The following is a 56,465-nucleotide window of genomic DNA, read 5'->3' on the forward strand; positions in this document are numbered from 1 at the left end:
ACACCGGGGGCGACCGCGGACAGTTGCCGGGCGATCGCACCGGCTTCGTGGGTGGTGTCGATCTTGGTGAGGACCAGCAGCGGCTCGGCGCCCGACTCGAAGGCCAGCGCCAGGAGGCGCTCGATCCGGGCGTCGTCGGGCTCCGGGTGGATCGGTTCGACGACCGCGACGGTGTCCATGTTGGCGGCCAGCACCTGGCCGGTGGAGTCCTTGTCGGCGGTGCGCCGGATCAACTCGGTGCGCCGGGGCAGCACCTGTTCGAGGGTGGTCCGCCGGTCCGGCCAGCGGCGCAGCACCACCCAGTCGCCGGCGCAGGGGAGGAGCGCCGGGTCGCGAGCGGCTTCGAGGAACGCGCTGCCGCCCAGACTCGCCCTGGTCACGCCGTCGACGGTGAGCACGGTGCTGATCCCGCGGTCGGCCCGGAGCACCCGCCCGGGCTCGGCGTCGGCCCGGTCGAACGGGCGGTACGAGGATGCGAAGAACTCGTCCCAGCCGAGCTGGGACAGGGTGTGGGACATGGGAAACCCTTTACGGTCGAGGGGCGCCTGACAACCTCAGGCGTGAGCCCCCTGGTGAAGGGACGCAGTGATCTCGAACAGCACGTTCCTCACCTCCCCGCGGGTTCTGATCGATCGCGTCTGGATCCGACGGTACGGTCACTCCCACCGGGGCGAAAGCGAATTCCGATAGGGTCCTCGTGTGACTGAGCCTTCGTTGTCATGCTCTCCTGGCCCTCGCCTTCCACGCCGTCGCTCGGCGCCGGCAATTGCCGCTCGGTGCAGTCGATCATGACCATGGATCCGCTCGTTCTGATGACTGACGTCGAGCAATCAACGGATTCCCTGCTGCGGACAGCGGAAGGGCTGGACGACGCCGAGGTGGCGAAGCCGTCCGGGCTGCCGGGCTGGACGGTCGGGCATGTGCTGACCCATGTGGCCCGCAACGCGGACGCCCTGACGAACCTCCTGACCTGGGCGCGCACCGGTGTGGAGACCCCGGCGTACGCGGACCGGGACGCCCGCGAGGCAGGGATCCAGGCCGGCGCCGGACGGTCCCTGGCCGAGCAGATCGCCGACATCCGGGCGGCCCACGAGCGCTTCGCCGACGCCGCCGCGGCGATGCCGGCCGCCGCCTGGGCGGAACACCTCCCGCCGATCGGGCAGTCCGCGGCCGGCGTGCCGTGGGTTCGGCTGCGCGAGGTCGAGGTGCACCACGTCGACCTGGCCCGCGGCTACACCCCGGCGGACTGGCCGGACGCGTTCGCCCTGCGCCTGCTGCGGGAGATCGTCACGACCGCGCCGGAGGGCTCGCCGAACCTGGTGCTGCGCCCGTTCGGGCTGGAACGGCCTCTGGTCATCGGCTCGGCGGACGGCCCGGTGATCGGTGGCCCGACCAAGTCGATCGCCGCCTGGCTGGCCGGCCGGGGCGACGGCACCGACCTGACCGTCTCGCCCGACGGCGAGCTGCCCGTCCCGGCGAGGTGGAAATGAGCGACTCCTACACCGGCGACGTCACCCGGGGCGGGACCCCGGCCGTGCGGGACCTCGGCGGCGGGCTGACCCTGACCAAGGTGTCGGTCGGCCCGATGGACAACAACGCCTACCTGCTGCGGTCCGGCGACGACCAGCTGCTGATCGACGCCGCCAACGACGCCGGAACGCTGCTGGACCTGATCGGCCCGGCCGGGCTGCGCACGGTCGTCACCACCCACCAGCACCGGGACCACTGGACCGGGCTGGCGGACGTGGTGTCGGCCACCGGGGCGGCCTCGCTGGCGCACACCGACGACGCCCCGGCGATCCCGGTGGTGACCGGGACGCTGACCGACGGCGACGTCGTCGAGGTGGGCGGGCACGCCCTCGAGGTGATCCACGTGGTGGGGCACACGCCGGGGTCGGTGGTCCTCGCGCTGCGCGACGCGGAGGGGCGGGCGCACCTGTTCACCGGCGACAGCCTGTTCCCCGGCGGGGTGGGCAACACCCGGGGCAACCGGAAGAACTTCGAGTCGCTGATCAACGACGTGGAGCGCAAGCTCTTCGGCCGGTTCGGCGACGACACATGGTTCTATCCGGGGCACGGGAAGGACTCGACGCTCGGCGCGGAGCGACCGGCCCTCCCGGAGTGGCGCGCCCGCGGTTGGTGATCGGGCCGGCGACAGCGACGACTCCGACGTGATCGTGCCGGTGATCGATGGCGTGCCGGCCGCCACAGCCCTCGTGCCATCCCTGGTCCCACTGCTCTTGAGTGCCTCGCGGCGGGATGAGTACGCCGCGCCGCTCGTGAAGCGCTACTCCGGATTTCTGTCCGGCATGCAACCCGGAGGAGGTGGCAGTCGTCAGGGAGGCGTGAGAGCGAAGGAGGGGCTCGTGTGAAGAACGAGCGTGATGAGCAGTTCCACCATTTCGTGGTGACACGCCGCGCCGCGCTGGTGCGTACGGCGACTCTGCTGACGGCGGGCGACGCCCACCTGGCGGAGGACCTGGTGCAGTCCACGCTGACCAAGCTGTACGTCGCCTGGCCGGCGTTCCGGCGGGCCGACAACCCCGACGGTTATGTGCGCCGGGTGCTGGTCAACGCGTTGACGGACGAGCGGCGCAGGTGGTGGCGGCGCCGGGAACGGCCGATGGCCGAGGTCCCGGACCGGGCCGCGACCGAACCGGCGAGCGGTGAGGTGGGTGACGGGCTGCGCGCGGCTCTGAGCCAGTTGCCGCCACGGATGCGGGCCGCGCTCGTGTTCCGGTACTTCTACGACCTCGACGTCGCCGACACCGCCGACGCCCTCGGTTGTTCCGAGGGCACGGTGAAGAGCCAGACCGCCCGGGCCCTGGAGAGGCTCCGCGAGGTCATCGGCCAGAACCCTTCCTTCGCACTGCGCTGACGCTCAGCGCCGACCTGGAGAAACACCATGAAGAATCTGTACGACGGGCTGGAGCGGATCGCCGGCCCGGCCACCGAGCCGACGGCCGGCGAGATCGAGGCAGACCTGACCCGCGGCCGCCGGGCCCTGCGCCGCCGCCGGGTGACGCAGGGCGCCGCCGGATCGGCCTTCGCGGTCGCCGCCGTCGCCGCGGCGTTCGCCTTCGCCACCACCGGCACCACGGCGCCGGTCACCGGCAACCCACAGGCCGCCCCGCCGGCCACATCCACCGGGGCCCCGGCCGCCGAGGCCCCGGCCGCCGGCATCCAGCTGGTCGCCTACAAGGGAAAGCAGCCCAAGGGCTTCACGTTGGACAAAGTGCCGGACGGCTGGGAGATCCAGGGTGTCGACGCCGGGGTGATGACCCTGGCCCCGATCGGCATCAAGGACCAGGAGATGCACAGCTTCGTCGGCAAGGTCGCGGTGATGCTGCAGTCCCGGGACGAGACCGGCGTGCCGGAAGGCAAGAAGGTCACCGTCGGCGAGAACACCGGAGTGCTCGGCAAGTACGAGGACCAGACGGACGGCTGGAACCTGCTGGTGGACCGCGGATCCAAGCCGCGTCTGCAGGTGCAGGTCTATGACGGTCTCGGCTGGACCGCTGACCAGGTCGTCGAGTTCGCCGCCGGCATCACCGTGACCAAGGACGCCCAGCAGGGCGCGGGCTGACAGCAGGGGAGACCGGAGCGAAGGCAGCGCCCCGGTCTCCCCTGCCCATGTCTACCAGTTCGGCGCCCGCACCACCCGCGGCGAACGGGCACGTGCTCCGGGGCGTACCCCTCGGGTGGAAAGAAGGCGTAAGAGCACGTCAATGCCCTTCCACCGCCGAGTGGGCGCCGCAGGCGGCCGTGCGGGCATGGCGGCGCGGGTCTGGCAGAATGCGGCCGGTGCGTGCGGCAGAAGAGATGATCGAGGAGCCGGTGGCGACGGCGGAGGAGACGCCCCGGGCGCCCGTCCGCGGATGGCGACGGTGGCCCGATCTCTGGATCCTGCTCGGGTTCGCGGCGCTCGCGGTGCTGGTGCTGATCCCGCTCTGGATCGATCCCAACGGGCGGGTGCTGGCCGGTAACGACGACGACCACGGCATCTTCCTGTCCATGCTCGCGCACGCCGAGCGGGTGATGTTCGACGGAGCCGCGCCGTTCTGGAACGACCGGTTGAACGTGCCGGTCGGCGTGAACATGATGGCGAACACGTCGATCCTGGCGCTGAGTCTGCCGCTGGCGCCGATCACGCATTTCTTCGGCGGCGGCGTCACGGTGGCGGTGATCCTCACCCTGGGCCTGGCCGGCACGGCGTTCGCCTGGTACTGGGTGCTCTCCCGGCACCTGGTCGACTCACGTCTCGCGGCGTGGATCGGCGGCGTGTGGTGCGGGTTCGCGCCGACGATGATCTCGCACGCGAACGGGCATCTGAACTTCGTCAACCAATATCTGGTGCCGTTCATCGTGTGGCAGGTGCTGCGCCTGCGCGAGCCGGGCCGGGCCCGGCGCGGTGGCGTGATCCTCGGCCTGCTGATCGTGGTGCAGTGCTTCATCAACGAGGAGACGCTGCTGTTCACCGCGCTGACGCTGCTGGTGTTCGTGGTGGCGTACGCGGCGATGCGGCCGGCGGTGGCCCGCGAGGTGTGGAAGCGGATGGTGGCCGGGCTGAGCGTCGCCGCGGCGACGTCATCCGCCTTCCTCGCGTACCCGCTGTGGTACCAGTTCTTCGGCCCGGGCAACTACCACGGCCAGCCGTTCGCGCCCGCCGACTACGTCACCGACCTGGCCTCGCTGGCCGGCTTCGCGCGGCAGTCGCTGGCCGGTTACGGAGCGCTGACCCGGCGGATGAGCGTCAGCGCGACCGAGGACAACACGTTCTTCGGCCCGATCGGCCTGCTCATGATCGTGATCGCGACGGTGATGCTGTGGCGCTCGGCGGCGGCCCGGTCGGCGGCGATCGCGGCCCTGGTGCTGCTGGTGATGTCGATGGGACCGGAACTGCGGGTGCTCGGTCACGACACCGGCATCTGGCTGCCGTTCGCCCTGATCAGCCACGTGCCGGTGATCGACCTGGTGAGCGTGACCCGGTTCGCGATGGTGCCGGCCACGATCGCCGGGGTGCTGCTCGCGCTCGCCGCCGACAAGGCCCCCTCGTTGCCGCCGCGCCGGCGCCGGCTGTTCTGGATCGGCATGGTGTTCGCGCTGGTCCCGCTCTTCCCCAAGCCGCTCCCGGTGGTGCAGGGCGACCCGGTCCCGCCGTTCATCACCGAGGGCACCTACCGGGAGTACGTGGCGGGCGGCCGCACGCTGGTGACGGTTCCGCTGCCCGACGTGACGACCGGCCGGACCGGCATGCGGTGGGCCACGCTGAACAACTACGACTATCCGACGCCGCGCGGATATTTCATGGGGCCGGCGAACCCGCCGCACGACGACACCGGCTCGTGGAGCGCCCCGGCCCGGTTCACCTCCACGCTGTTGTGGTCGGTTCGGGAGTACGGTTATCAGCCGGTGCTGACCGACGCCGATCGGGAGAAGATCACCGCGGATCTGGTGTACTGGCGTACCGGGGTCGTGGTGCTGGTGCCGGGTGGCCGCAACCCGGAGGTGCTGCGGGCGACGCTCGTCGACGCGCTGGGTGAGCCGCAGCTCGTCGGTGGTGTCGAGATCTGGGACATGCGGTCGTTGCCGGTTCCCCCCAACGAGTGAGGCCTACCACGTCCGCTTTGCGGGAATGACCGTCATGTGAGAGGCGCTGTGCCTCGGCCGGCAAAAAATGTCGTACCCCGTGGCTAGAGTATCCGCGGCTCTACCCTATTCAAACACCTGTACGGAGAGGCTGATTGTGGCCGACCGACTGACCATTCGTGGCGCGCGCGAGCACAACCTGCGTGACGTCAACCTCGACCTGCCCCGAGACGCCATGATCGTCTTCACCGGGCTCTCCGGTTCGGGCAAGTCCAGCCTCGCCTTCGACACGATTTTCGCGGAGGGGCAGCGGCGCTACGTCGAGTCCCTCTCGTCGTACGCGAGGCAGTTCCTCGGCCAGATGGACAAGCCCGACGTCGACTTCATCGAGGGACTGTCACCGGCGGTGTCGATCGACCAGAAGTCGACGAACCGCAACCCGCGCTCGACCGTGGGCACCATCACCGAGGTCTACGACTATCTGCGACTGCTCTTCGCCCGCGCCGGCACCCCGCACTGCCCGGTCTGCGGTGAGCGGATCAGCAGGCAGACCCCGCAGCAGATCGTCGACCGGGTCCTCGCCATGCCGGAGGGCACCCGGTTCATGGTGCTCGCGCCGGTCGTGCGCGGCCGCAAGGGGGAATACGTCGACCTGTTCGCCGAGCTCCAGGCCAAGGGCTACGCCCGGGCCCGGGTCGACGGCACGGTCCACCCGCTCACCGAGCCGCCGAAGCTGAAGAAGCAGGAGAAGCACACCATCGAGGTGGTGGTCGACCGGCTCAGCGTGAAGGCGAGCAGCAAGCAGCGGCTCACCGACTCGGTGGAGGCCGCGCTCGGCCTGGCCGGCGGCATCGTGCTGCTCGACTTCGTCGACCTGGCCGAGGACCACCCGGACCGGGAACGCCGCTTCTCCGAGCACCTGGCCTGCCCCAACGACCACCCGCTGGCGATCGAGGACCTCGAGCCCCGGGTGTTCTCGTTCAACGCGCCGTACGGCGCCTGTCCCGAGTGCACCGGCCTCGGGACGAAGAAGGAGGTCGACCCCGAGCTGATCATCCCGGACGAGGAGGCCAGCCTCCGCGACGGCGCGATCCAGCCGTGGGCCGGCGGCACCACCCAGGAATACTTCCTGCGCCTGCTCGAGGCGCTCGCCTCGGCCGAGAGTTTCTCACTGGACACACCGTGGCGGGCGCTGCCCAGCCGGGTGCAGAAGACGGTTCTCTACGGCGCCGAGGACCAGGTCCACGTGCGCTACCGCAACAAGTACGGCCGCGAGCGCTCCTACTACACCGGCTTCGAGGGTGTGGTGCAGTGGATCGAGCGGCGGCACAACGACACCGAGAGCGACTGGTCGCGCGAGAAGTACGAGGGGTACATGCGCGACGTGCCCTGCTCGGTGTGCGGCGGCGCCCGGCTCAAGCCCGAGGTCCTGGCCGTGACGGTGGCCGGCAAGAGCATCGCCGAGGTGTGCAACCTCTCCGTCGGTGAGTGCGCCGAGCTGCTGGCCGGGCTGAAACTCGACGACCGGCAGACGATGATCGCCGAGCGGGTGCTCAAGGAGATCAACGCCCGGTTGCGCTTCCTGGTCGACGTCGGCCTCGACTACCTGTCGCTGGACCGTGGCGCCGGCACCCTCTCCGGCGGCGAGGCGCAGCGCATCAGGCTCGCCACCCAGATCGGCTCCGGCCTGGTGGGCGTGCTCTACGTGCTGGACGAGCCGTCGATCGGCCTGCACCAGCGGGACAACCACCGGCTGATCGAGACCCTGGTCCGGCTGCGGAACCTGGGCAACACGCTGATCGTGGTGGAGCACGACGAGGACACCATCCGCACCGCGGACTGGATCGTCGACATCGGCCCGGGCGCCGGCGAGCACGGCGGGCAGATCGTGCACAGCGGCACCGTGGACGGGCTGCTGGCCAACGAGAAGTCGCCCACCGGGGCCTACCTCTCCGGTCGCAAGTCGATCCCGGTGCCGGCCACCCGCCGCCCGCAGACCCCGGGACGCGAGGTCGTGGTGCAGGGCGCGCGCGAGCACAACCTGCGCAACCTCACCGTGCCGTTCCCGCTGGGCCAGTTCATCGCGGTCACCGGCGTCTCCGGCTCCGGCAAGTCGACGCTGGTCAACGACATCCTGCACACCGTCCTGGCGAACCAGATCAACCGGGCCCGGATGGTGCCCGGCCGGCACACCCGGATCACCGGCATCGAGCACGTGGACAAGGTCGTCGGGGTGGACCAGTCGCCGATCGGGCGGACCCCGCGGTCGAACCCGGCCACCTACACCGGCGTCTTCGACCACGTCCGCAAGCTGTTCGCGGAGACCGCCGAGGCCAAGGTGCGCGGCTACGGCCCGGGCCGGTTCTCGTTCAACGTCAAGGGCGGCCGCTGCGAGAACTGCTCCGGCGACGGCACCATCAAGATCGAGATGAACTTCCTCCCGGACGTGTACGTGCCGTGCGAGGTGTGCAAGGGCGCGCGGTACAACCGCGAGACCCTGGAGGTGCACTACAAGGGGAAGACCATCTCCGAGGTGCTGAACATGCCGATCGAGGAGGCCGCGGAGTTCTTCTCGGCGCTACCGGCCATCCACCGCCACCTGCGGACGCTCGTCGACGTCGGCCTCGGTTACGTGCGGCTCGGCCAGCCGGCGACCACCCTCTCCGGCGGCGAGGCGCAGCGCGTCAAGCTCGCCTCGGAGCTGCAGAAGCGCTCCACCGGACGGACCGTCTACGTGCTCGACGAGCCCACCACGGGCCTGCACTTCGAGGACATCCGCAAGCTGCTCCTGGTGCTCAACGGCCTGGTCGACAAGGGCAACACGGTGATCACGATCGAGCACAACCTGGACGTCATCAAGACGGCGGACTGGCTGATCGACATGGGCCCGGAAGGCGGCAGCAAGGGCGGCCTGGTGCTCGCCACCGGCACGCCCGAGGAACTCGCCGAGGTGGCGGAGAGCCACACCGGCCAGTTCCTGCGGCAGGTGCTCAGCCTGCACGGCAAGCCGAAGGGCGCGGCCGCGGCGACCGCCCGGGCGGCCAAGGCCAACGGCGCCAACGGCACCAAGACGCGAGCCACCCGGTCCCGGGCCAAGGCAACTGCTTGATTCAGCAACATCTCAGCTGACTCAAAGGTCCGTGCCCGGTCGAGGTCCTAGTCTCGACCGGGCACGAGCTTGTCCGGCCCGGGGCCTCTCGGCGACGAGAGAATCCGGCAGGGCGTGAACTGATCGTGGTGGCCGCTTCGTATGTAGAGGCGACTCCGCGTGACATGCGAGCGGCAGACATCAGGTACTGGAGGGGCGACAACATGACTGACGTGCAGACGAGGACCGACGCCGAGGTTCAGCCGGAGCGGGCGGGCGGCACCTCGACACGGCGCGTGGTCCTGCTGAGCGCCGGTGCGCTCGGTGCGGGGGCGGTCCTCACCGCCTGCGGCACCGACGCCGGCACCGGCACGAACCCGAACGGCACCGACTTCGACAGCGACCCGGTCCCGGCCGGCAGCACCGGGGCGCAGGCGGACGCGGCCGGTGGCAACGCGGGCAAGGTGCTCGTGGCGGCCTCCGAGGTGGCCGTGGGCAGCGGTGTGATCAAGGGCGACCTGGTCATCACCCAGCCCGAGGAGGGCACCTTCAAGGCGTTCAGCAAGGTGTGCACGCACCAGGGCTGCGACGTCAGCGAGGTCACCGACGGCTCGATCCTGTGCCGGTGCCACAACAGCGCCTTCTCCATCAAGGACGGCGCCCCGACGGCCGGTCCGGCCGCGAAGCCGCTCGCCGAGACGAAGGTGACGCTGGACGGGGACAACATCGTCGCGGCCTGACCCCGGGCCAACGCGTAGGCCGGAGGTCCGGGCCGTGGCGGCGGCACCGGACCTCCGGTCGGGCAATTCTGTCAGTCCCACGCACTAGTGTTGGTGTTGTGCCAGACCCGTCCACCTATCGACCAGCCCCCGGTACGATTCCGGACGCCCCGGGTGTCTACCGCTTCCGCGATCCCGCCGGCCGGGTGATCTACGTCGGCAAGGCGAAAAGCCTGCGTAACCGGCTGAACTCCTACTTCGCCGACGTCTGGTCGCTGCACGCGCGCACCCAGCAGATGGTCACCACCGCGGGCAGTGTGGACTGGGTCACCGTCGGGACCGAGGTCGAGGCCCTCCAGCTCGAGTTCTCCTGGATCAAGGAGTTCGACCCCCGCTTCAACGTCAAATACCGGGACGACAAGTCGTACCCGTTCCTGGCCGTCACCCTCGACGAGGAATATCCGAGGCTCCAGGTCATGCGCGGCGCCAAGCGCAAGGGCGTGCGCTACTTCGGCCCCTACTCCCACGCGTGGGCCATTCGCGAGACCCTCGACCTGCTGCTGCGCGTCTTCCCGGCCCGCACCTGCTCGGCCGGGCTGTTCAAACGGCACAGCCAGATCGGCCGCCCCTGCCTGCTGGGCTACATCGGCAAGTGCTCGGCGCCCTGCGTCGGCCAGGTCAGCGCCGAGCAGCACCGGGCCATCGTGGACGACTTCTGCGACTTCATGGCCGGCCGCACCGACGCGTTCGTGAAGCGGCTGGAACGCGACATGATGCAGGCGTCCGAGGAGCTCGAGTTCGAGCGCGCGGCCCGGCTGCGGGACGACATCGCGGCGCTGCGCCGGGCCATGGAGAAACAGACCGTGGTGCTCGGCGACGGCACCGACGCCGATGTGGTCGCCTTCGCCGAGGACCCGCTGGAAGCGGCCGTGCAGGTCTTTCACGTCCGGGACGGCCGGGTCCGCGGCCAGCGTGGATGGGTGGTGGAGAAGGTCGAGGACCTCTCCACCGCCGACCTGGTGCACCACTTCTGCAGCCAGATGTACGGCGGTTCGCAGGGGGAGGGCGACGTCCCCCGGGAGCTGCTGGTGCCCGCCCTGCCGGACGATGCCGACGCACTCGCCGACTGGCTCGGCCAGCACCGCGGCACCCGGGTCAGCCTGCGCATCCCGCAGCGTGGCGACAAGAAATCGCTGATGGAGACGGTGGCCCGCAACGCCGCCGAGTCGCTGCAACGGCACAAGCTGCGCCGGGCCGGTGACCTGACCACCCGCAACAAGGCGCTCGAGGAGATCGCCGAGGCGCTCGGCATGGAGACCGTGCCGCTGCGCATCGAGTGCTTCGACGTGTCGCAGATCCAGGGCACCGACGTGGTCGCCTCGATGGTCGTGTTCGAGGACGGCCTGGCCCGCAAGAGTGAATACCGGCGGTTCGCCGTCCGCGGCAACCCCGACGGCAGCGGCACCGACGACCTGTCCGCGATGAGCGAGGTGCTGCGGCGCCGGTTCGCCCGGTTCAAGGCGCAGCCGGGCGCCGACGCGCCCCGCGATCAGCCGGAGTCCGACACCGCCGACGAGGCGGCTGACGCGGTGCTGCACGGTTACCTGCCGGACGCCGGGCCCGCGCCGGATCCTGCGTCCGGGGTTCCGGCTGTGCCTGACCTCGCGTCCGACGTTCCTGTTGCGCCGGACGTCGCGCTCGGGCCGGACGTCGCGCTCGGGCCGGACGTCGCGCTCGGGCCGGACGTCGCGCTCGGGCCGGAGGTCGCGCTCGGGCCGGACGGCTCGCTCGCGGCTGTGGCCGAGGAGCCGATGACGGCTGAGTTGCCCGGGGTCGATCCGCTCACCGGCAAGCCGCGGCGGTTCGCCTACCCGCCGCAGCTGGTCGTGGTGGACGGCGGGCAGCCGCAGGTCAACGCGGTCGCGGCCGTCCTCTCCGACCTGGGCATCACCGACGTGGCACTGTGCGGCCTGGCCAAGCGCCTGGAGGAGGTGTGGCTGCCGGGGGAGGACTTCCCGGTCATCCTGCCGCGCACCTCGGAAGCGCTCTACCTGCTCCAGCGGGTCCGCGACGAGGCGCACCGGTTCGCCATCACCTTCCACCGGCAGCGCCGCTCCAAGCGGATGACGGCCTCGGCCCTCGACTCGATCGCCGGTCTGGGGGAGGTGCGGCGCAAGGCCCTGCTGCGGCACTTCGGCTCGCTCAAACGGCTGGCCGCGGCCACCCCGGAGGAGGTCACCGAGGTTCCGGGCATCGGCCGTCGCACCGCCGAGACGGTCCTGGCCGCCCTCAATCCGCCCACCGGGAAGACCGCCGCCGGCGACTGAGTTGCACTCCTCGGGTCGAGAACCCGCCCTCTCGTGATGGCCGGCCGGTTCGGTGGCGGCCCGTCCGGTCCGGCGGCCCGTCCGGTCCGGCGGCCCGTCCGGTTTGGCGGCCCGTCCGCTCTGGCGGCCCACCCGGTCGCATGGCGGACAGGCTGTCCGGCGGTCGAGGGGTGCCCTGACGGCCTAGGATGTTGTGTCGCTCGCGCGAGGCGGGCGAACCTTCGCAGGAGGCGTGCGTGACGGAAGCGATGCCGGACTTCGGGGCCGACGAGGTCGCGGAGCCCGACGAAGCCGGTACCGACCTGGTGGTGGTGACCGGGCTGTCCGGCGGTGGGCGCAGCACGGTGGCCCGGGCGCTGGAGAACGTCGGCTTCTACGTGGTCGACAACCTGCCGCAGGCGCTCATGCTGGAGATGGCCGAGCTGGCGTTCGCGGCCGGCGGCGCGGCGCGGCGGACCGCGATGGTGCTGGACGTGCGGAGCCGGGCGTTCTCCACCGACCTGGCCGGTGCGGTGCGCGCGCTCAAGGAGCGGGGCTTCTCGCCGCGCGTGGTGTTCGTGGACGCCGACGACGAGGTGCTGATCCGGCGCTTCGAGTCGGTTCGGCGCTCGCATCCGCTGCAGGGCGACGGGCGGCTCGCCGACGGCATCGCCGCCGAGCGCAAGCTCCTCGAGGAGGCGCGCGAGCAGTCCGATGTGATCATCGACACCAGCCACCTCAACGTGAACCAGCTGCGGCGGCGGGTGGAGGAGCTCTTCGGCGGCGAGGACTCCCGCCGGCTGCGGATCACCGTGCTCTCCTTCGGTTTCAAGTACGGCCTGCCGCCGGACGCCGACTACGTGCTGGATGCCCGGTTCCTGCCCAACCCGTTCTGGGTGCCGGAGTTGCGCGAGCACACCGGCCTGGAGGAGGGCGTCAGCAGTTATGTGCTCGGCCAGGAGGGTGCGACCGATTTCGTCGCCACCTACGCCGGGCTGATCGCGGCCACCGCGCCCGGCTTCGAGCGGGAGGGCAAGCGTTACCTGACGGTGGCCATCGGCTGCACCGGCGGCAAGCACCGCAGCGTCGCCATCTCCGAGGAGTTGACCGCGCGGCTGACCGCGATGCGGCTCTCCGCGCATTCGTCGCACCGCGACCTGGGGCGCGAGTGACGGGGGGCCCGATCCGGGTGGTCGCCTTCGGCGGCGGGCACGGGCTGAGCGCCTCGCTGCGCGCCCTGCGGCACAGTGCCCGCAAGCTGGACCTGGAGATCACCGCGATAGTGACGGTCGGCGACGACGGCGGGTCGAGTGGCCGGCTCCGCGCGGAACGCGACGCGCTGCTGCCGCCGGGCGATCTGCGGCAGGCGCTGGCCGCGCTCGCCGCCGACCATCCCACCACCCGGCGGACGGCGAGGCTGATGCAGCACCGTTTCGCCGCGATGCCGGGGGTGGAGAGCGACCGGCAGCCTGTGCCGGCCCAGCAGAGCGCCGGGCAACAAGGTGCAGGGCAGCAGGAGGCTGGGCAGCAGGAGGCTGGGCAGCAGGAGGCTGGGCAGCAGAGGGCCGTCCCTCAGGGTGCCCTCCATCAGGGCGCCTCGCAGCAGGCCGCCGCTCAGCACGGGGCCGGGCCGGCCGAGGCGGGCTCCGGGACGCACCTGGACCGGGTGGTCGTCCGGGGGCCGCGGGTGGAGCGGCGGGCGGACCGCAGCCGGGACACCCTGGCCGGGCACGCGGTGGGGAACCTGCTGCTGCTCGGGCTCATCGAGATGCTCGGCGACCCGGTGCTGGCGCTGGACCACGCGGCCGAGATGGTGGGCGCCCAGGGCCGGGTGCTGCCGATGGCGCTGCACGCGGTCGGCATCGAGGCGGACGTGGTCGCGCCGGACGGCACCCCCTCGACCGTGCGGGGGCAGCATTCGGTGGCGGTGGCCGACGGGCGGGTCGCGGAGCTGCGCCTCGTCCCGGCGAACCCGCCGGCCTGCCCGGAGGCCCTGGAAGCGGTGCGCGCCGCGGACTGGCTGATCTTCGGGCCGGGCAGCTGGTACACCAGCGTGCTGCCGCACCTGCTCGTCCCGGATCTGGCCGCGGCGATCGTGGCCAGCCCGGCGCGCCGGCTGGTGACGCTCAACCTGAGCACGGACAAGGAGACCGCGGGCCTTTCCGCGGCCGACCACCTGGCCGCCCTCCGGGGCTATCTGCCGGAGTTGCGCGTCGACACGGTGCTGGCCGACGCCCGCTGGGCGGGCGAGCCCGAACCGGTGCGGATGGCCGCTCAGGACCTCGGGGCGGAGCTGGTGTTGGCACCCGTGGCCGTTGCGGACGGCAGCCCACGGCATGATCCTCAGTCATTGGGTGTTGCACTGGTGCCAGTATTGGGCGCCGCTCGTTAATACCTGGGTTAGTGCGGCACACACTGTTCAAGATCCGGCGCATGAGGTGACGTAATGGCGATGACGGCAGCGGTCAAGGACGAGCTGAGCCGGGTCGACGTGCCCAAGCCCTGCTGCCGCCGGGCCGAGATGGCGGCGCTGCTGCGTTTCGCCGGTGGTCTGCACATTGTCTCCGGCCGGGTGGTCGTCGAGGCCGAGCTGGACACCGGCGCGGTCGCCCGGCGGCTGCGGCGCGAGATCGCGGACGTCTACGGCTACCCCAGCGAGGTGCACGTCCTCGCCTCCGGTGGGCTGCGCAAGGGCAGCCACTACATCGTGCGGATCGTCAAGGACGGCGAGGTGCTGGCCCGCCAGACCGGCCTGCTCGACGTGCGCGGCCGACCGGTCCGCGGCCTGCCTCAGCACGTCGTCAACGGCAATGTCTGCTGCTCGGTGGCGGCCTGGCGGGGCGCGTTCATGGCGCACGGGTCGCTCACCGAGCCGGGGCGCTCCAGCGCGCTGGAGATCACCTGCCCGGGTCCGGAGGCCGCCCTGGCCCTGCGCGGCGCCGCCCGCCGGATCGGGATCACCGCCAAGGAGCGGGAGGTGCGCGGCGTCGACCGCGTCGTGATCAAGGACGGTGACGCGATCGCCGCGCTGCTCACCCGGATCGGCGCGCACTCCAGCGTGCTGGCCTGGGAGGAGCGCCGGGTGCGCCGCGAGGTGCGGGCCACCGCCAACCGTCTGGCCAACTTCGACGACGCCAACCTGCGCCGCTCCGCCCGCGCGGCGGTGGCCGCCGCGGCCCGGGTCACCCGGGCCCTGGAGATCCTGGCCGACGACGCGCCGAACCACCTCACCTCGGCCGGCCGGCTGCGGCTCGAGCACCGGCAGGCCTCCCTGGAGGAACTGGGCGCGCTGGCCGACCCGCCGTTGACCAAGGACGCGATCGCCGGCCGGATCCGCCGTCTGCTGGCGCTGGCCGACAAGCGTGCCCGGGACCTCGGCATCCCGGACACCGAGGCCGCGGTGACCCCGGAGATGATGGCCTGCTGATCACCCCAACGAGGTGATCATGGTCACTCGGGGCCGGTCGGCCGGACGGTCCCAGCCCCGGACCTTCGGCACTTCTGCGGGCGGGCCGGATCGACCGTTCTGGAAGCGCTGACGGTGCTGTCGTGGTGATCCGTTTTCGATAACGTTCAGGTCGCGCCCCGCTGCTCCGCGGGTCGGTGGCCTCGGATAGGGTCACCAGTGACGGCGACGGTGCCGGCAGTTCGGCCGAACCCCCGCTGTGACGCCGCCAGCCTCTGCTGCGGCGCTCTCGCTCCTTCGGGCGCGGCGGCCGGGCGCCCTAGTGCCTGCCTCCACATGGTCGGCATGCAGACCCCTCCGCCGGTCGCAGATTCCGGCGGACCGAAACGAGGAGACCACCTGTGACCATCCGGGTTGGCATCAACGGCTTCGGCCGTATCGGTCGTAACTTCTTCCGGGCGGTTCTCGCTTCCGGCGCCGACATCGAGATCGTCGGCGTGAACGACCTGACCGACAACGCCACGCTGGCTCACCTGCTGAAGTACGACAGCATCCTGGGCCGTCTGGGCCACGAGGTGAAGGCCACCGCCGACGAGATCACCGTCGGTGGCAAGACGTTCAAGGCGTTCGCCGAGCGCGACCCGAACAACCTCCCCTGGGGCGACCTGGGTGCGGACGTGGTGATCGAGTCGACCGGCTTCTTCACCGACGCCACCAAGGCGAAGGCGCACATCGACAAGGGCGCCAAGAAGGTCATCATCTCGGCTCCGGCCAAGAACGAGGACATCACCATCGTGATGGGCGTCAACGACGGCCTCTACGACGGTGCGCAGCACACGATCATCTCGAACGCGTCCTGCACCACCAACTGCCTCGCCCCGATGGCGAAGGTCCTGAACGACACGATCGGGATCGAAAAGGGTCTGATGACCACGATCCACGCGTACACCCAGGACCAGAACCTGCAGGACGGCCCGCACAAGGATCTGCGCCGCGCCCGCGCCGCCGCGCTGAACATCGTGCCGACCTCGACCGGCGCCGCGAAGGCCGTCAGCCTGGTGCTGCCGGAGCTGAAGGGCAAGCTGGACGGCTTCGCGCTGCGGGTGCCGATCCCCACCGGCTCGGCCACCGACCTCACCTTCACCGCCGCTCGCGAGACGTCGGTCGAGGAGGTCAACGCCGCGATCAAGGCGGCCGCCGAGGGCCCGCTCAAGGGCATCCTGGTCTACACCGAGGACGACATCGTCTCGGCCGACATCGTCACCGACCCGGCTTCCTGCATCTTCGACGCCGGGCTCACCAAGGTCATCGGTGGCAACCAGGTCAAGGTCGTCGGCTGGTACGACAACGAGTGGGGCTACTCGAACCGCCTCGTCGACCTGGTCAAGCTGGTCGGGGCCTGATCTGCCTTGAAGACTCTCGACGACCTGCTCGGCGAGGGTGTCTCGGGTCGGCGCGTGTTCGTGCGCGCCGACCTGAACGTCCCGTTCGACAAGAGCAACCCCGGTGTGATCAGCGATGACGGCCGCGCCCGCGCGGTGCTGCCGACACTGATCGCCCTGCGTGACGCGGGCGCCCGCGTGATCGTGGCGTCCCACCTGGGCCGCCCGAAGGGCGCGCCGGACCCCAAGTACACCCTCGCCCCGGTGGCCACCCGGCTCGGTGAGCTGCTCGGGTCGTCGGTGGCCTTCGCCTCCGACACCGTCGGTTCCGACGCGCAGGCGAAGGTGGCCGCGCTGGCCGACGGCGAGGTGCTGCTCCTCGAGAACCTGCGGTTCAACGAGGGCGAGACCGCCAAGGACGACGCGGTTCGCGGCGCCTTCGCCGACGAGCTGGCGAAGTTCGCCGACTTCTACGTCGACGACGCGTTCGGCGCGGTGCACCGCAAGCACGCGTCGGTGTTCGACGTCCCGGCCCGGCTGCCGCACTACGCCGGCGGCCTGGTGCTGCGCGAGGTCGAGGTGCTCAAGCGCGTCTCGGAGAGCCCGGAGCAGCCCTATGTGGTCGTGCTCGGCGGCTCCAAGGTGTCCGACAAGCTGGCGGTCATCCAGGCGCTGCTGCCCAAGGTGGACAAGCTGCTCGTCGGTGGCGGCATGTGCTTCACCTTCCTCAAGGCCCAGGGCCACGAGGTCGGCAAGTCGCTGCTCGAGGCCGAGATGATCGACACGTGCAAGTCGCTGCTGGAGCAGGCCGACGGCCGGATCGTGCTGCCGGTCGACGTGGTCGCGGCCACCGAGTTCTCCGCCGACGCCGAGCACGGGGTGACGGAGATCTCCGGCATCCCGGCCGACCGGCTGGGTCTCGACATCGGCCCGAAGTCCGTCGAGCTCTTCGCCGCCGCGATCGGCGGGGCGAAGACGGTGTTCTGGAACGGCCCGATGGGCGTGTTCGAGCTCGCGCCGTTCGCGGCGGGCACCCGCGGTGTCGCCGAGGCGATCACCAAGATCGACGGCTTCTCGGTCGTCGGCGGCGGTGACTCCGCGGCGGCGGTCCGCACGCTGGGCCTGGACGAGTCCGCGTTCGGTCACATCTCCACCGGTGGGGGCGCGTCCCTGGAGTACCTCGAAGGCAAGACGCTGCCGGGCGTCGCCGCCCTGGAGAAGTGATGGGTGACGTGAGCCGTAAGCCGATCATCGCCGGCAACTGGAAGATGAACCTCAACCACTACGAGGCGAACCTTCTGGTGCAGAAGCTGGCCGCGAGCCTGAACGAGAAGCAGCTGGAGGCCGTCGAGACGGTCGTCCTGCCGCCCTTCACCGATCTGCGCACCGTGCAGACCGCGATCGAGGGCGACAAGCTGAACCTCGGCTATGGCGCGCAGGACATCTCGCAGCACGCCGGCGGGGCGTACACCGGTGAGATCGCCGGCGCCTTCCTGGCGAAGCTGGGCTGCTCCTACGTGGTGGTCGGGCACTCCGAGCGCCGGGAGTACCACAACGAGGACGACGCTCTCGTCAACGCGAAGAACAAGGCGGCTTTCGCGGCCGGCCTCGTGCCGATCTTCTGCGTCGGCGAGGGCCTGGACATCCGTGAGGCCGGCAACCAGGTCGAGCACGTGCTCGCCCAGGTCGACGCCGGTCTGGAGGGGCTCAAGACCGAGCAGCTCCAGCAGATCGTGATCGCGTACGAGCCGGTGTGGGCGATCGGCACCGGCAAGACCGCGACCCCGGACGACGCCCAGGAGGTCTGCGGCGCGATCCGTGGCCGGCTGGCCGAGAAGTTCGGCGCCGAGGTGGCCGACGTCGTGCGTATCCAGTACGGCGGGTCGGTCAAGTCGGGCAACATCGCGCAGATCATGGCCAAGCCGGATGTGGACGGCGCCCTGGTCGGCGGCGCGAGCCTGGACGCCGAGGAGTTCGCCGCGATCGTGCGGTTCCCGGAGCACGTGGCTCGCTGAAGTACCTCCGTGTGCCCGGTCGCCTACGGCGGCCGGGCACCCGCTATTGTGGGACGGCTGCTTGTCCGTTGAGAGGATTGAACCCGACCATGCCGATCGAGTTCGCTTACACATTGATCGTGATGCTGATCATCACCAGCATCCTGCTGACTCTGCTGATCCTGCTGCACCGGGGCAAGGGCGGCGGCATGTCCAGCATGTTCGGTGGCGGCGTGACCTCGAGCCTGGCCGGATCCTCGGTGGCCGAGAAGAACCTCGACCGTTACACAGTGCTCGTGGGCATCATCTGGTTCGCCTGCATTGTCGGCCTTGGCTTCTGGCTCAAAACCACCTTGAGCTGAGCGCGCTCCGTAGTCGTACAATCTCCCGCGCGGCCGGTTTTCTCCGGCCGCGCGGTTTTTGTTCTCACCGTCCGATTCCGGCGGCTTCCAGCGCCTGGTCGGCGTCACCGCCCGACCGCTCACACCAGGTGCTGAGGCCCCTCGAGACAGGAGCGACGTCCGTGTCCAGTGGCAGCGCCATCCGCGGCAGCCGTGTCGGTTCCAGCCCGATGCGTCCCGACGAGCGCAGCGAACCCGCACCGCGCCGGCAGGTCAGTTATTTCTGCGCGGCCGGTCACGACAGCCGGATCTGGTTCGCGGCCGAGGTCCCCGCGCCGGAGACGTGGGACTGCACCCGGTGCGGCCAGCCGGCCGGCCTCGACCGGTCGAACCCGCCGGGGCGGTCGCGGACCGAGCCGTACAAATCGCACCTGGCCTATGTGAAGGAGCGCAGGTCGGACGAAGACGCCGAGGCCATCCTGGCCGAGGCTCTCGCCAAGGTCCGCCAGCGCCGCGGCCGCACGGAGTAACCAGCGTCCGGGACCGCTTCTCAGAGCGGGCTCGTGTCCCTGCCCAGATAGAGCGCGCCGGCTTCCGGGACCTCGATGTCCCGGAAGCCCAGCCGGCGGTAGAAGGCGTAGGCGCCGTGGTTGGCCGGGGCCATCCCCAGATGCACCCGGGGCACGCGGGCCGCCCGCAGCCCGTCCAGGAAGGCCGCCATCAGCCCTCTGCCGAGCCCTTTGCCCTGCCACTCCGGCAGCAGGTCGATGTGCAGGTGGGCCGGATGGTCCGCCAGCTCGGGGATGATCATCCGTTCCGGGTCCCGGTGCACGGCCAGCATCGCCTCGTCGCGGGGGTCGCCCGCCGGGTAACGGCTCTCGGTCGCCGGCAGCCACTCCTCGCGGTACCACTTCGCGAACGCCACCGTGTCGGCCGTGCCGAGGATGTAGCCGACCGCGTTGCCCTCGCCGTCGTCGAGCACGTGCGCGTGCTCCGGTTCGGCTGTCACATAGGGCACCGCCCAGATGTCGCCGAGCAGGCGGTCCGAGCTGTGGTCGCCACGGGCGTCACCGCCGGCGGCACCGGTGCGGACGCAGATGTCGTAGACGGCGTCGAGGTCGGACGGGCGGTAGGGGCGAATGATCGGCGGCACGTCGCCAGTCTATGGGTGTGAGGCAGGTCACTCTGGAGCTGCCAACCTTCCGGCCGGTCAGGCGTCTTCTCCTGCGTAAGCGGTTCTTCCAGCTGAGCAGGAGAGTGTTGATGCGCATCACGACCCGTGGCCTGGCCGTCGCCGCCGGTGTGTCGGCTGTGTTCGCTGTCGGTGGGGTGTCGGCCGCCGCGTTCGCCGGCGACGCGACACCGAAGCCGGTGGCGCCCACCGTCTCGCCCGCCACCCCGGAGCCGTCGCCACCGTCGGTCGAGGTCACCGCGGAGCCCGCGCCACCGTCGGCCGAGGTCACCGCGGAGCCCGCGCGGCCGTCGGCCGAGGTCACCGGGGAACCCGCACCGCCGGCCGCCGGAGTCACCGCGGAGCCCGCGCCACCGCCGGCCGGGGTCACCGGTGAGGCCGCCGCCCCGATGCCGTCCCCGCCGGTCGATGCGATCTCGCCGGTGCCGGGGAGTCCCGCGCCGCCCACCCCTGCAACGACCGCGGTGCCGGCAGTTGAAGCCACCCCGCGGCCGGTTCCGCCGGTCACGAAGGCGCCCGGCAAGCCGGCCCCGTCGCCGGCCCGCTGATCCCGCCGGTCAGGCCGATGCCCGGCGGCTGGATCCGCCGGTACCCTTCATCCTCCGCACACCCCGCGAGGCCCCGCCTGTGATTCGTGTCCTGCCGTTGCCGCCGCTGTTCGCCTGGCTGCGCCGTGTCCTGACCGACGCCCCGGATCCCACCCGGGCGTCCGGGCCGCCGGGGCCGCCGGCGATCAACGAGCTCTACCACAGCCGGCGGCTGAGTCTGGTCCGCCTGGCGGTGCTGATGGTCGACGACCTGGGGACCGCGGAGGACATCGTGCAGGACGTGTTCACCGCGCTGTACCGCAGGCACGGGGCTGATCTGCGGACGGTGACGGATCCGCACGCCTACCTTGTGGCGGGTGTGACGAACGCGGCCCGGTCGGCGCTGCGGCGGCGGCGCACGGCCCGGGCCTACATCCCGCCCGCGGCCGGCACCGCGCCGGCCGCGGAGGACGAGGCCATGCTCGGCGCGGGCGATCAGGCGGTGTTGCGGGAGCTGCGCGGCCTGACCGTCCGGCAGCGGCAGGTCCTGGTGCTGCGGTACTGGTCGGAACTCTCCGAGCAGGAGATCGCCGAAGTCATGCGGGTGTCCCGGGGAACGGTGAAGTCGACGGCGCACCGGGCGCTGTCCATCCTGCGCGATCGATTGGGGGAGCGGTGACCGGTACCGAACTGGAACAGCGGCTGCGCGGCGCCCTCACGGCCCGCGCACACCAGGTCACCCCGGAGCGGCTCGGGTTCGGGGTGCCGCCGACGGTCGCCGCCGCGCCGCGGAGACGGCGGTGGTGGTGGCTCACGGTGCCGGTGGCGGCCGCGGTGGCGCTGGCCTTCGCCGGTCTCGCCGGGTTGCGGGATCCTGTGCCGGTGCTGCCAGGCACACCGCCGACGGTGGCCCCATCGACAGTGGCCCCATCGACAGTGGCCCCGTCGACAGCGTCGCCGTCCGATTCGGCTCCGGTCTCCCCGGAGGTCTCCGCCGAGCCGGCCCCGCCCGCGCCACAAGCCACGCCGCCGGATGCGCCGCCGGTCACCTCGCCGGCCGCTCCGGCCACGGCGGATCCCTCGCCGTCCGCGCCACCCGCCCGGCCCGGCCGGGTGACGGCTTCCGGTCCCGAGGTCGAGGCCACCCCGGCGCCGTGATGCCGCGGCATCTGTCCAGCGTGTGAAGGTGCGCCCACATGGCGACCCGAACTTCACACGCCGGCAGGGTGGGGTACGGGAACGGAAGGCGGCCCGGCCGCCTTCCGGATCGGGTCAGGGCTGGGTGGGTACCTGCGCCGCGGCTGCCCGGTCCAGCAGCCACAGCGTTTTCTGTACGCCCGAAGCACTGGCCGCCGGCAGCGACTCCCCGTTGAGCACCGCGCCGATCGGGGCCGCCTTGTCCGGCCCGGCCGCGATCAGCCACACCTCGTCGGCGCTCTGGATCGCCGCCAGGGTGAGGGTGATCCTGGTCGGCGGCGGTTTCGGGCTGTTGTGGACGGCGGCCGTCGTCCCGCCTTCCTGGAGCACCGGGTGCCCGGGGAAGAGCGACGCCACGTGCCCGTCCTCGCCGACGCCGAGCATCAGCACGTCGAACCGGGGAAGCTCGCCACCCGACGACGCCAGCGCCGAGGCGTACCGCGCGGCGGCCGCCACCGCGTCGTCGCCGTCCGGGCCGTCGGAGGCCGGCATCGCGTGCACCCGGTCCGGGTCGAGCGGCAGCTTGTCGAGCAGCGCCTCGCGGGCCTGGGTCTCGTTGCGGTCCGGGTCGCCGGCGGGCAGGAAGCGCTCGTCGCCCCACCACAGGTCCACACGGGACCAGTCGATGGCGGCGGAGGCGGGCAGCTCGCGCACCGAGCGCAGCACCTTGGCCGCGACCCGGCCGCCGGTCAGCACCACGCTCGCGGTGCCGTGCGCGGCCTGCGCGTCAAGGATCCTGATGGCGAGCCGGGCCGCCACCGTGGACGCCAGGATGTCGGCGTCGGGTACCACCACGACCAGGGTCTCAGTCAATGCACTCTCCTCGAAAGCAGCGCCGCCCGCCGCGATGCGGCGGGCGGTTCCTCGTCGTCGTCCTACGTCACTGGTCAGCCGGGCAGACGGCCCGGCACCGGTCGGTCAGACCGTCGCGGCGGCGCGGGCGGCCGTCGCCGGGTCCTTCCAGACGTGCACCCGCATCGGCGGCCGCTCGTGCAGGCCGGGAACGCCGGCCATCGCGCTGAGCGCGTCCGCGTAGATCTGGTCGGCGTCCAGCCGGCGCAGCTCCTCGGCGAGCTCGTCGCCGACCGGCCGCTTCGGCAGCGGCATGTAACGGTCCTCCTGGCCGGTCCGGCTGAACAGCGCCGTCCCCTCCTCGCGGGTGACCCGGACGCAGTCGCCGTTCTCGCACTGCAGCTCCACCGAGTGCAGGCGCGGTGACCGGTCGGTGGGCTCCAGCACCGGCTCGATGCCGAGGCGTGACTTGAGCCAGCCCATCATCAGCCAGGCGGTCGGGTCCTTCACCGGCGCCACGATCCGCGCGCCGGTGACCCGGGCCTCGGTGGTGTCGAACGCGCCGGCCACCAGGGTGCGCCACAGCGTGATCCGGGTCCAGGTGAGATCGGTGTCGCCGGGGGCGTAGTCGATCGCACGCTGGCGCAGCGCGGCCACCGGGTCGGGCGCCTGGGCGCAGTCGGTGATCCGCCGGTCCGCCACCACGCCGAGGAAGTCGTTGGCGATCATGTCCGGCGGCTCCTGGTGCCACCAGCTCACCACCGGGACGTCCGGGGCGAGCAGCGGCATCACCACCGACTCGGCGTGCAGGGCGAGTCGCCCGTACATCCGCATCACGACCGCCTCGGCGGGGCCGAGGCGCCCGCCGACCACGATCTCGGCGTCCAGCCGGCTGCGGCCGTCCAGATCCGAGCGGACCACGATGAGCAGCCGGCAGGGGTGTGCGGCCGCGGCGATGGTGGCTGCCGCCTCCGCCTCACGGACCTTCTTCTCCTCGACCACCGAGACCAGCGTGAGGGCCAGACCCGAGGCCACGCCGCCGGCACTGCGCCGTTCGGCGGCCAGGGCCTTGACCACCTCGTTGCCGGTGGTGTCCCAAAGACCGATCATGCTCGCCTCCATGCGCGGCCCTCGCGGGCCAGCATCTCGTCCGACGCCCGCGGGCCCCACTCGCCGGCCCGGTACGGCTCCGGTTTGGTCCCCGACCAGGCGGCCTCCAGCGGGTCGACCACCCGCCAGGACTGCTCCACCTCGGCCGCGTCCGGGAACAGGGTCCGGTCGCCGATCAGCACGTCCAGGACCAGACGTTCGTAAGCCTCCGGGCTGGACTCGGTGAACGCCTCGCCGTATTGGAAGTCCATCGCGATGTCGCGGACCTCCGAGGTGCCCGGCACCTTCGAACCGAACTTGAGCACCACGCCCTCGTCCGGCTGCACCCGGATGACGAGCTGGTTGTGGCCCAGCATCTCCACGTCGGCCGGGTCGAACGGCAGGTGCGGCGCCTGCTTGAACAGGATCGCGATCTCGGTGACCCGGCGCGGCATGCGCTTGCCGACCCGCACGTAGAACGGGACACCGGCCCACCGGCGGTTCTGGATGCCGAGGCGGACCGCCGCGTACGTCTCCGTGGTGGAGTCGGGCGGGATGTTCGCCTCCTCCAGGTAGCCGGGGGCGCGCTCGCCGGCCACCCAGCCGGGCAGGTATTGCCCGCGGACGGAACCGGTGGCGATGTCGGCCGGGAGGCTGATCGCCCGCAGGACCTTGAGCTTCTCCGCGCGTACCTCCTGCGGGTCGAAGCTCGTCGGCTCTTCCATGCCGACCAGCGCGAGCAGCTGCAGCAGATGGTTCTGCAGCACGTCGCGGGCCGCGCCGGAAGCGTCGTAGAACGCCGCCCGGGTGCCGATGCCGACGTCCTCGGCCATCGTGATCTGGACACTGTCGACGTACTTCGAGTTCCAGACCGGCTCGAACAGACTGTTCGCGAAGCGAAGAGCCATGATGTTCTGAACCGTCTCCTTGCCCAGGTAGTGGTCGATCCGGAAGACGTCCTGCGGGGTGAACACGTCGTCGACGAGCTCGTTGAGCTGCACCGCGCTCGCGTAGTCGTGACCGAACGGCTTCTCCACCACCACCCGGCGCCAGCCGCCGGTCTTGGCGCTGTCCGCCATGCCGGTGCGGTTGAGCTGGTTGAGCACCAGCGGGAACGCGGCCGGCGGGATGGAGAAATAGAAGGCGGCGTGGCCCGTGATGCCGTTGCGCTCCTTCAACTCGTCCAGCGTGGTGGCGAGGTTGTCGAAGGCGGCGTCGTCGTCGAACGAGCCGGGAACGAAGTGGAACTGGCTGTTGAGCCGCTGCCAGACGTCCTCACGCCACGGGGTGCGGGCACCCTTCTTGGCGGCGTTGTAGGCGAGGGTCTCGAAGTCGCCGTCGCCCCAGTCCTGCCGGGCGAAGCCGACGACCACGAAGCCGGGCGGCAACAGACCACGGTTGGCCAGGTCGTACACGGCCGGAATGAGCTTTTTACGGGACAGGTCACCGGTGACCCCGAAGATGACCAGAGCGCAGGGCTCCGGGATCCGCGGAAGCCGACGGTCCTGTGCGGTACGCAGCGGATTACCCACGATGCCATCCTGCCAGGTTTTGGAGGGTGGGAACGGCCTGTCGCGGGAGGTCCCGCGACAGGCCGGTAAAAGTGCGTCTCAGGCGGCGTCGCTGGGGTTCTCGGCGCCCTTGGAGGCGGCCTTGAGCGACTTCTCGACGCCCTCCAGCAGTTCCTTCCAGCTGGCCTCGAACTTGTCGACGCCCTCGTCCTCGAGGACCTTCACGACGTCGTCGAAGTCGATGCCGACCGCGGCGAGGTCGGCGAAGACCTGCTTGGCGTGGCCGTAGTTGCCGGTGACGGTGTCGCCCCGGGTCTCGCCGTGGTCCGCGAACGCGATGATGACCGATTCCGGCATGGTGTTCACCGTGCCGGGCGCGATCAGCTCCTCGACGTAGATGGTGTCCCGGAAGTCCGGGCTCTTGGTGGACGTGGAGGCCCACAGCGGCCGCTGCGGGTGCGCGCCGGCCGCCGCCAGAGCCTTCCAGCGGTCGCCGCCGAACACCTCCTCGTACGCCTCGTACGCGAGCCGGGCGTTGGCGATCGCCGCCTTGCCCTTCAGCGCCTTCGCCTCGTCCGAGCCGATCTTGTCGAGGCGCTTGTCCACCTCGCTGTCCACCCGGGAGACGAAGAACGACGCGACCGAGCCGATCTTGGACAGGTCGTGGCCGTTGGCCTTGGCCTGCTCCAGGCCGTCCAGGAAGGCCTCCATGACGGCGCGGTACCGCTCGAGCGAGAAGATCAGCGTGACGTTGACGCTGATGCCCGCGGCGAGGGTCTGGGTGATGGCGGGCAGACCGGCCAGCGTCGCCGGGATCTTGATGTAGAGGTTCTCCCGGTCGACGAGCCACCAGAGGGTCTTCGCCTCGGCGACGGTCGACGCGGTCTCGTGCGCCTTGCGCGGGTCGACCTCGATCGAGACCCGGCCGTCGACGCCCGCGGACCGGTCGTATTCCGGCCGCTCCACGTCGCACGCCCAGCGCACGTCGCGGGCCGTCATCAGGCGGACGGCCTCCTCGACCGTCACCTTCTGCGCGGCCAGGTCACGCAGCTGCTCGTCGTAGGCGTCGGCGTCGGAGAGCGCCTTCTGGAAGATGCTCGGGTTCGTGGTCACCCCGACCACGTGCTGCTCGGTGCGCATCTTGTCCAGCGAGCCGCTGGTGAGACGCACCCGGGAGAGGTCGTCGAGCCACACCGCTACGCCCGCGGCGGACAGCTCGGCCAGCCTGTCGGTCATTTCCCTCAACTCCTGTTGTCAGTTGCCCGTCTTGTGGCCGGTGATCTCGCCGACCTTCGCCAGGGAGGCGTTGGCCTTCGCGACGACGTTGTCGGCGGTGAAGCCGAACTGCTGGAAGAGGATCTTGGCGGGGGCGCTGGCGCCGTAGTGCTCGATGCTGACCGCCTCGCCGGCGTCGCCGAGGATGCGGTCCCAGCTCATCCGGATGCCGGCCTCGACGGTGACCCGCGCCTTGACCCCGCGGGGCAGGACCTCCTGCTGGTACGCGGTGTCCTGCTGGAAGAACCACTCCTGGCACGGCATCGAGACGACCCGGGTCGGGGTGCCCTCGGCCTCCAGGCGCTCCTGCGCGGTGAGAGCGTGCTCGACCTCGGACCCGCTGGCGATCAGGATCACCTTCGGGGTGCCGCCGGACGCCTCGGAGAGGATGTAGCCGCCCTTGAGCGTGCCCTCGGCGGACGCGTACTTCGTCCGGTCGATGGTGGGCAGGTTCTGCCGGGACAGCGCGAGCGCGGTCGGGCGGTCGGTGTGCTCCAGGGCGCCCCGCCACGCGTACACCGTCTCGTTGGCGTCGGCCGGCCGGACCACGTCGAGGCCGACGATGGCGCGCAGCGCGGTCAGCGTCTCGATCGGCTGGTGCGTCGGGCCGTCCTCGCCGAGGCCGATCGAGTCGTGCGTCCACACGAAGATGACCGGCAGCTTCATCAGCGCGGAGAGCCGCACCGCGCCGCGCATGTAGTCGCTGAACACCAGGAAGGTGCCGCCGTACGGGCGGGTGCCGCCGTGCACCGCGATGCCGTTGAGGATCGAGCCCATGCCGTGCTCGCGGATGCCGAAGTGCAGGGTCCGGCCGTACTCGTGGCCGGGGAACTCCTTGGTCGCGTACTCCGCGGGGATGAAGGACGGCTCGCCCTTCATCGTGGTGTTGTTGCTCTCCGCCAGGTCGGCGGATCCGCCCCACAGCTCCGGCAGGACCGGGGCGAGCGCCTCCAGGATCTTGCCGGACGCGGCGCGGGTGGCCAGGCCCTTGGCGTCGGCCGGGAACTCCGGCAGCGCGTTGTGCCAGCCCTCCGGCAGCTGCTTGGCGGTGAGCCGGTCGAACAGCGCCTTCGCCTCGGCGTTGCCGGCGGCCCAGGCGTCGAACGCCTTCTGCCACTCGGCGCGGGCCGCGCGGCCCCGGTCGACGACCTGGTGGGCGTGCTTGACGACCGCCTCGTCGATGGCGAACGGCTCGGACTCGAAGCCGAGCAGCTTCTTGGTGGCGGTCACCTCGTCGGCGCCCAGCGCGGAGCCGTGGATCTTGCCGGTGTTCTGCTTGTTCGGCGCCGGCCAGCCGATGACCGTCTTGAGCACGATGAACGACGGCCGGTCGGTGACCGACTTGGCCTCCTGGAGCGCGTTCCAGAGCGCCTCGACGTCCTCGGTGTACGGGTCGGAGGCGCGCCAGTCGACCGTCTGCACGTGCCAGCCGTACGCCTCGTAGCGCGCGCCGACGTCCTCGGACTTCGCGATCCGGGTGTCGTCCTCGATGGAGATCTGGTTGTCGTCGTAGATCACCACGAGGTTGCCGAGCTTCTGCACGGACGCGATCGCGCTCGACTCGTGGCTGACGCCCTCCTCGATGTCACCGTCCGAGGCGATCGAGTAGACGTGGTGATCGAACGGCGAGTCGCCCGGCGCGGCGTCCGGGTCGAACAGACCGCGCTCGCGGCGGGCGGCCATCGCCATGCCGACCGCGTTGCCGATGCCCTGGCCCAGCGGGCCGGTGGTGATCTCGACGCCGGGAGTGTGCCCGAACTCGGGGTGGCCGGGGGTCAGCGAGTCCCACTGGCGCAGCGACTTCAGGTCGTCCAGCGACAGGCTGTAACCGCTGAGGAACAACTGAATGTAGAGGGTCAGGCTCGAGTGCCCGCAGCTGAGCACGAACCGGTCCCGCCCGGTCCAGTGCGGATCCGTCGGGTCGTGCCGCATGACGCGGTTGAACAGCAGATAGGCGGCCGGGGCGAGGCTCATGGCGGTGCCGGGGTGACCGTTGCCGGCCTTCTCCACGGCGTCCATGGCCAGGACCCGGACGGTGTCCACGGCCTTGCGGTCGAGGTCGGACCAGTTGAGATCTGTGGCAGCCACGTCGGTTCTGCTCCTCGGCAAATTATGGAACCCTTTTCGGCTTGACCCTATCCAGTCGGGCTAAACACGTGCGCAGTGAACGCCTCAGGCACATACGCTGTGAGCGGACACGGCGGTTCAGCACCTGTGATCGCCTGCACCAGAACCGGGTGCCCCGAGCAGCGGAGACGGCTGCGCGTAGGCTGTCCGGGCGGGCCGCCGGGTCGTCACCCGGCAACGGCCGCGAAACAGAGCCGATGCCGGAAGGTGGCTGTCCGTGAGCATGATCACCGAGCGTCCCGTCAATCGACGGGCGCCCGGCGAGGTGGAGCGCGCTTCGAGCGAGCCACGCGTCGGGACCCGGCGTGACCGGATGGCGGTTCTCCGGGCCTACCTGGCGTTGACCAAGCCGCAGATCGTCGAGTTGCTGCTGGTCACCACGGTGCCCACGATGATGCTGGCGGCGGGCGGCTGGCCGGACGCGAAGACCTTCGCCGTCGTGCTGATCGGCGGCGCGCTGGCGGGCGGCGCGGCGAGTGCGCTCAACTGCTACATCGACCGGGACATCGACGAGCTGATGCGGCGGACCAAGCGCCGTCCGCTCCCGGCACACCAGATCACCCCGCGGGCCGTGCTGATCTTCGGCCTCACGCTGGCGGTCGTCTCGGTCGCGCTGATGGGCGCCTTCACCAACCTGTTGGCGACCGTCCTCACCGTCGCGTCGATCTTCTACTACGACGTCGTCTACACCCTGTGGCTGAAGCGGCGCACCCCGGCCAACACGTTCTGGGGTGGAGTGTGCGGCGCGGCGCCGGTGCTGATCGGCTGGGCCGCGGTGACCGGCACCATCTCGCCGATGGCGTGGGCGCTTTTTGCGGTTGTCTTCTTTTGGCAGATGCCGCACTTCTATGCGCTCGCGGTGAAGTACAAGGACGACTATGCGCGGGCCGGTGTGCCGATGCTCCCCGTGGTCCGCTCGATGGCGCGGGTGAACTTCGAGATCCTCGTCTACACAGTCCTCACTGTGGTCGCCTCCCTGGTGGTCTGGCCGCTGGGTCACAGCATCGGCCTCATCTACGGCATCACCGCGATCGTGATGGGCGCGGTCTTCCTCGCCGAGGCGATCCGGCTGGTCCACCGCGCCCGCGCCGGCACCCCGGTCAAGCCGATGCGGCTGTTCCACCTCTCCATCACCTACCTCACCGTCCTCTTCATGGCGGTGGCGGTCGACGCGCTCGTCGGGTGAGCCGGGCGTCGCACAGGATGCCCGGATTGCCGCTCCTGTTGGTTGCTGTCCGTCACTCGAAGGCTTGATTCACGGCGTGGGAACAAAACGGGCTTAATTCCGCAAAATAACGGCCCTGAGCTTGAAACCTGCTGGTAATGGGAGTCACAAAACACCCGCGGGATACCCCGAACGCCCAGGATCACCTCTTAGGCTGCGACGCATGGCAGAAGGTTCCGTTTCGACACTGACCTCCGACATCAAGTCCTTCGCCGCCGAGCACGGCGGTGCGAAGGCGGTGGTGGAGTACGTCGGTAAGCGCGGCGCCCGCATCGTCCTCGTGGGAGAGGACGGCGAGTGGTCCGACCAGTTCGCCCAGGACACGAGCACGGCCCGGAAGGCCTGTGAGCACGCCGGCGTGGCGGTGGAGAACGAGTGGGAGCGCGAGCTCCTCGAGCAGATGCGCCCCAGCAACGACCTGTGGCGTTCCATGGCCCGTCGCAGCATGGCCCGCTAGTGAGCCACGAATTCCGCGTCTCGCTGGTCACCTGCGCCCGGTTCCCCGACCTCTGGGAGGACGACTTCCCCATTCGCGACGCGCTCCGTGAACGCGGGGTGATCGTCGACGTGTTGCGCTGGGACGACCCGGACGCCGACTGGGCCGGTTACGACCTCAACGTGATCCGCTCACCCTGGGACTACGTCGCCCGGCACGACGAGTTCATCGCCTGGGCGCAGTCCGTGCCACGCCTGGCCAACCCGGCCGACATCGTCGTCTGGAACACCGACAAGACGTACCTGCGCGAACTGGCCGCGGCCGGGATCCCGATCATCCCGACCGACTTCGTCGCACCCGACGAGAGCTGGGACCCACCCGCCGAGGGCGACTGGGTGATCAAGCCGACCGTCAGCGCCGGCAGCCAGGACACCGGGCGTTACCGCTTCCCCGAGCAGCACGACCTGGCCCGGGCGCACGTCGAGCGGCTCGTCGAGGGCGGCCGCACGGCGATGATCCAGCCGTTCCTGGCCGCCGTCGACACCGCCGGCGAGACCGCTGTCCTCTGCACCCCCGACGCGAACGGCGAGCTGACCTTCAGCCACGCCATCCGTAAGGGCTCGATGCTGGCCGGGCCCGGCGAGGGCGCCCGCGAGATGATGGACGAACACATCACGCCGCGCACCCCGTCCGCCACCGAGCTGGAGGTCGCCGAACGAGTTCTGGCCGCGATTCCCGGCGGGGCGAAACGGCTGCTCTATGCCCGGGTCGACCTGATCCCCGGGCCTGATGGTGAGCCTCGGCTGGTCGAGCTCGAGCTGACGGAGCCGTCGTTGTTCTTCTCGACGGCTCCGGGGTCGGCGGCCCGTCTGGCCGACGCCATCATCACCCGCCTCTGAGGCATTCGTGCGCTGATCGCCGGTCCCGCTGATTCGCGGGGCCGGCTTTCGCGTTCTTGCGCCGGCTCTGCCTCCGGCGGGATCGCTCGGGCGGGCTTGGTGTGTGAAGTTGGGGTGCGAATCGAGCCGTGACTTCACACGCTGAGCTGGCAGCTCAGCCCGGCGGGGGGGGCAAAGGCGTGAGTGGGCAGTGGGTCGCGTGTGGGTACGGGACCGGGCATTGGTCGTACCAGATCAGGGGTGTGGAAGAGCGTCACGCGGTGGTGACGGGTTCCTTGGCGATCGGGCGGCCGGCCGGCGCGGTGGGGGTGCGGGCGGGACGGGTGCGCAGGGACCAGAGCATCGCCAGCGTCGAGGTCCAGACCAGGCCGGAGCCGAGCATGTGGGCGGCGACGAGGGCGACCGGCAGGTGCGTGAAGTACTGCACGAAGCCGATCAGGCCTTGGCTCAGCTCGACGGCGATCAGCACCGCGGCGGCCTTGACGGCGGGGGCGGGGGCGTCGACGGCGCGCAGGGCGAACCACATCGCGACTGAGAGACCGATGAGCAGGAAGACCAGGTCGGCGTGGACCTGGGAGACGGTGGCGGGGTCGAGGTCGTTGCGCTTGGCGCCCTGGTCACCGGAGTGTGGACCGCTGCCGGTGACGACGACGCCGGCGGCGATCACGGCGAAGCTGACCAGCGCGGTGATCCGGGCGAGCGTGCGCAGCGGGGCGGGCACCAGGGAGACCGGTGCGCCGTCGCCCTCGCTGACCCGCCGCCAGAGTGCGTAGCAGCCGGCGATCAGCGCGATCGACAGGATGAAGTGCAGGCCGACCACCCACGGGTTGAGGTTGGTCAGCACCGTGATGCCGCCGATCACGCCCTGCCCGGGGATGCCGAGCGCGACCGCCATCGAGAGGATGATCAGCGAGCGGCGGCCCCGGCCGAGTGCGCCGAGGAAGCAGGCGATCGCGAGGCCGACCAGCACGAAGGTGAGCAGCCGGTTGCCGAACTCGATGACACCGTGAATACCCATCTCGGGTGTGGTGGTGTACGAGTCGTCGGTGCATCGGGGCCAGGTCGGGCAACCGAGACCGGAATTGGTCAGCCGGACCGCGGCGCCGGTGACGATCAGCGCCACGTTGGCGACCAGTGAGGCCAGGGCCAGCCCGCGCAGGGAGGCACTCAGGCGCTGGGCGAGGCGGGTGCGGCCGAGCCACGACGTCGAAGCGGACACGCGGGCATCGTACGCCCGTGGCCGGACCTTGATTTTCGCAGCTCGGCAACCGGTGGGACGGATCACCGGGGTTCGGTTTGCAGCGGCCGACGGAAATACGTAACGTTGGCGTAGTGAAAAACGAGGTGCTGCTACGGACCGGTGCGGTGGCGTCTGCCCCCGCGTCGGACGGGCGCACGCGTGACCGGGTCGCCCAGCTGTTGCTGGAGCGTGGCACCGCCACCGCGGCCGAGCTCGGCGCCGAGCTGGGGCTCAGCCCGGCGGCCATCCGCAAGCACCTCGACGCGATGCTCGCCGAGGAACTGGTGGAGACCCGTGAGGTCCGCCGGACCGGTCCGCGCGGGCGGGGGCGTCCCGCCAAGAGCTTCATGCTGACCGCCGCGGCCCGGGAGAGCTTCCCGCACCACTACGACGGCATCGCGACCGCCGCGCTGCGCTGGATCGCCGAGCACCACGGGCCGGAGGCGGTCAGTGCCTTCGCCTCGTCCCAGGTCGCCGCCCTCGAGGAGCGGCTCCGGGCGGCGCTGATGTCCGCCGGGGACGACCCGTTCGCACGGGCCGAGGCACTCGCCGACGCGCTGACCGCGGAAGGCTACGCTGCCAACGCGACCACGATCGCGTCCGGCGGGCAGCTGTGTCAGCATCACTGCCCGGTGGCGCACGTGGCCGCCGAGTTTCCTCAGCTGTGCGACGCCGAGACCGAAGTCATCTCCCGGCTCATCGGCACCCACGTGCAGCGCCTCGCCACCATCGCACACGGCGATGGGGTGTGCACCACGCACATTCCAGCCACCCCATCCGACCACCCCACCCACCTTCCGCAAATCGGACTGAAGACAACTAGCTCGGTTAGGACAGATACATGACTGACCAGATCGTCACTCAGGAAGAGCACCTCGCCGCTCTTGGTCGGTACGAGTACGGCTGGGCCGACAGCGACACCGCGGGCGCGACTGCTCAGCGTGGTCTGTCCGAGGCGGTGGTGCGCAACATCTCCGGGCTGAAGAGCGAGCCGCAGTGGATGCTCGACCTGCGGCTGAAGGGCCTGCGCCTGTTCGACCGCAAGCCGATGCCGAACTGGGGCGCCGACCTCACCGGGATCGACTTCCAGAACATCAAGTACTTCGTGCGCTCCACCGAGAAGCAGGCCGCTTCCTGGGAGGACCTGCCCGAGGACATCAAGGCCACCTACGACAAGCTCGGCATCCCGGAGGCGGAGAAGCAGCGCCTGGTCGCCGGCGTCGCCGCGCAGTACGAGTCCGAGGTCGTCTATCACGCGATCCGTGAGGACCTCGAGGCGCAGGGCGTGCTGTTCCTGGACACCGACACCGCGCTGAAGGAGCACCCGGAGCTCTTCAGGGAGTACTTCGGCACCGTCATCCCGGTCGGCGACAACAAGTTCGCCGCGCTGAACACCAGCGTGTGGTCCGGCGGCTCGTTCATCTACGTGCCGAAGGGCGTGCACGTGGACATCCCGCTGCAGGCCTACTTCCGGATCAACACGGAGAACATGGGCCAGTTCGAGCGGACCCTGATCATCGCCGACGAGGACTCGTACGTGCACTACGTCGAGGGCTGCACCGCGCCGATCTACTCGTCCGACTCGCTGCACTCCGCGGTCGTCGAGATCGTCGTGAAGAAGAACGCCCGGGTGCGGTACACGACCATCCAGAACTGGTCGAACAACGTCTACAACCTGGTCACCAAGCGCGCCACCTGCGAAGAGGGCGCGACCATGGAGTGGGTCGACGGCAACATCGGCTCCAAGGTGACGATGAAGTACCCGGCGGTCTACATGACCGGCGCGCACGCCAAGGGCGAGGTCCTCTCGATCGCCATGGCCGGCGAGGGTCAGCACCAGGACTCCGGCGCCAAGATGGTGCACGCCGCGCCGCACACCTCCTCGACCATCATCTCCAAGTCGATCGCCCGTGGCGGCGGCCGCACCAGTTACCGCGGTCTGGTGCAGGTGCTGGAGGGCTCGTCGAACTCGAAGAGCACGGTCAAGTGCGACGCGCTGCTCGTCGACACGATCTCCCGGTCGGACACGTACCCGTACGTCGACATCCGCGAGGACGACGTGAACATGGGTCACGAGGCGACCGTCTCCAAGGTCAGCGAGGACCAGCTCTTCTACCTGATGAGCCGCGGTCTGACCGAGGACGAGGCGATGGCGATGATCGTGCGTGGCTTCATCGAGCCGATCGCCAAGGAACTGCCGATGGAGTACGCCCTGGAGCTCAACCGCTTGATCGAGCTCCAAATGGAAGGTGCTGTCGGCTGACCAGCCGGTTCTGTTGGATTCGGATTCAAAGGACGAGATGACTACCGAGGCCATTGCCCCGCCGAGCACCAAGTCGCAGGTGCTGCGCTCCTTCGACGTCGCCGACTTCCGGGCCCTCAACGGCCTGGAGGAGGAGTGGCGCTTCACCCCTCTCAAGCGGCTGGGTGACCTGGTCAAGGCCACGTCGCTGACCGGCGCCGCGCCGTCCGTCGAGTACGGCGACCTGCCGGCCGGCGTCACGGTGTCGACCGCCGAGTCGGTGGCGGACGTGCTCACGCCGTTCGACCGGATCAGCGCTCTGGCGTACGGCTCGGCTGCCGGGGTCACCCTCATCGAGGTGGCGCCCGAGGCCGAGCCGGCCGAGGCGGCGGTGATCCGGCTGGCCGGCAAGGGCGGCGACGCCGCGGCGGCGCGCACCTATGTGAAGGTGGGCAACTTCGCCAAGGCGACGATCGTGCTCCAGCAGACCGGCTCGGTCACGCTCGCCGACAACATCGAGGTGGTGCTCGGCGACAGCGCCCAGCTCACCTTCGTGACGCTCGCCGAGTGGGACCGTGACGCCGTGCAGGCGCAGCACGTGAAGTTCCGGGTCGGCAAGGACGCCCGGGTGCAGCACGTGCAGGTCACCCTCGGCGGTGACCTGGTGCGCCAGTTCACCAGCGTGGAGTACGCCGGGCGCGGTGGCGACGCCGAGCTGTGGGGTCTGTACTTCACCGGCTCCGGCCAGCACCACGAGCACCGCCAGCTGGTCGATCACAGCGTGCCGGACTGCCGCAGCTACGTGGGTTACCGCGGGGCGCTGCAGGGCGCGTCGGCGCACACGGTCTGGGTCGGCGACGTGCTGATCCGGGCCGCGGCCACCGGCACCGACACGTACGAGATCAACCGGAACCTCATCCTCACCGACGGGGCGCGCGCCGACTCGGTGCCGAACCTGGAGATCGAGACCGGCGAGGTCGCCGGCGCCGGGCACGCGAGCGCGACCGGCCGTTTCGACGACGAGCAGCTGTTCTACCTGATGGCGCGTGGCATCCCCGAGGAGGAGGCGCGCAAGCTGGTGGTCCGCGGCTTCTTCGCCGAGCTGATCAACAAGATCCCGGTCGAGGAGCTGCGGGAGCGGCTGGGCGACGCGATCGAGGCCCGGCTGGCCTCGTCCGGCTCGTGAGCTTCGAGTACGTCGGGCCGGTGTCCGACGTGGCCAAGGGCACCGCGCTCCAGGTGGAGGTCGACGGGGTCGAGGTCGCGGTCGTGCACGCCGACGACGACAACTTCTACGCCGTCCGCGACGAGTGCAGTCACGCCTCGGTGGCCCTCTCCGAGGGCGAGGTCGACGGCTGCACGCTGGAGTGCTGGTTGCACGGCTCCCGCTTCGACCTGCGCACCGGTGAGCCCTCCGGCCCGCCCGCCATCGACCCGGTGGCGATCTTCCCCGTCGAGATCCGCGACGGCGACATCTACGTTTCGACGATCCCGAGCAATGGAGTAAAGCCGTGAGCACCCTGGAGATCCGCGACCTGCAGGTTTCGGTGAAGCTGCCGGACGGCGAGCTGAAGCCGATCCTGGCCGGCGTCGACCTGACCGTGAAGTCGGGCGAGACCCACGCCATCATGGGTCCGAACGGCTCCGGCAAGTCGACCCTGGCCTACTCGATCGCGGGCCACCCGAAGTACGAGATCACCGGTGGCACGGTGACCCTGGACGGCGCCGACGTGCTCGAGCTGAGCGTCGACGAGCGCGCCCGGGCCGGTCTCTTCCTGGCCATGCAGTACCCGGTCGAGGTGCCCGGTGTCTCGGTGGCGAACTTCCTGCGGACCGCGAAGACGGCGATCGACGGCGAGGCGCCGAAGCTGCGCACCTGGGCCGGCGAGCTGCGCGGCGCCATGGAGAAGCTGCACATGGACCCGGCGTTCGCGCAGCGCAACGTCAACGAGGGCTTCTCCGGCGGTGAGAAGAAGCGTCACGAGATCATGCAGCTCGAGCTGCTGAAGCCGAAGATGGCGATCCTCGACGAGACCGACTCCGGCCTCGACATCGACGCGCTGCGGATCGTCTCCGAGGGCGTGAACCGGGTTCGCGCCACCGGCGAGACCGGCTTCCTGCTGATCACCCACTACACCCGGATCCTGCGTTACATCAAGCCGGACTTCGTGCACGTCTTCGTGGGCGGCAAGATCGTCCAGGAGGGTGGCCCGGAGCTCGCCGAGCAGCTCGAGGCCGAGGGCTACGAGAAGTTCCTCACCCGGGCCTGATAGGGGTTTTCCGATGAGCTTCGACGTCGAGCGGGTCCGCAAGGACTTCCCGATCTTCGAGCGGGAGGTCAACGGCCACCCGCTGGTCTACCTGGACAGCGCCAACACCTCGCAGAAACCGGTGCAGGTGCTCGACGTCATGCGCGCGCACCAGGAGCGGTACAACGGCAACGTGTCCCGCTCCGTGCACACGCTCGGCACCGAGTCGACCGAGGCGTACGAGGGCGCCCGGTCCCGCATCGCCGCCTTCATCGGGGCGGCGAGCCCGGACGAGGTGGTGTTCACCAAGAACTCCACCGAGGCGATCAACCTGGCCGCGTACTCGCTCGGGCAGATGCTGCGCCTCGGTCCGGGCGACGAGGTGGTGATCTCCGAGATGGAGCACCACTCGAACCTGGTGCCGTGGCAGTTGCTGTGCGAGCGGACCGGCGCCACGCTGCGCTGGTTCGGGATCACCGACGAGGGGCGGCTGGACGAGTCGTCGCTCGACGACCTGATCGGCCCGCGCACGAAGATCGTTTCGCTCGTGCACATGTCGAACGTGCTCGGCACGATCAACGACGTGTCCCGGATCTCCGCCCGCGCGCGGGAGGCCGGCGCGCTGCTGATGCTGGACTGCTCGCAGTCGGTCCCGCACCTGCCGCTCGACGTGCGTGCCCTGGGTGCCGACCTGATCGCGTTCACCGGGCACAAGATGCTCGGCCCGACCGGCATCGGCGTCCTGTGGGGCCGGTTCGACCTGCTCGCGCAGATGCCGCCGTTCCTGGCCGGCGGCTCGATGATCGAGACGGTCACGATGACGGGTACGACCTACGCCGCGCCGCCCGCCCGGTTCGAGGCCGGCACCCCGCCGATCACCGAGGCCATCGGTCTGGGCGCGGCGGTGGACTACCTCACCGCGCTGGGCATGGAAGCGGTCCACCGGCACGAGCAGGAGATCACGGCGTACGCCCTGGACGCGCTCACCGCGGTGCCCGGCGTGCGGATCTTCGGCCCGGCGAGCCCGGAGGGGCGCGGCGGCACGGTGTCGTTCGGGGTCGACGGGGTACACCCCCATGACGTGGGACAGATCCTCGACGCGCTCGGAGTGGAGGTGCGGGTCGGCCACCACTGCGCGCGGCCGGTCTGCTCCCGTTTCAGCGTGCCGGCGATGACCCGGGCCTCGTTCTACCTTTACACGACGACGGCCGAGATCGACGCCCTCGCGCGCGGTCTCGACCAGGTGCGGAAGGTGTTCGGCTGATGCTCGACGGGTTGTACCAGGAAATCATCCTCGATCACTACAAGAACCCGCACGGGCGCGGGCTGCGGGAGCCGTTCGACGGCGAGGCGCACCACGTGAACCCGACCTGTGGTGACGAGATCACCGTCCGGGTCTCGGCGGACCTCGCCGAGATCTCGTACGACGGGCTGGGCTGCTCGATCAGCCAGGCCTCGGCGTCGGTGCTGCACGAGCTGCTGCAAGGTCGCGACACGGCGTCGGCCGCCGCGGTCCTCCACGCGTTCGTGGAGCTGATGCAGGGCCGTGGCCAGGTGGAACCCGACGAGGATGTGCTCGGCGACGGGATCGCCTTCGCCGGGGTGGCGAAGTTCCCGGCCCGGGTCAAGTGCGCTCTGTTGCCGTGGATGGCGTTCAAGGACGCCGCGGCCCGTGCCGGTGTGGATGTGGGCGTTGCCCCGGAGGTGAAGGCATCATGACTGCTGCTCAAGAGACCAATTTGTCCGAGACCGTGGCCACGGCTCCGGGGTCGGCCCCGGTCGCCTCGGAAGAGGAAGTGCCCACCTGGCTGGCGGAGGAGCGCGCCGCGGCTGCCGACGCCGGGGAACCGGTGGAGGCTCCGGAGGTCAGCCTGACGGCTCCGGCGGAGGGATCCCCGGCGGCGGAGGCGGCCGCCGCCGTCCCCGCCGACGCCGGCAAGCCGGCCGTCAAGAAGGCCTCGATCGACGAGGTCGAGGAGGCCATGAAGGACGTGGTCGACCCCGAGCTCGGGATCAACGTGGTCGACCTGGGGCTGGTCTACGGCACCCACGTCGACGACGACAACGTGGCCACGCTCGACATGACGCTGACGTCGGCGGCCTGCCCGCTGACCGACGTGATCGAGGATCAGACCCGGCAGGCGCTGACCACCGGCCCCGGCGGCGGGCTGGTGCAGGACTTCCGGATCAACTGGGTCTGGCTGCCGCCGTGGGGCCCGGACAAGATCACCGATGACGGCCGGGAGCAGCTGCGGGCGCTGGGCTTCAACGTCTGAGTTTCGCCATCCAAAGGGCGGTACGCGATCAGCGTGCCGCCCTTTGTCGTACGCCGGTGGTAGAAAACCCGCATGATGCCGTTCGCCGAGCTGCTGTCCCTGATCGAGGATCGATCCGATGCGTTACGGGAGGCGGCCGCCGCCGCGTCCGACCCGGAGGCCCGGGTGCCGGGCTGCCCCGACTGGTCGCTGCGTGACCTCGTCGGGCACGTCGGCGGTGTTCAGCGGTTCTGGGCGGTGACCGTGGCGGCGGCCGACGCGGGCGGCCCCCCGCCGGAGGATCAGCTCGGTGACCTGGCCCCGAGCGGCGACCTGCTGGCGTGGTCGGCCGCGTCCACCCGGCTGATGCTGGCCGCGTTGCGTGCCGCCGGGCCGGAATCGCCCAGCTGGGCCTGGTGGGCGGGGTCCGGTGCGCCGCTGACCGCTCAAGCGGTCGCCAGGCATCAGGTGCAGGAGGCCGGCGTGCACGCCTTCGACGCGCAGGAGGCCATCGGCAAGCCCGAGCCGCTTCCGGCCGCGGTCGCCGTCGACGGGGTCGGCGAGTTCCTCTCCGTCGGCCTGGCCTCGCGAGGAGCCTGGCCGCACCGCCCGGCCCGCGTCACCTTCGCCGCGGTGGAGGGCCCGTCCTGGACCGTCGACCTCTCGCCGGCCGGCGTGCAGACCGACCCGGCAGCCGGCGGCGATCCGGTCACCCGGTTCCACGGCACGGCCAGCGACCTGGTGCTGGCGCTCTACCGGCGGATCCCGCTGTCCGGCATCCGCGTCGACGGCGACCGCACGGTCGCCGAGCAGCTGCGCGAGTGGAGCGTCGGCGGATGACGTCGATCGGGGTGGTGGCCCTGCCGCAGCTCCCGCCGGAGCGGCTCCGCGCCGTGGCGGAGGCGGCCGACGAGGCCGGTGTCGACGAGCTGTGGCTCTGGGAGGACTGCTTCCTGACCAGCGGGACAACCACCGCGGCGGCGGTGCTGGCGTGGACCCGGCGTCTCCGGGTCGGTGTCGGCCTGGTGCCGGTGCCGCTGCGCAACGTCGCGCTGACCGCGATGGAGACGGCCACGCTGCACCGGCTCTTCCCCGGGCGGATCACGATGGGGGTCGGGCACGGCGTGCAGAGCTGGATGGAGCAGGTCGGCGCCCGGGTGGAGTCCCCGATGACGCTGCTTCGCGAGCAGATCACCGCGTTGCGCGGCCTGCTCGCCGGCGAGGAGGTCCGCCTCGACGGGCGTTATGTGCGCCTGGACCGGGTGCGACTCGACTGGCCGCCGGCGCAGGCGCCGTCGCTGCTGGTCGGTGCGGAGGGTCCGCGCACGTTGCGGCTGGCCGGCGAGCACGGCGACGGCGTGATCCTGGCCGGCGGCACCACGCCCGAGCGCGTGCGCGAGGCCCGCGCGGTGATCGGCGCCGGCCGCCTGGTGGTCTATCTGCACGTCGCGACCGGCCCCGGCGCCGCCGAGCGGCTCGAGGGGGAGCGGGTGCGCTGGGGTTACCCGTCCGCCGACGACCGCCTGGTCTCCGGGGACGCGGCGGAGGTCGCGGCGCGGATCCGCCGATGGGCGCAGGCCGGTGCGGACACCGTGGTGCTGCAACCCACCCCGGACGACCCCGACCCGGAGGGTTTCATGCGCTTCGCCGCGGCCTCAGCCGAGAAATTCGCCCAGCAGGGCGTTGACTAGGTCGGGGCGCTCCAGGCTGGGCAGGTGCCCGGCCCAGTCCAGCTCGACGTGGCGGGCAGCCGGCAGGACGGTGGCGAGGTGCGCCGCGATCTCCCGGAAATCGGGGAGGTCGTGGGCGCCCGACACCAGCAAGGCCCGCGCGGTGATCCGGGACAGGTCTGGTTCCGCGATGCCCAGCGACTCCGGGTCCTCGGTCGCCGCGAGCTGCACCTCGAAGGCGTGACGCTGCATCAGGCGCACCTTCGCGCGGACGGCCTCGCCGGCCTGCGGGCCGAGCCAGAGGTCCACGTTCAGCTCAGTTGCACCGGCGACGTCACCGGCCTCCAGCAGCGCCTTCTCACGCTCGCCGAAGGCGCGCAGCTCCGGGCTCGGCGTGTGCCCGGCCATCGCGGTGCACAGCAGCGCCAGCGCGTCCACCCGCTCCGGCCACCGCGCCGCGACCTCCAGGGCGACCATGCCGCCGCCGGAAGCGCCGACCATCGAGAAGCGGCCGGCGCCGACCTGGTCGAGCAGATCGACGACGTCGCGCGCCTGGTCATAGGCCTCGGCCGGCACCGGGGACCCGCCGTACCCGGCCAGGTCGCACCGGATCACCCGGCGGCCCGCGGCGACCAGGAACGGCACCTGCGGATCCCACATCCGCCGGTCGCAGACCGTCGAGTGCAGCAGCAGCACGTCCGGGCCGGAGCCGGTCACGTCAGAAGCCGGAGTCATTCGAGCGAACCTATACCAGTCCGCCGGGTTTCTGCTCACGACCTTGATGTGCCGGCCCAGAGGCGCCGAACGGCTTGACCTCAACGATTTTGAGCCAGCTGTCCGAGTTGGATCTCAGCGAGTGCCGGCGGGAGCAGATCGCCGTGGTGCGGGCCGCCGTTGCCGGACCGCCCGCCCCGCCCGATGATCGTCCAGGGCCTGCCACGCCGGGAAGATGAACGGCGTGACGGTTACCGCCAGATAGCCGATCGCCGCCAGCAGCGCCGCAACGTGCAGTCCCAGCAGATCGGTGGCCCACCCGCCGATCACCCCGCCGAACGGGATGCCCGCCCAGGACACCGCGATCAGCACGCTCATCACCCGGCCATGCATGTGCACCGGGATCCGGCGATAGACCGAGGCGAGCAGGATCGGGTTCACCGTCGACATGAGAGCGCCGGCCAGTGCCGCGGTGACCAACACGATCCACACCTCGTCGGTGAGGGCCAGCGCGAGCAGCTGTGCCGGACCGCCGACGAAGAAACAGACACTGAAGGTGCGCCGCCGGGGCAGCCGGGGAGCGAGAATCGTGTAGAGGATGTTGCCGGCGACCGCACCGAGCCCGAACGCGGTGCCGACCACGCCCAGCGCCGCCGGGCCGTGCGGCCCGTCACGCACCCACACCGGCACGAACACTGTCGCGAACGCCTGGTCGAACATGTTCGTCATGAACAGCATCGACATGATGCCCAGAACCAGGCGATCCTCGCGGACATAGCGGAAGCCGCCGCGCAGCGCGTCCGCGTACCTCTGCTGCCCCGCCTCCCGGGTCGCGTCGTCGGCGAAACCGACCCGCACCAGCCCGCCCAGCAGCACGGCGCAGACCCCGAAGGTCGCCGCGTCGAAGAGCAGGACGGTCGTCGGGCCCAGCGTCGCGATCAGCAGCCCGGCCAGCGGCAGGCCGACCAGAGTCGCCGCGCGCGACATGCCGTCGTACAACGTGGTGCCGCGCTCGGTGGACAGCTCGGAGGCCGCGATCACCCGCGGCAGCAACGCCCGTTTCGCCGCGTCGCCGAACCCGCGCAGCGCCCCGGCCAGCGCGATCAACCCCAGCAGGCTGGTCAGCGAGATGCTCTCGGAATAGACGAACAACGGGATGCAGGCGACCGCGACCACGCTCGCCGCGTCGGCGGCCACCGCGGTGGGGCGCGGGCCGACCCGGTCGACGATCGGGCCACCGAGAAGCCCGGCCAGCACGTAGGGGAGCATCTCGGCGAACCCGGCCACCCCGGCCAGCAACGCCGAATCGGTGCTGGTGAGCACCAGCCAGGGAAGCGCCACGAAGGTGATCCGGCTGCCCAGCATCGAGATCGCCTCGGCGACCAGCAGCACCCCGAGCTGGCACCGCGCCGTGCGCCGCGTCGCTGTCACACCGCCGCCCGGCGCGGGCTCAGCTGGCGGGTGAGGCACCGGCTCAACATATACGTTGCGGAGACAGTCATCGATACCTCACGTGCTCCCACCTGCGGGGTCACGTCGGCGGAAGGTGGTCGACGACGTTGTAACGGTCCAGCGTGAGCCGCCCTTCCGACCCCTTGAAGCGGCTGATTGACGCGTTCCGGACACTGCCCGAATCGGCCTCCACCGCGAGCACCCGCTCCCAGTCCAGATCCTCGATGACGGCGCGCATCATCAGCACCACGGAGTCGTGCGCGACCACGATCACCCGCCGGCCGGCGTGATCCCGGTGCAGATCGTCCAGAAAGGACCGAAGGCGCACCCCGATGTCCTTGAACGACTCACCGCCGGGTGGCGCGTACTCGAACTCGCCCGCCGCCGCCCGCCGGGTCGCCTCGTCCGGGAACCGCTTCGCCACCGCGGCCCGGGTCAGCAGCTCCAGGTCACCCATCAGCCGGTCCACCAGCCGGTCGTCGGTGCGCGGCTCCGGCAGCTCCAGTCCTGAGGCCTCCGCCGCGAGCCGCCACGTCTCCCGGGCCCGCAGGTACGGCGACGTGATCACCACCTCCGGCCGGCGATCCGCCGGCAGGGCCGCCAGCCACTGCCCGATCGCCGCCGCCTGCGCCTTGCCGGTCTCGGTGAGCGGCACCTCGGCGTCCCGCCCGCTGACCTCCGTCTCCAGGAGGCCCTTCGCGTCGGCGGCGGGGAACGCGACGTTCGCCAGGCTCTGCCCGTGCCGCACCAGAATCAGTTCAGCGACCATGATCGGACCCTATCGACACGCACCGTGTCCGGTCACGTTCCGAGTTCACCAAAACGCACGAAGTGACCTCTGACCGCAGGCATTCCCCTCCTCGTTGACATCCCACCCGGCCGCGCCTGCCACCCCCGGGCCCGCGCCTCCGCCCCGCCGGCCCGCGCCCAGGCCGGCGCCCCCGGCCCGCGCCCCCGCGCCGCCGGCCCGCGCCCTCCGCGCCCTCCGCGCGCCGCGCCCTCCGCGCGCCGGCCGCTGCGCCGCTGGCCGGCCGGCAGTCACGCAGGCAAAACGGCCGAGGATCATGTGTGGGTGCCGGCTGGACGGGCTCAGGGCGGGTGGCGCGTGATGGCCGGTGAACCGGTGAAATTGGGTGGCACCGGCCCGGTGGCGGTCGGATGATGGCGGCGTGAACCCGTTGATTCCGTACCCCGCTGCCTCTGTCGCTGTGGCCGTTCGGGCCGCCCGACAGCAGACGGTTCCGTGCGGAACGGCGGTCACCCTCCAGCCGTCATGAGCGGGGCGTTTCTGGCCGGTGCAGTCGCCGGTTATGGCATCGCCGTGCCGGTCGGCGCGATCGCCGTTCTGATCGCGGGGCTCAGTGCCCGCGTCTCCTTGCGGGTCGGTGCTGCGGCCGGCCTGGGTGCGGCCACCGCGGACGGGATCTACGCGTCGGTCGCGGTGGCCGGTGGCGCCGCCGTGGCCGCGTTCGTCGCCCCGATCGCGACACCGCTGCGCTGGGCCGGTGCCGCGGTGCTGCTCGCGCTGGCGGCCTGGACCGCGTGGGGAGCGATCCGGCACCCCGGTGTCGCGGAGCGGGAGGAACGTCCCACGACGGCACTTCGCGCGTACTTCGGGATTCTCGGTCTCACCCTGCTGAACCCCGCGACCGTGATCTATTTTGCCGCGCTGGTGCTCGGCAGCGGAGGCAGCAGCGGAGGGGGTGGCGTCTGGTTCGTGGCCGGCGCCTTCCTGGCCTCCGCGAGCTGGCAGCTGCTGATCGCGGGCGGCGGCTCCCTGGTCGGACGCCTGCTGACCGGCCGGCGCGGCCGGCTGATCACCGCCTTGGTCGCCGGCGCCGTCATAGCCGCCCTGGCGCTCCGCCTGCTGCTGACCAGCTGAGGAAGCAGGTCAGAGGTGTTTGGCGGCCTCACGCACCGACAGCGGCGACAACTCCTTCCCCGGCCCGGCGAGGAAGCCGCGCACCGCCGCCGGGTCGGTGCGGGCGTATTGCCGCAGCGCCCAGCCGATCGCCTTGCGGACGAAGAAGTCGCGGTGCCCGGCCTGGACCGTGCAATATCCGAACAGCCGCTCCTCGTCGGTGGCCGCCCCGTAGTGCAGCTGGTGCAGGATCGCCGTGCGCACCAGCCACATGTTCTCGGCACGGGACCACGCGTCCATCGTCTCCACGAGGGCGGGATGCCGGCTCACCAGCCCGCCGGCCACCCGCGTGGCCAGCGGGTCCACAGTGTCCCACCAGGATTTGGTCGTGATCAGCGAGGCGAGCACCGGCACGAAACCCGCCCCGGGAACGGCCACGAACCGCACCAGATAGTCGCAGGCGAACTGCTGGAACTCCCGCTCCGGCCGCTCCCAGCAGGCCAGCGCGACCGCACCCAGCTGGTCCTCGTCCGGCTTGCCCAGACCGGCCAGCGCCGACCGCGCCGCCGACCGCCGGGCCGGCGCCGAGAGGCCGAGGAACGGGAACTGGTCGCGCATGTAGGCGGCCATCTCCACGGCGCGCCCCGGGTCGCGGCCGGACGTGAAGGCGGCGTCGAGCCGTGCGAGGAGGATCCCGGCGAGGTCGCTCATGCGGGGAATCCTGCCACCGTAGTCTGACAAGAATGGGCGAACGAGCAGCCGCCGGCGGCGGGAAATGGGTGGACGTCGCGCCGGAGCGGCTGCCCCGCTGGCTGGAGAACTTCGGGACGCGGCATGGCGCGTACACGGAAGAGGGTCTGCTCCTGATGGCCGAGGACGGTGCGTCGGCGACGCTGCACGTGCCCCCCGGCGCCGGCCCGGTCTCGACGGTGGCCGAGCTGATCGAGGTGGCCGGCACCCCGCGGCGGCTGGGTTTGCTGCTGGCCCGCAAGGGGGCCGTCGCCGTCGGTATCGCCGACGGACCGGATCTGATCACGTCCAAGGTGGACACCCACTATGTGCAGGGGCGCACGGCGGCGGGCGGTTGGTCGCAGCAGCGTTTCGCGCGGCGCCGGGACAACCAGGCCAAGGCGGCGGCTGCCGACGGCGCCGGCATCGTGGGGCGCCTTCTTCTTCCGGAGGTACGGTCGATGGCCGCGCTCGTGGCCGGCGGCGACCGGACGGCCGTGGACGCGATCCTCGCCGCACCGCAGCTGGCTCCGGTCGCCGCGCTGCGGGCCGGGCGGCTCCTGGATGTGCCGGAGCCGCGGCACGCGGTCCTGGTGTCCGCCGTGGCCGCGGCTCGCGCCGTGCCGATCCTGATCCGTGACTCAGCTTGAGACGAGTGACCCGGCTCAGGTCACCGCGCCGGCCTTGAAGGTGTCGCACAGCTTCGGGTCGCCGGACTCCCAGCCGACCCGGAACCACTGCTGACGCTGCGCGGCCGTGCCATGGGTGAACTGCTCCGGGTCGACCTTGCCGCCGCCGCGCTGCTGGAGGGTGTCGTCGCCGATCTGGCCGGCGGCCTGGATGCCCTCCTGGATGTCCTGCTCGGTGAGGCTCTTGAAGATCTTGTCGCCGTCCGCGTCGGTGGTGTTCGACGCGGCGTGCGCCCACGCCCCGGCGTAGCAGTCGGCCTGCAGCTCCAGCTTCACCGACTCCTGGTTGGCCGAGTCCGGGTCGCGCTGCTGCCGGCGGCGCATCTCCGCCTCGGTGCCGAGGACGTCCTGCACGTGGTGGCCGTACTCGTGGGCGAGCACGTAGGGCTGGGCGAAGTCACCCGGCGCGCCGAGCTGCTTGGACAGCACCTCGTAGAAGGAGAGGTCGATGTACACCGCGTCGTCGGCGGGGCAGTAGAACGGCCCGACGCCCGAGTCGGCGGAGCCGCAGGCGGTCTGCACGCCGCCGGAGAAGATGTTGGTGACGGCCGGCTGGTACTGCTCGCCGAAGGACTTCGGCAGCGCGTCGCGCCAGTACGCCTGGATCGAGTTGACGTAGAGGGTGTTGCGGCACTCCAGGTGCTGCAGGGCGTCCGGCTGGTCGCACTGCTCCAGCTGCGAGGTGGGCGCGGCGTCGTTGCCCCCGCCCATCGTGTTGATCCCGAAGTAGCCACCGACCAGCGCGATCACCAGGGTGACCACGACGCCGGCCAGGCCACCACCGCCGATCGGCAGGTTGCCGAAGCCCCCGCCTCCTCCGGAGCCCCGGCGGTCCCGCACCTGGCTGGTGTCGATATCGGCGCGTTCGTTCAATTCCATGTCGTCCTGCCTTCGCGACGGTTGCCCGGCGTGTACCCGATGATCTTGCGGATTAATCGGGTGGGGGCTGCCACGGGTCGCCCGGTAGTATGGGGTTGTGCTGCTCTGCGAAGGCTGACCTGCCCGGGCGCCGACCATTCCGACCGGATGGCCGGCGCTTTCTTGCGCCCTGAGTCAGCCCGAATCATCGAGAGCGAGAATTCCCATGATCACCGCCACCGGACTGGAACTTCGCGCCGGCGCGCGCATCCTGCTCTCCCCGACCACCCTGCGGGTGCAACCCGGCGACCGGATCGGTCTCGTCGGCCGCAACGGCGCGGGAAAGACCACCACGCTGAAGGTGCTGGCCGGCGAGGGTACGCCGTACGCGGGACAGGTGGAGCGGACCAGTGAGGTCGGCTATCTGCCGCAGGACCCGCGCACCGGCGACCTGAACGTGACCGGCCGCGACCGGGTCCTCTCCGCCCGCGGCCTGGACAGCATCCTCGTCGAGATGCAGAAGCTCGAGGTGCAGCTCGAGGAGAGCGGCGACGAGAAGCTGGTGCGCCGGTACGGCCAGCTCGAGGACCAGTTCTCCGCCCTCGGTGGGTACGGCGCCGAGGCCGAGGCCGCCCGCATCTGCGCCAACCTGGGCCTGCCCGACCGTGCGCTGGCCCAGACGATCGGCACCCTCTCCGGTGGTCAGCGCCGCCGGATCGAGCTGGCCCGGATCCTGTTCGCCAACTCCGGTCAGAACGGCAAGGGCATCCTGCTGCTCGACGAGCCCACCAACCACCTGGACCAGGACTCGATCGCCTGGCTGCGCGGCTACATGGCGCAGCACAAGGGCGGCCTCATCGTGATCAGCCACGACGTCGAGCTGCTCGACGCCGCGGTCAACAAGGTGTGGTATCTGGACGCCAACCGCTCGGTCGTCGACATGTACAACATGGGCTGGAAGACGTACCTCGAGGCTCGGGAGACCGACGAGCGCCGCCGCCGCCGGGAGCGCGCCAACGCCGAGAAGAAGGCCGGCGCGCTGATGGCCCAGGCGGACAAGATGCGGGCCAAGGCCACCAAGACGGTCGCCGCGCAGAACATGGCCCGCCGTGCCGAGAAGCTGCTCGGTGGGCTGGAGGAGACCCGCGCGTCGGACAAGGTGGCGAAGGTCCGGTTCCCGAGTCCCGCCCCGTGCGGCAAGACTCCGCTGACGGCGGCCGGCCTCTCGAAGTCGTACGGATCCCTGGAGATCTTCACCGACGTCGACGTGGCGGTGGACCGCGGCTCCCGGGTCGCCATCCTCGGCCTGAACGGCGCCGGCAAGACCACGCTGCTGCGGATTCTCGGCGGCATGCTGGAGCCGGACACCGGTGAGGTGCGCCCGGGGCACGGGCTGCGGCTCGGCTATTACGCCCAGGAGCACGAGACCCTGGACGTGGACCGGACGATTCTCGAGCACATGCGCAGTGCCGCCTCGGAGCAGACGGACACCGAATTGCGCAAGATCCTCGGCGCGTTCCTCTTTTCCGGCGACGACGTCGACAAGCCGGCCGGTGTGCTTTCCGGCGGCGAGAAGACCCGGCTGGCGCTCGCCACGCTGGTCTGTTCGGGCGCCAACGTGCTGCTGCTGGACGAGCCGACGAACAACCTCGACCCGGTGAGCCGGGAGCAGGTGCTGGACGCGATCGCCAACTACCCGGGCGCGATCGTGCTGGTCACGCACGATGCGGGCTGCGTGCAGGCGCTCAAGCCGGACCGCGCGATCCTGCTGCCGGACGGTGACGAGGACGCGTGGAGCGACGATCTGCTGGAGCTGGTCGAACTCGCCTGAGGCCCCGTCGGGCCGGGCGTGAGTGAAGCCAGATCAACGGCATCGTCAGTTGTCAACTGGTGCCCACACAGACAGTGCGATATTCAGGCGTTTGCGGGCAGGTCGGGCGGTTGCATCGGCTCGACCGGCTCGCGAACCCGTCACTCCGTGGAGCGATCACACCACTCTCCGGAGCGGTCAACGCCTCCACCTGCGGGTTGCCTCGATCGAGTGTTTCCGCAGGTGATCGATGGTCTTGGGGAAGTCGCTGCCGCACGGGTCCGGCGGGGGAAATGTGGCTACCGGTACGGTGTGCAAACTGTCTGACATTGATGCCTGTGGTAACCGTCAAGTTCCTGACAGTAATAAATGGGCACGTTCACGCACCCCGGATACCTGGCGCATGATCGTTGGAGACGGTGTAATAGGTGGGTCCGTATCTGACCGCACTGTCTGCGACGTGAGGATTCAAGATGGCAGCCACTGGCACAGCTACCAGTACTGAGAAGGGTCGTCGAATCGTCGGTAGCGAGCGGCAGTCGCTCGCCAAGGACCTGGTGAAGCGTTACACCTCCGGCGAGAGCATCCGAGCGCTGGCCGCTTCCACCGGAAGGTCCTATGGATTCGTGCACCGGGTGCTCACCGAATCAGGTGTGCAGTTGCGCCAGCGTGGCGGCGCCCGCCGCCGCAAGAAGGCGTGACGTCCGGCAACGCCGGGCCGGTTCCCGCGGTATCCGACGACGAGGTAGGCGTTCGCTACGAGCAGGACGGGCCGGTCGCGACGGTGACGTTGTGCCGGCCCGATGTTCTCAATGCCCAGACTCCGGCGATGTGGGCGGAGCTCGGCGACATTTCACGGAAATTGCCGGGTGACGTGCGGGTCGTCATTGTCCGCGGTGAAGGACGTGCGTTTTCCGCCGGCCTGGATCTGTCGGTGGCGCGAGGCGGCGGCGATTCTTCGCTGGCCCGGTTGGCACAGTTGTCCGCATCGGAGTGCGCGGATCAGATTGCCGTCTTCCAGACCGCGTTCACGTGGTTGCGCAGTCCGTCCATTGTGACAATCGCCGCCGTACAAGGACACGCGATCGGCGCCGGCTTCCAGCTCGCGCTGAACTGTGACATGCGTGTCCTCGCCGACGACGCGCGATTCTCGATGGCCGAGGTGGCCCTGGGCCTGGTGCCCGACCTGGGCGGCACGAAGCGGCTCACCGAGCTGGTCGGCCCGTCCCGGGCGCTGGAGATCTGCGTGACCGGCCGGCGGGTCTCGGCCGACGAGGCGGACCGGATCGGCCTGGCCACCGCGGTCGTGCCCCGTGCCGAGCTGGACGTGGCGGTCGCCGACCTGGCCGCGGCCGTGCTGGCGGGAGACGCCGGGGCGGTCGCCGAGATCAAGGCGCTGCTCCACGGGGCCTCCCACAGGTCGTACGAGGAGCAGGACCGGGCCGAGCGTGAGGCACAGACCCGGCGTCTCAGCGAATTGCTGGGCACCGGGGAGTAAGCGAGGAATAGCGTCTCCACCTCCCGGGTTGTCGTACCCACGTGGCAGGCTCTGAGCTGCCGTGCAGGGAGACGCCCCGGGAGGTGACGCATGTCGATGCCCAGCTGGTCGATGCTGCGCTCGATCCAGAACTCCGACCGGGTGCGCGCGCACCAGGTCCGCGGTGGCACCACCCGGCGGATAGTCCGGTTCGCCGGGCCTTACCGGCGAGACATCTCGGTCTTCCTGGTCACCGTGGTGATCGCGGCCGGCATCGGGGTGGCCACGCCGCTGCTCGCCGGTGACGTGATCAACGCGATCACCGGCGGCGGGGCGGACGCCGGCGCGACGGTGGTGCGGCTCGCGCTGTTCATCGCCGGGCTGGCGGTCGCCGACGCGCTGCTCTCGCTCGCCCAGCGGTGGTACTCGGCACGCATCGGCGAGGGGATCATCCTCGACCTGCGCACCCGGGTCTACGACCATGTGCAGCGGATGCCGTTGCAGTTCTTCACCCGCACCCAGACCGGCGCCCTCGTCAGCCGGCTCAACAACGACGTGGTGGGCGCCCAGCGGGCGTTCACGTCCACCCTGTCCGGGGTGGTCAGCAACGTCATCCAGCTGGTGCTCACGGCCGTGGTGATGTTCAGCCTCTCCTGGGAGATCACCGCGCTGTCGCTGATGCTCCTGCCGGTCTTCATCCTGCCGGCGCGCCGGGTCGGGAAACGGCTCGCCGAGATCACCCGCGAGTCGTACAACCTCGACGCCAAGATGAACGCGACGATGACCGAGCGCTTCAACGTCTCCGGCGCGCTGCTGGTCAAGCTCTTCGGCCGGCCCGACGCCGAGGCCGGCCGGTTCGGCGAGCGGGCCGAGCGGGTGCGCGACATCGGCGTCCAGCAGGCGATGTTCTCGCGCACCTTCTTCGTCGCCATGCTGCTGGTCGCCTCGCTGGCACAGGCCCTGACCTACGGTCTGGGCGGCTGGCTGGCCGTGCAGGGTCAGGTCTCCGCCGGCACCGTCGTCACCCTGGCGCTGCTGCTCACCCGGCTCTACGGCCCGCTCACCGCGCTGAGCAACGTGCGGGTCGACGTGATGAGCGCCCTGGTCTCCTTCGACCGGGTCTTCGAGGTGCTCGACCTGAAACCCGGCATCGCCGAGAAGGACGACGCCGTCGCGATCCCGTCCGGCTCCGGCCGGGTCGAGTTCCGCGACGTCCGGTTCCGCTATCCGAGCGCCGACGAGGTGTCCTTGGCCACCCTGGAGGACGTCGTCACCCTCGACCGGACGGAGAACGCACCTGTGCTGCGCGGCCTCGACTTCACCGTCGAGCCCGGGCAGATGGTGGCGCTGGTCGGCCCGTCCGGCGCCGGCAAGTCGACCACGTCGATGCTGGTCTCCCGGGTCTACGACGTGACCGAGGGCGCGGTGCTGATCGGCGGCGTCGACGTGCGGGACGCGACGCTGGACTCGCTGCGCGACACTGTCGGCGTGGTCACCCAGGACTCGCACCTGTTCCACGAGACCATTGCCGAGAACCTGCGGTACGCGCGACCCGACGCCACCGACGAGCAGATGTGGGCGGCGCTCGAGGGCGCTCAGGTGGCCGACCTGGTCCGGGACCTGCCCGAAGGACTGGACACTGTGGTCGGTGAGCGCGGATACCGGTTCTCCGGCGGTGAGAAACAGCGCCTCGCCATCGCCCGGCTGCTCCTCAAACAGCCGTCGATCGTGATCCTCGACGAGGCCACCGCCCACCTCGACAGCGAGTCCGAGGCGGCCGTGCAACGGGCCCTCGCCACGGCGTTGCGGGGCCGCACCGCGCTGGTCATCGCCCACCGGCTCTCCACGGTCCGGGACGCCGACCAGATCCTCGTGCTCGACCGGGGCCGGATCGTCGAGCGCGGCCGGCACACCGAGTTGGTCGCGGCCGGCGGTCTCTACTCGGAGCTCTACCGCACCCAGTTCGCGGCCGGCTCACCGCCGTTCGTCGAGAGCGACGTCGAGATCGTCACTGTCCCCGCGCGGACGGTGGAGCCGTGATCGAGTTCCTGATCCTGATCGCTGTGCTCGCTGTGCTGGGCGTTGCGTTCATGCGGTTCGCGAGATGGGCCCGGGGCAAGGGCATCGGCGGCGGGATGATGGGGCCGATCGACGAGGCGTGGCATCCGTCGGCCGACCGTTTCCGCCGGGAGACCGCCATCCACGAGCAGCGCGTTCTGCCGCCGCGCCCCGGTGACGACTCGTTCGAGCGATAACGGCTGTCCACAGTGGCCTAGGCTCGGCGGCATGGAGATCGTGGTGCGCAACCCGAGTGATGGTGTCTATCCGGCCACCGGCGACTACGTGCACGCTCTGGAGGTGCGCGGGGCGCAACGGACGCTCTACGTCTCGGGCACGATGGGCCTCGACCTGTCCGGCAAGCCGGGCGCCGGTCTGGCTGAGCAGCTGGAACTGGTCTGGAACAACATCCGGGCCATCCTCGCCTCGGCCGGGATGACGGTGGACAACATCGTGCGCCAGACCAGTTACCTGCGCGACGCCGCCTATGCGGAGGAGAACGCGGCGGCCCGGGTGGCGGCGCTGGGCGGGCGCCTCATTCCTACGACGGCGATCGTGGTGCAGACCCTGGCCGACGACTGGCTGATCGAGCTGGAGATCATCGCGGCGGACTGAGCCTGCCGCCTACGGCGAGCTTTTTCGCTGTGGGGGCGTCTCCTGCCGGGCGGCCGGGTCGTCGCCGCGGGACCGGCCGGGCAGCAGGGCGGCCAGCACCACCATCACGGCTGCCACCAGGGTGATGCCGATGAAGATCCGGTGTACGGCCGTGGTGATGCCCGCCGCGGTGACCGGGTCCGAGCCCAGGACGGCGTTGGCGATCGCGCCGAACACGGCCACGCCGAGGGCGCTGCCGAGCGAGCGCAGGAAGATGTTGTTGGCGGTGACCACGCCTCGTTCCGCCCACCCGACGCTGGACTGCGCAGCGATCAGCGTGGGCGCCGCGGTGAGGCCCATGCCCAAACCGATGATCAGGCAGTACGCCGCGACCTCGAGGACGCTGGAGTGCTGCCCGAGCAGCAGGAGCAGCGCCGAGCCGAGCAGCACCAGGGCGGTGCCGGTCAGCGCGCACATCCGGAAGCCGAACCGCAGGTAGAGCCGGCCGGCCTGGCTCGCCGAGAGGGGCCAGCCCAGGGTCAGCGCCGCGAGCGCCAGGCCGGCGACCAGCGGTCCCGCGCCGAGTGCTTCCTGGGCGTAGGTGGGCACGTACGAGCTGAGCCCCATCAGGATGACGCCCACGCCGACGGCCAGCTGCCCGCTGGTCACCAGCAGGCGCCGGCGGAACAGCCAGAGCGGCAGGACCGGCTCGGTCGCTGTCCGCTCCACGAAGCCGAACGCGATCAGGAGCAGCGCACCGATGCCGAGAACCGCGACGCTGATCGGCGAGGTCCAGGCCCAGGCCTGGCCGCCTTCGAGGACACCGAGGATGAGCATCGTCAGCCCGGTGGACAGCAGCACCGCGCCCTTGTAGTCGATGACCGGGCGGGCCCGGTCGCGCCGCTCGTGGAACTTGCGCATGATCATCCACGCGGCGAGCAGGCAGAGCGGAATGTTGATGAAGAAGATCCAGCGCCAGCTCGCGTACTCGCTGAACACGCCGCCCAACGTCGGGCCGACTACCGAGGAGATGCCCCAGACGCTGGCCACGTAGCCCTGGACCTTGGCGCGTTCCTCGACCGAGTAGAGGTCGCCGACGATGGTGATGGTGGTGGGCTGGATCGCCCCGGCGCCCAGGCCCTGCACCACGCGGAAGGCGATGAGCACCCACATGTTCCAGGCGAGGCCGCAGAAGATCGAGCCGAGCAGGAAGAGCGCGATGCCGAACAGGATGACGGGCTTGCGCCCGAACAGATCGTTGAGTTTGCCGTAGACCGGGACCGAGACGGCCTGGGCGAGCAGGTAGATCGAGAAGAGCCACGGGAACTCGGAGAAGCCGCCGATGTCCCGGACCACCGACGGTACGGCCGTCGCGATGACGGTCGAGTCGATGGCGATGAGCCCGGTCGCGAGCATCATGGCGCCGAGCACCGCGCCCCGTTCGCCGCGCAGGCCGATCCTGGTGTCCGACATTTTGTCCACCATAATCGCTGCTCCAGCACCTTGCCCGGTCGATGCGGCGTCCGGTTGCCGGGTTGCCCCGGTCGGATACGCTCGCGCCGTCGACGGGAGGCCCAGCATGAGCGGGCAGCAGCGGGTGCGGCAGACATGCCGTGCCGTCGTGCTGCCCCTGGTGCTCATCGTCGCGGTCTGCTGGGGAGCGCTGTCCGGCGTCGGCCGTGACACGCCGGTCACGGCGGGCGAGCTGCTCCGCCTCACAGCCGCCACCCCGGCGCCGCCCTCCGCCGTACCCGTGGTGCCGGAGACCCGGCTCTCCGCCAAGCCCGCCCCCGCGGCGATGGTGCTGTTCGTGGCCGCCATCGCGGCGTTGCTCTTCGGGGCCGGGCGGCGTGTCCGGTGGCCGGTGGCCACAGCGATGGGTTCAGCGGCGACACCCTCGCTGCTTCTGCACACGGTGAGAGGACGGGCACCACCACGCCTCGCGGCGTAACCGTGCCCTGTTCTCTCACCCGCGCCGCCGCCCGGCGGCGGCTGCGGGGTCCATCCGTGTCGAGGAGCATCCACCATGTCGCGCGCTACTGCCGTGCGCGCTGTTCTTGCCCTGGTCGTGCTGGCGGTGTCGGGGTGGCTACTGGCCACCCGCCCGCCCCGGCTCGGGCTTGACCTGCGCGGCGGAACCCAGATAGTCCTGGAAACCCGTGACGGCGAATTCGCCGAAGCGGACGCCACCACCACCGACGAGACCCTCGAAGTACTGCGCCGCCGCGTCGACGAGCTCGGCGTCGCCGAGCCGACGCTGGCCCGGTCCGGCGAGCGGCGCATCATCGTCGAGCTGCCCGGCATCACCGAACCGGCCGAGGCGGTCCGCGTCATCGGCCGGACCGCCCAGCTGACGTTCCACCCGGTCCTCGGCATCGACGCGACCAGCGCCGAACCGGCACCGAGCACCGGCACCGATCTTGTCGTGCCGTCGGAGAGCGGCGAGCGGCTGCGGCTGGGCCCGGCCGCGCTCTCCGGGCAGCAGGTCGACAGCGCCACCGCGGGAATCGGCGAGTTCACCGGCTGGCAGATCAGCCTCGAGTTCCGCGGCGCCGGCGGTGAGGAATGGCGGAAGCTGACCGCCGACGCCGCCTGCGCCGCACCCGGCGACCCGGCCCGGCGGGTGGCGATCATGCTGGATCGGGTGGTGATCTCGTCGCCGGAGGTCGGCCAGGACGTCGTCTGCGGCACCGGCATCGCCGGCGGCCGCACCCAGATCACCGGCGATTTCACCGAGACCGAGGCGAAGGACCTGGCCCTGCTCGTCCGCGCGGGCGGGCTGCCGGTCCCGGTCGAGGTCATCGAGCAGCGTACGGTCGGGCCGAGCCTGGGGCAGTCGGCGATCGAGGCGTCCGCCACCGCTGCCGTGCTCGGGATGATCGCGACGGTCCTGTTCATCGTCGCCGTGTACCGGCTCGTCGGCGGGGTCGCTGCCATCGCCCTGCTCTGCTACGGCCTCATCTCGTACGCCACCCTGCTGGCGATCGGCGCCACCCTCACCCTGCCCGGCCTCGCCGGGTTCGTCCTGGCCATCGGCATGGCCCTGGACGCCAACGTGCTGGTCTTCGAACGGGCCAGGGAGGAGTACGCCGCCGGCGGCCCCCGGCGCAGCCTGCGCACCGCGATGCGGGCCGGTTACGCCAACGCCTGGTCGGCGATCGCCGACTCCAACGTCACCACCCTGCTCGCCGGCGGGCTGCTGTTCTTCCTCGCCTCCGGCCCGGTACGCGGTTTCGGCGTCACCCTGTCGATCGGTGTGCTGGTGTCGATGTTCACCGCGCTGGTCCTGGCCCGGGCCCTGTCCACGCCACTGGCCGGGGCCCGCTGGCTGACCCGCCGTCCGATCTGGAGCGGGCTGGGCGGCATCGGCTGGGTCCGCCGGAAACTGGAGACCCGCAACCCGGACGTCATGGGCCGCCGGCGCCTGTGGCTGGCCGTCTCCGTCGCGGCGGTCGTGCTGTCCCTCGCCGGT

General features: G+C 70.7%; 55 protein-coding genes and 1 pseudogene (2 of these 56 cut by a window edge). 42 read left to right on the forward strand and 14 right to left on the reverse strand.

Features of this window, described 5'->3' with window-relative positions; genetic code table 11:
* Positions 1-518, reverse strand: the 5' portion of a protein-coding gene (gene rsgA, locus AC0NH5_RS20900) for a ribosome small subunit-dependent GTPase A (protein WP_474406315.1). It extends 508 nt beyond the left edge of the window; the window shows 518 of its 1,026 coding nt (coding positions 1-518); its start codon is at positions 516-518; its stop codon lies off the left edge, out of view.
* Between the two features lie 270 nt (positions 519-788).
* Between rsgA and AC0NH5_RS20905 the strand changes: the two genes are divergently transcribed.
* The 16 genes and pseudogenes from AC0NH5_RS20905 (at position 789) to AC0NH5_RS20980 (ending at position 19,355) form a co-directional block, all read left to right on the forward strand.
* Entirely contained in the window at positions 789-1,490 is a 702-nt protein-coding gene (locus tag AC0NH5_RS20905) for a maleylpyruvate isomerase family mycothiol-dependent enzyme (protein WP_474406623.1), read from the forward strand.
* Positions 1,487-2,143 (forward strand): MBL fold metallo-hydrolase, encoded by a 657-nt coding sequence (locus AC0NH5_RS20910; RefSeq protein ID WP_474406318.1) that lies wholly within the window; start codon positions 1,487-1,489, stop codon positions 2,141-2,143. The genes AC0NH5_RS20905 and AC0NH5_RS20910 overlap by 4 nt, the downstream gene beginning before the upstream one ends.
* A 225-nt stretch (positions 2,144-2,368) precedes the next feature.
* Positions 2,369-2,878, forward strand: a complete 510-nt coding sequence (locus AC0NH5_RS20915) for a SigE family RNA polymerase sigma factor (protein WP_474406320.1) — start codon at positions 2,369-2,371, stop codon at positions 2,876-2,878.
* A gap of 27 nt (positions 2,879-2,905) precedes the next feature.
* Positions 2,906-3,586, forward strand: coding sequence for a hypothetical protein (locus AC0NH5_RS20920; protein WP_474406323.1), 681 nt, complete (start codon positions 2,906-2,908; stop codon positions 3,584-3,586).
* 209 nt (positions 3,587-3,795) lie between these two features.
* On the forward strand, positions 3,796-5,610 hold the full coding sequence (locus tag AC0NH5_RS20925) for a hypothetical protein (RefSeq protein WP_474406326.1): 1,815 nt from the start codon (positions 3,796-3,798) through the stop codon (positions 5,608-5,610).
* Between the two features lie 136 nt (positions 5,611-5,746).
* The gene (uvrA, locus tag AC0NH5_RS20930; RefSeq protein WP_474406329.1) at positions 5,747-8,698 is read left to right on the forward strand and encodes an excinuclease ABC subunit UvrA; all 2,952 of its coding nucleotides are present in this window, start codon (positions 5,747-5,749) and stop codon (positions 8,696-8,698) included.
* Positions 8,699-8,901: 203 nt separating this feature from the next.
* Complete coding sequence (locus AC0NH5_RS20935; RefSeq protein WP_474406331.1) at positions 8,902-9,417, forward strand: Rieske (2Fe-2S) protein; 516 nt, start codon at positions 8,902-8,904, stop codon at positions 9,415-9,417.
* 98 nt (positions 9,418-9,515) lie between these two features.
* Positions 9,516-11,687, forward strand: a pseudogene (gene uvrC, locus AC0NH5_RS20940) (excinuclease ABC subunit UvrC); the annotation flags it as partial.
* A gap of 284 nt (positions 11,688-11,971) precedes the next feature.
* Positions 11,972-12,874: an RNase adapter RapZ gene (gene rapZ, locus AC0NH5_RS20945; RefSeq protein WP_474406625.1), complete on the forward strand. Its 903-nt coding sequence runs from the start codon at positions 11,972-11,974 to the stop codon at positions 12,872-12,874.
* Entirely contained in the window at positions 12,871-14,094 is a 1,224-nt protein-coding gene (locus tag AC0NH5_RS20950; protein ID WP_474406334.1) for a gluconeogenesis factor YvcK family protein, read from the forward strand. The genes rapZ and AC0NH5_RS20950 overlap by 4 nt, the downstream gene beginning before the upstream one ends.
* A gap of 54 nt (positions 14,095-14,148) precedes the next feature.
* Positions 14,149-15,129 (forward strand): DNA-binding protein WhiA, encoded by a 981-nt coding sequence (gene whiA, locus AC0NH5_RS20955; protein ID WP_014441726.1) that lies wholly within the window; start codon positions 14,149-14,151, stop codon positions 15,127-15,129.
* Positions 15,130-15,509: 380 nt separating this feature from the next.
* Positions 15,510-16,511, forward strand: coding sequence for a type I glyceraldehyde-3-phosphate dehydrogenase (gene gap / locus AC0NH5_RS20960; protein WP_474406336.1), 1,002 nt, complete (start codon positions 15,510-15,512; stop codon positions 16,509-16,511).
* A 6-nt stretch (positions 16,512-16,517) separates the two neighbouring features.
* Positions 16,518-17,714, forward strand: coding sequence for a phosphoglycerate kinase (locus AC0NH5_RS20965; protein ID WP_474406339.1), 1,197 nt, complete (start codon positions 16,518-16,520; stop codon positions 17,712-17,714).
* The gene (gene tpiA, locus AC0NH5_RS20970) at positions 17,714-18,505 is read left to right on the forward strand and encodes a triose-phosphate isomerase (protein WP_474406341.1); all 792 of its coding nucleotides are present in this window, start codon (positions 17,714-17,716) and stop codon (positions 18,503-18,505) included. The genes AC0NH5_RS20965 and tpiA overlap by 1 nt, the downstream gene beginning before the upstream one ends.
* Positions 18,506-18,594: 89 nt before the next feature.
* Positions 18,595-18,846, forward strand: a complete 252-nt coding sequence (gene secG / locus AC0NH5_RS20975) for a preprotein translocase subunit SecG (protein ID WP_474406344.1) — start codon at positions 18,595-18,597, stop codon at positions 18,844-18,846.
* Positions 18,847-19,007: 161 nt separating this feature from the next.
* The gene (locus AC0NH5_RS20980) at positions 19,008-19,355 is read left to right on the forward strand and encodes an RNA polymerase-binding protein RbpA (RefSeq protein WP_474406346.1); all 348 of its coding nucleotides are present in this window, start codon (positions 19,008-19,010) and stop codon (positions 19,353-19,355) included.
* Between the two features lie 20 nt (positions 19,356-19,375).
* On the opposite strand, the gene AC0NH5_RS20985 is transcribed toward AC0NH5_RS20980, so the two are convergent.
* Positions 19,376-19,978 (reverse strand): GNAT family N-acetyltransferase, encoded by a 603-nt coding sequence (locus tag AC0NH5_RS20985; protein ID WP_474406348.1) that lies wholly within the window; start codon positions 19,976-19,978, stop codon positions 19,376-19,378.
* A 110-nt stretch (positions 19,979-20,088) separates the two neighbouring features.
* On the opposite strand from AC0NH5_RS20985, the gene AC0NH5_RS20990 reads away from it, so the two are divergent.
* From AC0NH5_RS20990 to AC0NH5_RS21000, 3 genes are all read left to right on the forward strand, one after another.
* Positions 20,089-20,565 (forward strand): hypothetical protein, encoded by a 477-nt coding sequence (locus AC0NH5_RS20990; protein ID WP_474406351.1) that lies wholly within the window; start codon positions 20,089-20,091, stop codon positions 20,563-20,565.
* 79 nt (positions 20,566-20,644) lie between these two features.
* Entirely contained in the window at positions 20,645-21,223 is a 579-nt protein-coding gene (locus AC0NH5_RS20995) for an RNA polymerase sigma factor (RefSeq protein WP_474406353.1), read from the forward strand.
* On the forward strand, positions 21,220-21,702 hold the full coding sequence (locus AC0NH5_RS21000; RefSeq protein ID WP_474406355.1) for a hypothetical protein: 483 nt from the start codon (positions 21,220-21,222) through the stop codon (positions 21,700-21,702). The genes AC0NH5_RS20995 and AC0NH5_RS21000 overlap by 4 nt, the downstream gene beginning before the upstream one ends.
* 114 nt (positions 21,703-21,816) lie before the next feature.
* Here the strand turns inward: AC0NH5_RS21000 and pgl are convergent, their stop codons facing one another.
* The 5 genes from pgl to tkt all read right to left on the reverse strand — a co-directional run bounded on the left by pgl (position 21,817) and on the right by tkt (position 28,496).
* Positions 21,817-22,554, reverse strand: coding sequence for a 6-phosphogluconolactonase (gene pgl / locus AC0NH5_RS21005; protein WP_474406358.1), 738 nt, complete (start codon positions 22,552-22,554; stop codon positions 21,817-21,819).
* A gap of 105 nt (positions 22,555-22,659) precedes the next feature.
* Positions 22,660-23,643: a glucose-6-phosphate dehydrogenase assembly protein OpcA gene (locus tag AC0NH5_RS21010; RefSeq protein ID WP_474406361.1), complete on the reverse strand. Its 984-nt coding sequence runs from the start codon at positions 23,641-23,643 to the stop codon at positions 22,660-22,662.
* Positions 23,640-25,154 (reverse strand): glucose-6-phosphate dehydrogenase, encoded by a 1,515-nt coding sequence (gene zwf / locus AC0NH5_RS21015; protein ID WP_474406363.1) that lies wholly within the window; start codon positions 25,152-25,154, stop codon positions 23,640-23,642. The genes AC0NH5_RS21010 and zwf overlap by 4 nt, the downstream gene beginning before the upstream one ends.
* 78 nt (positions 25,155-25,232) lie before the next feature.
* Complete coding sequence (gene tal, locus AC0NH5_RS21020) at positions 25,233-26,369, reverse strand: transaldolase (RefSeq protein ID WP_474406365.1); 1,137 nt, start codon at positions 26,367-26,369, stop codon at positions 25,233-25,235.
* Between the two features lie 18 nt (positions 26,370-26,387).
* The gene (gene tkt, locus AC0NH5_RS21025; RefSeq protein WP_474406368.1) at positions 26,388-28,496 is read right to left on the reverse strand and encodes a transketolase; all 2,109 of its coding nucleotides are present in this window, start codon (positions 28,494-28,496) and stop codon (positions 26,388-26,390) included.
* A 262-nt stretch (positions 28,497-28,758) separates the two neighbouring features.
* Between tkt and AC0NH5_RS21030 the strand changes: the two genes are divergently transcribed.
* From AC0NH5_RS21030 to AC0NH5_RS21040, 3 genes are all read left to right on the forward strand, one after another.
* Positions 28,759-29,721: a heme o synthase gene (locus AC0NH5_RS21030; RefSeq protein ID WP_474406627.1), complete on the forward strand. Its 963-nt coding sequence runs from the start codon at positions 28,759-28,761 to the stop codon at positions 29,719-29,721.
* Positions 29,722-29,923: 202 nt separating this feature from the next.
* A complete protein-coding gene (locus AC0NH5_RS21035) occupies positions 29,924-30,217 on the forward strand; it encodes a hypothetical protein (protein WP_474406369.1) in 294 nt (97 codons plus the stop codon).
* Positions 30,217-31,095, forward strand: coding sequence for an ATP-grasp domain-containing protein (locus tag AC0NH5_RS21040; RefSeq protein ID WP_474406370.1), 879 nt, complete (start codon positions 30,217-30,219; stop codon positions 31,093-31,095). Before AC0NH5_RS21035 ends, AC0NH5_RS21040 begins: the two co-directional genes overlap by 1 nt.
* Before the next feature lie 253 nt (positions 31,096-31,348).
* Here the strand turns inward: AC0NH5_RS21040 and AC0NH5_RS21045 are convergent, their stop codons facing one another.
* Positions 31,349-32,314: a COX15/CtaA family protein gene (locus AC0NH5_RS21045; protein ID WP_474406372.1), complete on the reverse strand. Its 966-nt coding sequence runs from the start codon at positions 32,312-32,314 to the stop codon at positions 31,349-31,351.
* Between the two features lie 113 nt (positions 32,315-32,427).
* Here AC0NH5_RS21045 and AC0NH5_RS21050 point away from each other — a divergent pair, with 113 nt between their 5' ends.
* The 10 genes from AC0NH5_RS21050 to AC0NH5_RS21095 all read left to right on the forward strand — a co-directional run bounded on the left by AC0NH5_RS21050 (position 32,428) and on the right by AC0NH5_RS21095 (position 40,772).
* On the forward strand, positions 32,428-33,180 hold the full coding sequence (locus AC0NH5_RS21050) for a helix-turn-helix transcriptional regulator (RefSeq protein ID WP_474406373.1): 753 nt from the start codon (positions 32,428-32,430) through the stop codon (positions 33,178-33,180).
* Positions 33,177-34,598 carry a Fe-S cluster assembly protein SufB gene (sufB, locus tag AC0NH5_RS21055; RefSeq protein WP_474406374.1) on the forward strand — a complete coding sequence of 474 codons (1,422 nt, stop codon included), beginning with the start codon at positions 33,177-33,179 and terminating at the stop codon, positions 34,596-34,598. The genes AC0NH5_RS21050 and sufB overlap by 4 nt, the downstream gene beginning before the upstream one ends.
* Positions 34,599-34,635: 37 nt before the next feature.
* The gene (gene sufD, locus AC0NH5_RS21060) at positions 34,636-35,763 is read left to right on the forward strand and encodes a Fe-S cluster assembly protein SufD (RefSeq protein ID WP_474406376.1); all 1,128 of its coding nucleotides are present in this window, start codon (positions 34,636-34,638) and stop codon (positions 35,761-35,763) included.
* Positions 35,760-36,092 (forward strand): non-heme iron oxygenase ferredoxin subunit, encoded by a 333-nt coding sequence (locus AC0NH5_RS21065; protein WP_474406378.1) that lies wholly within the window; start codon positions 35,760-35,762, stop codon positions 36,090-36,092. The genes sufD and AC0NH5_RS21065 overlap by 4 nt, the downstream gene beginning before the upstream one ends.
* Complete coding sequence (gene sufC, locus AC0NH5_RS21070) at positions 36,089-36,847, forward strand: Fe-S cluster assembly ATPase SufC (RefSeq protein ID WP_474406380.1); 759 nt, start codon at positions 36,089-36,091, stop codon at positions 36,845-36,847. Before AC0NH5_RS21065 ends, sufC begins: the two co-directional genes overlap by 4 nt.
* A 13-nt stretch (positions 36,848-36,860) precedes the next feature.
* Positions 36,861-38,090, forward strand: a complete 1,230-nt coding sequence (locus AC0NH5_RS21075) for a cysteine desulfurase (RefSeq protein ID WP_474406381.1) — start codon at positions 36,861-36,863, stop codon at positions 38,088-38,090.
* Complete coding sequence (gene sufU / locus AC0NH5_RS21080) at positions 38,087-38,545, forward strand: Fe-S cluster assembly sulfur transfer protein SufU (protein ID WP_474406630.1); 459 nt, start codon at positions 38,087-38,089, stop codon at positions 38,543-38,545. Before AC0NH5_RS21075 ends, sufU begins: the two co-directional genes overlap by 4 nt.
* Positions 38,546-38,697: 152 nt before the next feature.
* A complete protein-coding gene (locus AC0NH5_RS21085; protein ID WP_474406633.1) occupies positions 38,698-39,102 on the forward strand; it encodes a metal-sulfur cluster assembly factor in 405 nt (134 codons plus the stop codon).
* A 72-nt stretch (positions 39,103-39,174) separates the two neighbouring features.
* On the forward strand, positions 39,175-39,921 hold the full coding sequence (locus AC0NH5_RS21090) for a maleylpyruvate isomerase family mycothiol-dependent enzyme (RefSeq protein WP_474406383.1): 747 nt from the start codon (positions 39,175-39,177) through the stop codon (positions 39,919-39,921).
* Positions 39,918-40,772, forward strand: coding sequence for an LLM class flavin-dependent oxidoreductase (locus AC0NH5_RS21095; protein ID WP_474406386.1), 855 nt, complete (start codon positions 39,918-39,920; stop codon positions 40,770-40,772). Before AC0NH5_RS21090 ends, AC0NH5_RS21095 begins: the two co-directional genes overlap by 4 nt.
* Here AC0NH5_RS21095 and AC0NH5_RS21100 read toward each other — a convergent pair.
* From AC0NH5_RS21100 to AC0NH5_RS21110, 3 genes are all read right to left on the reverse strand, one after another.
* Positions 40,737-41,486, reverse strand: a complete 750-nt coding sequence (locus AC0NH5_RS21100) for an alpha/beta fold hydrolase (RefSeq protein ID WP_474406388.1) — start codon at positions 41,484-41,486, stop codon at positions 40,737-40,739. The two genes, AC0NH5_RS21095 and AC0NH5_RS21100, sit on opposite strands and share 36 nt — an antisense overlap.
* Before the next feature lie 114 nt (positions 41,487-41,600).
* Entirely contained in the window at positions 41,601-42,935 is a 1,335-nt protein-coding gene (locus tag AC0NH5_RS21105) for an MFS transporter (protein ID WP_474406389.1), read from the reverse strand.
* A 61-nt stretch (positions 42,936-42,996) separates the two neighbouring features.
* Positions 42,997-43,686: a histidine phosphatase family protein gene (locus AC0NH5_RS21110; protein WP_474406391.1), complete on the reverse strand. Its 690-nt coding sequence runs from the start codon at positions 43,684-43,686 to the stop codon at positions 42,997-42,999.
* 504 nt (positions 43,687-44,190) lie between these two features.
* On the opposite strand from AC0NH5_RS21110, the gene AC0NH5_RS21115 reads away from it, so the two are divergent.
* Complete coding sequence (locus AC0NH5_RS21115) at positions 44,191-44,799, forward strand: LysE family transporter (protein WP_474406392.1); 609 nt, start codon at positions 44,191-44,193, stop codon at positions 44,797-44,799.
* 9 nt (positions 44,800-44,808) lie between these two features.
* Here the strand turns inward: AC0NH5_RS21115 and AC0NH5_RS21120 are convergent, their stop codons facing one another.
* Entirely contained in the window at positions 44,809-45,489 is a 681-nt protein-coding gene (locus tag AC0NH5_RS21120) for a DNA alkylation repair protein (RefSeq protein ID WP_474406394.1), read from the reverse strand.
* Between the two features lie 32 nt (positions 45,490-45,521).
* Between AC0NH5_RS21120 and AC0NH5_RS21125 the strand changes: the two genes are divergently transcribed.
* Positions 45,522-46,157 (forward strand): acVLRF1 family peptidyl-tRNA hydrolase, encoded by a 636-nt coding sequence (locus tag AC0NH5_RS21125; protein WP_474406395.1) that lies wholly within the window; start codon positions 45,522-45,524, stop codon positions 46,155-46,157.
* A 15-nt stretch (positions 46,158-46,172) separates the two neighbouring features.
* Here AC0NH5_RS21125 and ypfJ read toward each other — a convergent pair whose 3' ends face one another.
* Positions 46,173-47,075 carry a KPN_02809 family neutral zinc metallopeptidase gene (ypfJ, locus tag AC0NH5_RS21130; RefSeq protein ID WP_474406397.1) on the reverse strand — a complete coding sequence of 301 codons (903 nt, stop codon included), beginning with the start codon at positions 47,073-47,075 and terminating at the stop codon, positions 46,173-46,175.
* 205 nt (positions 47,076-47,280) lie between these two features.
* Between ypfJ and AC0NH5_RS21135 the strand changes: the two genes are divergently transcribed.
* The 6 genes from AC0NH5_RS21135 (at position 47,281) to AC0NH5_RS21160 (ending at position 53,014) form a co-directional block, all read left to right on the forward strand.
* Positions 47,281-48,885 carry an ABC-F family ATP-binding cassette domain-containing protein gene (locus AC0NH5_RS21135; protein ID WP_474406398.1) on the forward strand — a complete coding sequence of 535 codons (1,605 nt, stop codon included), beginning with the start codon at positions 47,281-47,283 and terminating at the stop codon, positions 48,883-48,885.
* Positions 48,886-49,337: 452 nt separating this feature from the next.
* The gene (locus AC0NH5_RS21140) at positions 49,338-49,565 is read left to right on the forward strand and encodes a helix-turn-helix domain-containing protein (RefSeq protein ID WP_014441759.1); all 228 of its coding nucleotides are present in this window, start codon (positions 49,338-49,340) and stop codon (positions 49,563-49,565) included.
* Entirely contained in the window at positions 49,562-50,362 is an 801-nt protein-coding gene (locus tag AC0NH5_RS21145) for an enoyl-CoA hydratase/isomerase family protein (protein WP_474406401.1), read from the forward strand. Before AC0NH5_RS21140 ends, AC0NH5_RS21145 begins: the two co-directional genes overlap by 4 nt.
* Positions 50,363-50,458: 96 nt before the next feature.
* Entirely contained in the window at positions 50,459-52,381 is a 1,923-nt protein-coding gene (locus AC0NH5_RS21150; RefSeq protein WP_474406637.1) for an ABC transporter ATP-binding protein, read from the forward strand.
* Positions 52,378-52,596, forward strand: a complete 219-nt coding sequence (locus AC0NH5_RS21155) for a hypothetical protein (RefSeq protein ID WP_474406403.1) — start codon at positions 52,378-52,380, stop codon at positions 52,594-52,596. The genes AC0NH5_RS21150 and AC0NH5_RS21155 overlap by 4 nt, the downstream gene beginning before the upstream one ends.
* Positions 52,597-52,627: 31 nt before the next feature.
* Positions 52,628-53,014, forward strand: a complete 387-nt coding sequence (locus AC0NH5_RS21160; RefSeq protein ID WP_474406405.1) for a RidA family protein — start codon at positions 52,628-52,630, stop codon at positions 53,012-53,014.
* Between the two features lie 9 nt (positions 53,015-53,023).
* Here AC0NH5_RS21160 and AC0NH5_RS21165 read toward each other — a convergent pair whose 3' ends face one another.
* On the reverse strand, positions 53,024-54,466 hold the full coding sequence (locus AC0NH5_RS21165; protein WP_474406406.1) for an MFS transporter: 1,443 nt from the start codon (positions 54,464-54,466) through the stop codon (positions 53,024-53,026).
* 106 nt (positions 54,467-54,572) lie between these two features.
* On the opposite strand from AC0NH5_RS21165, the gene AC0NH5_RS21170 reads away from it, so the two are divergent.
* Positions 54,573-54,944, forward strand: a complete 372-nt coding sequence (locus tag AC0NH5_RS21170) for a hypothetical protein (RefSeq protein WP_474406408.1) — start codon at positions 54,573-54,575, stop codon at positions 54,942-54,944.
* Between the two features lie 75 nt (positions 54,945-55,019).
* Positions 55,020-56,465, forward strand: the 5' portion of a protein-coding gene (secD, locus tag AC0NH5_RS21175) for a protein translocase subunit SecD (RefSeq protein ID WP_474406410.1). It continues 870 nt past the right edge of the window; the window shows 1,446 of its 2,316 coding nt (coding positions 1-1,446); it begins with the start codon at positions 55,020-55,022; the stop codon falls past the right edge of the window.

The organism is Actinoplanes sp. 13, from assembly GCF_056134165.1.

What these genes read in the sequence shown, in the direction of transcription:
- AC0NH5_RS20910 (WP_474406318.1), top strand. Translation starts at nt 1,487, where the DNA reads ATGAGCGACTCCTACACCGGCGACGTCACCCGGGGCGGGACCCCGGCC.
- AC0NH5_RS21010 (WP_474406361.1), bottom strand. Translation starts at nt 23,643, where the DNA reads ATGATCGGTCTTTGGGACACCACCGGCAACGAGGTGGTCAAGGCCCTG.
- AC0NH5_RS21125 (WP_474406395.1), top strand. Translation starts at nt 45,522, where the DNA reads ATGGGCGAACGAGCAGCCGCCGGCGGCGGGAAATGGGTGGACGTCGCG.
- AC0NH5_RS21030 (WP_474406627.1), top strand. Translation starts at nt 28,759, where the DNA reads ATGATCACCGAGCGTCCCGTCAATCGACGGGCGCCCGGCGAGGTGGAG.
- AC0NH5_RS21120 (WP_474406394.1), bottom strand. Translation starts at nt 45,489, where the DNA reads ATGAGCGACCTCGCCGGGATCCTCCTCGCACGGCTCGACGCCGCCTTC.
- AC0NH5_RS21160 (WP_474406405.1), top strand. Translation starts at nt 52,628, where the DNA reads ATGGAGATCGTGGTGCGCAACCCGAGTGATGGTGTCTATCCGGCCACC.
- sufD (WP_474406376.1), top strand. Translation starts at nt 34,636, where the DNA reads ATGACTACCGAGGCCATTGCCCCGCCGAGCACCAAGTCGCAGGTGCTG.
- AC0NH5_RS21035 (WP_474406369.1), top strand. Translation starts at nt 29,924, where the DNA reads ATGGCAGAAGGTTCCGTTTCGACACTGACCTCCGACATCAAGTCCTTC.
- rapZ (WP_474406625.1), top strand. Translation starts at nt 11,972, where the DNA reads ATGCCGGACTTCGGGGCCGACGAGGTCGCGGAGCCCGACGAAGCCGGT.
- ypfJ (WP_474406397.1), bottom strand. Translation starts at nt 47,075, where the DNA reads ATGGAATTGAACGAACGCGCCGATATCGACACCAGCCAGGTGCGGGAC.
- AC0NH5_RS21100 (WP_474406388.1), bottom strand. Translation starts at nt 41,486, where the DNA reads ATGACTCCGGCTTCTGACGTGACCGGCTCCGGCCCGGACGTGCTGCTG.
- tpiA (WP_474406341.1), top strand. Translation starts at nt 17,714, where the DNA reads ATGGGTGACGTGAGCCGTAAGCCGATCATCGCCGGCAACTGGAAGATG.
- secG (WP_474406344.1), top strand. Translation starts at nt 18,595, where the DNA reads ATGCCGATCGAGTTCGCTTACACATTGATCGTGATGCTGATCATCACC.
- sufB (WP_474406374.1), top strand. Translation starts at nt 33,177, where the DNA reads ATGACTGACCAGATCGTCACTCAGGAAGAGCACCTCGCCGCTCTTGGT.
- AC0NH5_RS20990 (WP_474406351.1), top strand. Translation starts at nt 20,089, where the DNA reads ATGCGCATCACGACCCGTGGCCTGGCCGTCGCCGCCGGTGTGTCGGCT.
- AC0NH5_RS21115 (WP_474406392.1), top strand. Translation starts at nt 44,191, where the DNA reads ATGAGCGGGGCGTTTCTGGCCGGTGCAGTCGCCGGTTATGGCATCGCC.
- AC0NH5_RS20920 (WP_474406323.1), top strand. Translation starts at nt 2,906, where the DNA reads ATGAAGAATCTGTACGACGGGCTGGAGCGGATCGCCGGCCCGGCCACC.
- AC0NH5_RS20925 (WP_474406326.1), top strand. Translation starts at nt 3,796, where the DNA reads ATGCGGCCGGTGCGTGCGGCAGAAGAGATGATCGAGGAGCCGGTGGCG.
- AC0NH5_RS21090 (WP_474406383.1), top strand. Translation starts at nt 39,175, where the DNA reads ATGATGCCGTTCGCCGAGCTGCTGTCCCTGATCGAGGATCGATCCGAT.
- AC0NH5_RS21165 (WP_474406406.1), bottom strand. Translation starts at nt 54,466, where the DNA reads ATGTCGGACACCAGGATCGGCCTGCGCGGCGAACGGGGCGCGGTGCTC.
- AC0NH5_RS21095 (WP_474406386.1), top strand. Translation starts at nt 39,918, where the DNA reads ATGACGTCGATCGGGGTGGTGGCCCTGCCGCAGCTCCCGCCGGAGCGG.
- AC0NH5_RS21135 (WP_474406398.1), top strand. Translation starts at nt 47,281, where the DNA reads ATGATCACCGCCACCGGACTGGAACTTCGCGCCGGCGCGCGCATCCTG.
- AC0NH5_RS21110 (WP_474406391.1), bottom strand. Translation starts at nt 43,686, where the DNA reads ATGGTCGCTGAACTGATTCTGGTGCGGCACGGGCAGAGCCTGGCGAAC.
- AC0NH5_RS20905 (WP_474406623.1), top strand. Translation starts at nt 789, where the DNA reads ATGACCATGGATCCGCTCGTTCTGATGACTGACGTCGAGCAATCAACG.
- AC0NH5_RS21075 (WP_474406381.1), top strand. Translation starts at nt 36,861, where the DNA reads ATGAGCTTCGACGTCGAGCGGGTCCGCAAGGACTTCCCGATCTTCGAG.
- AC0NH5_RS21170 (WP_474406408.1), top strand. Translation starts at nt 54,573, where the DNA reads ATGAGCGGGCAGCAGCGGGTGCGGCAGACATGCCGTGCCGTCGTGCTG.
- AC0NH5_RS21140 (WP_014441759.1), top strand. Translation starts at nt 49,338, where the DNA reads ATGGCAGCCACTGGCACAGCTACCAGTACTGAGAAGGGTCGTCGAATC.
- whiA (WP_014441726.1), top strand. Translation starts at nt 14,149, where the DNA reads ATGGCGATGACGGCAGCGGTCAAGGACGAGCTGAGCCGGGTCGACGTG.
- AC0NH5_RS20935 (WP_474406331.1), top strand. Translation starts at nt 8,902, where the DNA reads ATGACTGACGTGCAGACGAGGACCGACGCCGAGGTTCAGCCGGAGCGG.
- AC0NH5_RS21150 (WP_474406637.1), top strand. Translation starts at nt 50,459, where the DNA reads ATGCCCAGCTGGTCGATGCTGCGCTCGATCCAGAACTCCGACCGGGTG.
- tal (WP_474406365.1), bottom strand. Translation starts at nt 26,369, where the DNA reads ATGACCGACAGGCTGGCCGAGCTGTCCGCCGCGGGCGTAGCGGTGTGG.